Here is a 57,671-nt window from a genome sequence, read left to right on the forward strand (position 1 = left end):
GGCCAGGTCGTCGTGAAGCCGGGCACCACCACCCCGCACACCGAGTTCGAGGGCCAGGCCTACATCCTGTCCAAGGACGAGGGTGGCCGCCACACGCCGTTCTTCAACAACTACCGTCCGCAGTTCTACTTCCGTACGACTGACGTGACGGGCGTTGTGACCCTCCCCGAGGGCACCGAGATGGTCATGCCCGGTGACAACACCGAGATGTCCGTCAAGCTGATCCAGCCGGTCGCCATGGACGAGGGCCTGCGCTTCGCGATCCGCGAGGGTGGCCGCACCGTCGGCGCCGGTCGCGTCACGAAGATCGTCAAGTGATTCTCTGACTCACTGACCAAACGGCGTCGCCCCGAAAGGGGCGGCGCCGTTTGCGTACTTGCGCCGTTGCCCAACGCACCGACCAGGCGAGTAGTACGACATCATCTCGGAGGTCATGGACTTCATCGGCAATCCGACGCACTGTCGTAGGGAGAGATTGCGACTATTCGGAGGATGCATGGCCAAGAACGCGCAGCTGGACGTCACCGAGGGCACGCTCGAGCACGAGCTGCCCTATCTGGCGCTCGGCTCGGGGCGGCCGCTGGTGTTTCTGCGGTGGTTCACACCGGACCACGCCAACCCGCGCGGGTGGATGCGTGACTCGGAGATCGCCACGCTCACGCCGCTGGCGAGGCATTACCGGGTCTACGCGGTGAACCGTGCTCCGGGCATGCCCGATGGCACGACGATGGCCGATATCGCCACCCAGCACGCGGCGGCGTTGCGTGCCGAATTCGGTGGTCCGGTAGATGTTCTCGGTGCTTCCTCAGGAGGCTCGCTCGCGCTGCAACTGGCGGCAGACCATCCCGCAGCGGTGCGCAGGTTGGTGATCGCCTCCTCGGGTTACCGACTGGAGGACCATGCGCGCCGATCCCAGCTGCGCTACGCGGAGGCGGTGGCCGAGGGCCACCGCGCGTTGCACCACATGGCCCCCATCACAGCCTCCTCGCCCCTCCTCGGACGGCTCGGCGCGGCGGCCATGTGGTTGGCCGACCCGTTGGCACGTCCGAAGAATCCCGCCGACACCCTCGCCTTCGTGCGGGCCGAAGACGGCTTCGACCTCTCCGGCCGCCTCGGTGACATCACGGCCCCGACCCTGGTGATCGGCGGCGAGCGCGACAGCGCCTACAGCCCGGCTACATTCCGCCACACCGCCGATGGCATCCCGAATTCCCGCTTGATCATCTACCCCGGCACCAGCCACATGGGTGCGATCAAGCACCCACGCTTCGCCGCTGATATCGCCGACTTTCTCGACGCGGCCTGAGCGGCGGCGCTGCGGGCCTACGGCCGGCGCCGTTCAGCAATTCGTCGGCGCAGGCTCGCCGCGGAATCGGGCCTCCAGCCAGGCGAGTGCCGCGGGGATGCCCAAGACAGCGGCGGTGAGGTGTTCGGGGGAGGCGGTGAGTTCGGTCTGCAGCCGTACGCCGGCCTGGCAATAGCGACGGTTGGTATTGATGGTCGCTTCGACCGGAATGAGCGGGTCGGTCGGTGAATGCCATTCGAATATCGGCATTTTGGGCACGCCGTCGAACAGCTCCAGGCTGTTTTCCTCGACGACGCTTCGCGCGTTTCGATCGTTGGCGAGTGACATGTTGCTTGCGAAATCGCGCGCGCTGCGCCACGCTCCGGCGGCCAGAATTTCACTGGTGCAGCTGTTGGCAATGCGGTCGCGGGCTGCCATACCTTGGGAATTGAGGTAGTCGCTGATCGGGAATCGGTCGGGGTATTCGCGTTCCAGCCCGATGGCCGCCGCCATCAGCAGTCCGAAGGCTGGATGTGGATCGAACCTGATGCCTTCCAACATTTTCACCATGTTCGTCGGCACACCGCCTGCCGCGGCGCCCACGATGTCGAGCTCGGGTGCATAGCGAGGTGCGAGTGCGGCGGCCCACGCGGTCGCCATGCCACCGCCGGAATAGCCTGCCATCGCGACCGGGCTGTTGTGCACACCGAGCTCGGGAACCTGACGCGCCGCGCGGATTCCATCGAGAGTGATCTGCCCGCCGAGCCGAGCCGCACCGTAGGCGAAGTTCGGGCCGAGATGATCGGGCAGCGCGACGCTCCAGCCGTGCAGCAATACCGCGTTCAGCGCCGCCGCTTCCTTGAACTGCAGATTGAAATCGTCGGAGTAGAGCGTCCTGGAGATCGCGCACTTGGTTCCGAGCGAGTTGATGATGTGCTGGTAGGACAGCAGCGGTCCGTCGGGCTGACGGCTGTGCGGTGTCAGGACGGTGGTTGTCGCCGCGATGGGTAGTCCGCGGGAATTCGTCGAGCGGAATTTGATGAGCGTGACGTCGGTATCCGGGAAGACCAGTAGCGGGGGTAGCGGCCGGGTCGCGATCACCTCACCCGGCCGTTTTGCCGCGATATCGCCCGGCGCGGCATAGAAAGGATCGGGATCCGCGACAGGGTAGATCGGTGTCGCCGGCGCCGTGCCGGTACCGATCAGCATCGTCGTGAGAATCCCGGTCAGCAGCCCGGTTATCAGTGTGCCTCGCGTGGGTATACCAATGCGCACTGATTACACTTATCACGGCCCAGCCGCGCAATTGCGAAGGCGCGGCCTTTCAGAATGTTGTCAGCCGAGCTGTGTCATCCCTGCGGCGACAACCTGAGCCACATTCAACAGTTCGTCTGTTGTCGGCAGCGGCAGACCGTCGAGCGCATGCAGACGGTCGGTGCTCGCGATCGCGAACATGGCCGAAACCCAGGCGGCCGCACAAGCGCGCAGGGTGCCTTGCTGAACCGGTGTCGACGTACTCGCTTGGAGGACTCGGGCGGTGATATCGAGCATTTGGTCGCGTAGGTGGCGCAGTTGGCGCCGGACGTCCGGGTGGGTGTCGGCTTCGCGCCACATGATGACGCGCAGTACCGAGGAATGGTTGTCGCGCAGATTGAGCGCGGCATCGAGATTGATCAAGCTGGCGGCCGGGTCACCGGGGGCAACCACCGTGCCGATGTCGTCGATCGGATGGTGGGGTACCCGTTCGGTCATGAGCGCGGACAGGATCGCATCCTTGGTCGGGAAGTAGTAGAAGACCAGGCCTTTGGGGACGCCTGCCGCGCCGGCGATAGCCGCGGTCGCGGTCGCATCGAATCCTTGTGCCGCGAAAAGTTTTTCGGCGGCATCCAGGATGAGCTGCCGGGCGTCGCCGTCCACCTTGGCGCTACGGCGACGCCGTGCTCGATGCGGTTTCGGCATCTGCATCAGTGGTGTGGAGCCATGTCGTGCAGACGTGCCGACATCGCCGGCAGCGCCGCGATCGCGACCACTACCGTCACTACCCCGACTACCCATGCGGTCCAGGATGCGCCGCGGTAGTCGGTGAAGTCCATTGCCCATGGGGAAATGAACAGCAGTGCGCCGAACAGGCCCATCGCGTAGTCGGTGGCCTGCACGGCGGGCCGGTAGATCTGCGCGAGTCCGGTGAGAGCAATGAGAACGCCCAGGACGATCAGTGACCACTGGCCGTTGTCATTCGTCTCTACCCAGAGGGGTGAGAGCGCGGCGAAGACTCCCAGCACGATGGCCAGGTAGTCCTGTGTGCGACTTTCGGTGAACATGGAGTGCCTCCTCGAGCTATGGAATGTTCTCCTGCCTATGATTCAACTCTGATTGACCGCCCGATCAATATCGATACGGACACGGTTGCGGCACCAATCGGTGGTAGTCGCGGTCCGGTCGGCACAGTGACGGCCCTCACTATGAACGGTGACCAAGCGGAAGTTAGGGTGAGCTGCGTGTCACCTTCAGTTACGGATGCCCACTCGACCCGGCGACTGCCCGGCCACACCGAAGGAGAGGCCGCATGAACGGGCCGATCGTGATCGTCGGCGCTGGGCTGGCCGGCCTGCGCACCGCGGAGGAACTGCGCCGCGCAGGATACGAGGGCGCCCTGATCCTCGTCGGTGAGGAGTCGCGGCTACCTTACGACCGACCGCCGCTGTCCAAGCAGTTCGTGCGTGGCGAGACCGACGACACCACACTCCGGCCGGAGGAATTCTTTGTCGAAAAGCAGATCGATCTACGTCTGAATACCGCGGCGGTCGGCGTCGACACCGTGGCGCGGCAGGTCGCTCTCGCCGACGGAAGCACGCTGGACTATGCCCAGCTGATCATCGCGACCGGTCTGCGGCCGCGCCGACTGCCCGGCCTGCCGGACCTGAAGGGTGTGCACGTGCTGCGCGGGCACGCCGACGCCGCCGCGCTGCGGGCCGAATTGTCCGGTGCGAGTACGGCGCTGGTGGTCGGTGCGGGGTTCATCGGATGTGAGTTGGCGGCCAGTTTCCGTGCGGGCGGGGTGCGCGTGGTGCTGATCGAACCCCAGCCGACGCCGCTGGCCTCGGTGCTCGGCGAGCAGGTCGGTGCGCTGGTCGCCAGGATGCATCGCGCCGAGGGCGTGGATCTGCGCTGCGGCACCGGACTGGATACCTTCCTCGCCGACGACGCCGACCGGGTGCGCGGTGCGCGACTGTCCGATGGCAGCGAGGTGTCCGCCGACCTGGTGGTCATCGGGGTCGGCTCGCGGCCGGTCACCGAATGGCTCGCCGATTCCGGCATCGCGCTCGCCGAGCCGACCGCGGGCGGCGGCGTCCTCGCCGATGAGGTGGGCCGCACGTCCGTCGAGGGTGTGTGGGCGGTCGGCGACGTCGCCGCGTGGCTGCACGAGACCGGTCAGCGCAAGCGGGTCGAGCACTGGACCAATGCGGGCGAGCAGGCAAAACTGCTGGCCTGTGCGCTGCTGGGCGCGCAACCGCCGACCGCGGCGCGGGTGCCGTACTTCTGGAGCGACCAGTACGACATGAAAATCCAGGCCCTCGGCACCCCGACAGCGACCGACGAGGTCCACATCGTCTCCGACGACGGCCGCAAGTTCCTCGCCTACTACACCCAGGACGGCAACCTCACCGGCGTGGTCGGCGCGGGCATGACCGCGCAGGTCATGAAAGTCCGCGCGAAGATCGCCGCGGGCGCCCCGGTGGCGGAACTGCTCGGCACGACTCGTTAGGCGGCTGCCTCGCCTGCGTGCGGGTTCGGTGCGGCTGTCGGTGGACGGTGTTCGGGGGTGTTCGTCAGGCGGCTGTTTTGCCTGCGTGCGGTTCGGTGCGGCTGTCGGTGGACGGTGTCCGGCGGTGGTCTTCAGGCGGCCTACTAAGGTTGGACCACGTGATCGTCGCGCTCATCGATTCCGGCCTCGGGTTGCTGACCACAGCTGCGTGGCTGCGCAAGCTTCGACCGGATGTGGACCTGCTGCTGCAACTGGATCCGGATGGTGCGCCGTGGGGGCCGAAGCCGGAGCAGTGGACCATCGATCGGGTGGTCGGCGCGGCGCGCACTTCGGTCGATTTCGGCGCAGAGGTAATCGTGCTGCCGTGCAATACCGCAAGTGTCACCGCGCTCGATCATGTGCGCGCCGAGGTCGGTCCCGAGGTGCCGGTGATAGGCACCGTGCCCGCGATCAAGCCCGCGGCTGCCGTCTGCTCATCGGTGGCGGTGTGGGCCACCGCGGCGACGACGGCCAGCCGCTATCAGGCGGATCTGATCGCCCGGTTCGGTGGCGCGGCCGACGTAGTCGGTGTCGCCTGCCACGGCTTGGCCGATGCTATCGACGCGGGCGATCTCGCCGGAGCCAAGGAGTCGATCGCACGGGCCGCCGAGCAAACCCCCGCCGACGTCGAGGGTGTAGTCCTCGGCTGTACGCACTACCCGCTGGTGATCGATGCCATCCTCGCCGCGCTGCCCGACGGCGTCCGTCTCTTCGACAGCGCGCAAGCCGTTGCCACGCAGACGATTCGGCGCATGGACGCGCTCGGCAGGCCCAGCACCGGAAATGGCGCGGTCCGGGTGCTCAACAGCGGTCGTCCCGGTGAACTGCCCGGCAGCGCCGCCGTCTTCGAGTCGGGGCGAATCCTCGGCGCACTGAGCTGATTCCCGCAGCTGTGCGCCATCGCGCCCGTCGACTGGACACGTCGACCGGCTGACAGGAAAGGTTCGCCGATGACGGCAGCTACCGAGACCGCTGCGCAGCTGCGGGCGGCGCTGGCGGAGGTCGCCGATCCCGCCGATGCAGTCCAGCTACAGCGGTTCTTCAAAACCGGCCCCGGTGAGTACGGCGCGGGCGACCTCTTCCTCGGGGTCCGGGTGCCGGTGACTCGCTCGATCGCGAAACGCTTTGCGACACTGCCGCTCACCGAAATCGACGACCTGCTCGACAGCCCGGTGCACGAGCACCGGCTCGCGGCGCTGGTCATCCTCAATGGCAGGTTCGCCGCGGCATCCAAGCCGCGCACCTTCGACGACAAGGCCCGCGCGGCCATAGTCGAGCTGTATCTCGCCGCCGTGCGCCGTGGCCGCGTGAACAACTGGGACCTCGTCGACGTATCGGCGGAGAACATCATCGGCCCATGGCTGCTGGACAAGCCGCGCGATCTGCTCTTCGAGCTGGCCGAGGCCGAGTCGCTGTGGGAGCGCCGAGTCGCCCTGCTTTCGAGCTTCGCATTCATCAAAGCGGGCGATGCCACCACGACTTTCGAACTGTCCGAGCGTCTGTTGGGCGACCGTCGCGACCTCATCCAGAAGGCGCTCGGCTGGATGCTGCGCGAGGTCGGCAAGCGCATCGATGAGCAGCTGTTGACCGACTTCTTGGACAAGCACGCACCCGAGATGGGCCGCACCGCACTGAGTTATGCCGTTGAGCGTCTCGTTCCTGCGCAGCGTGTTGCCTATCGTGCGATGTGTTGAGGCTGGCGGTGGTCGAATCTGGTGACCGGTGTGGAGTGAGTTTGTGGGTGACTGTTGGGGGTTGGTTCGCGTCCGAGATGGGTCGTGCTGCGTTGGGTTATGTCGTTGACCGTCTGGTTCCTGCGCAGCGTGTTGCCTATCGTGCGATGTGTTGAGGCTGGCGGTGGTCGAGTCTGGTGACCGTTGTGGTGTGGGTTTGTGGGTGGCTGTTGGGGGTTGGTTCGCGTCCGAGATGGGCCGCACCGCACTGAGTTATGCCGTTGAACGTCTGGTTCCCGCGCAGTGTGTTGTCTATCGTGCGATGTGTTGAGGCCGACAGTGACCGAATCTCGCAACCACCACGGAGCGAGTCTTACGAGCGACCGTTCGCGGCCGGCTCGCGTCCGAGTGGCCGAAGCGCATGCGACGCAGTCGCGAGTCTCGGCCGCTCGGACGCGAGCCCTGGGGGCCGCGAACCCGCAGCGCCGCAGGCGCTGCCAAAAACTCAGAACTGAATTTTCAGGTGGTTGGTGACCGGCCTGGCCTGGCAGCCGAGGATATAGCCGTTGGCGATGTCCTCGGGGTCGAGGATTTCGGCGTTGTCCATCTCGACCTCGCCCTCCAGCACCGTGCAGGCGCAGGAACCGCATTCGCCTTCCTGGCAGGAGTAGGGCACGTCGAGTCCTTTGGCCAGCATGATGTCGACCAGGGTCTGCTTGCGCGGCCAGGACAGCTCGTGCACCTCACCGTCGAGTTCGACCTCGACGGTGGCGGCGGCCGCAGCCTCCTCGTCACTGACCTCGACCGGTGCCTGGTCGGCGAACGGGTCTCCGGCAAGGGAATTGAATACCTCGGCGTGGGTGCGCGAGCGTGGCACATCGAGCCGTGCGAGCGCATCGTGCACCCGGTCCATGAACGGTTTCGGCCCGCACATGAATGCGTTGTAGGTGGCATAGGGCGAGACCAGGGTGGCCAGCGCGTCCGGTGTGGGCAGGCCCTGCAGGTACTCCAGCCAGTGGATCACGGTGAGCCGTTGCGGATGCTTGTCGGCCAGCTCGCGTAATTCGGCCGCGAAGATCACCGATTCGTGGTCGCGGTTGGCGTATATCAGAACGATCTTGCCGTTGCCCCTGGCCAGCGCCGATTTCAGGATGGACATCACCGGGGTGATGCCGCTGCCGGCGCCGAAGAGCAGCAGATCGTCATCGAGGTCCTTGGGGGTGAAAACGCCCGAGGGCGGCAACACCTCGATCTGGTCGCCCGCTTTGACGTTGTCGCATACCCAGTTCGATCCGTAGCCGCCGACGGTGCGTTTGATGGTGACCTTCGGCCGGTCGTCGGTGTGGGGCGAGCTGGCAAGGGAATAGCAGCGCGCCACCGAGCCGGTCAGGTCGCTCGGGATGCGCAGTGTCAGGAATTGGCCGGGCTGGTAGCTGAAGCGCTCACGCGATTCCTCGGGCACGTCGAAGACCAGCGAGCAGGTGTCGACGGTCTCGGTGATGACAGCGGCTACCCGCAGCACGACCGAGCGGGAGCCGTGTGGAACTTCAACGGTGGTCATGGCGTCCTCTCGAACGTGGCGCGGCCGGCGGTACCGACAAAACTAGAACGTGTTTCAGTTTCATGGTACGTCGGTCTTCGGCTGCCGGACAAGCTGGGCCTCCAGACCGGCTACCAACACCTCCATGCCGAAGTCGTATGCGTACTTCCCGCGCAGGTCCGCCATGTGCTTGGTGGCGCGCTCCACCACGTCGGGCAGCGCTACATCCGACAACGGCGCGCGGTCCCGCGGATTCACCCGGCTGCGGCCGAACAGGTAGGTGTGGATCGTCGCGTAAGCGGCGAGCACATTGCGGTCGGTGAAGCCCGCTTCGAACAGGATCTCCATCAGTGCGGCGATCAAGTCGAGCTGTTTGCCGAGCATCTGCTCGATCAGTACATCGCCGAGGCCGGGATGCTTGCGCAGCTTCTCATCGATCTGGTCGATGAGATCGCGCAGCCGCTGTTGCCACGGCCCGGATTCGGGTGGTGGCTTGCGAACTCCGGTCAATGCCGCGGTGGCGACCAGGTCGAGCAGCTCCCGTTTATCGGCCACGTAGTAGTACGGCGCCATCGGGGAAACCCCGAGTTCGCGGGAAAGTCGCCGCATCGACAATTTCTCGACGCCGTCTTCTCGAACCACCCGCAGTGCGGCCTCGACGATCTCGGACTCCGACAGAGTATTGCCGCCCCCGTTCGCCTGCATTCGTCCGACTCCCATGCCACCTCTACCACCGCGGGCATTGATCGCCCGTCACGTCCCGTTCAGCTGCTTGCCACCGAAAGTCTAGAGCGCCCGCCGCCGAACCGGTCGGTGTGCGTGCGACTCGGCCCGCAGGTCGGACGGCCCGGGCGGGCGCGTCCACTCAGTGGGACGGTGCACGTCCACCTCGATCGATCGAGTGGAACCTGTTCCATTTTGTCAGTGTATGACGTTATCGTGTGAGCGCGGCTACATCGGGTAGCCGTGGACACCGATCGTCATCTCGGAGGTAGCCATGCCGGAATACGGATCGCTCGGAAAGACCGACACCGACAGCGCCGGGCCGATCACCACGGTCGATGCGCGTTCGGCCGAGGAAGCGCCGCTGGTGGAGGAGACCCTCATCGAAGAGGTCTCCATCGACGGTATGTGCGGCGTCTACTGAACGGCGGAGCGACCATGCTCGATCTCGATACTCGTTGGGAGCTGCACCCCAGGGTGGCGCTGCGGCCGGAGTCGTTCGGTGCGCTGCTCTACCACTTCGGCACGCGCAAGCTCTCGTTCCTGAAGAACCCGCAGATCCTCGAGATCGTGCGGTCACTGCCCTCGCACGCCTCGGCGCGCACCGCGCTGCGGGCGGCCGGCCTGTCCGACGATGTCGCAGGCCCGTATGTGCGGGCACTGGAACAGCTGGCCGAGTCGAGCATGATCACTCCTTCGGCACCAGGCAGTTCTCCGGAAGTATTGCGGCACAGCGCATTCGCCGCAGCTGCCGCCCGACCGGACACGGTGCCGGCTCCGGCATCGACCGGTGCGGTGCGCCTGATCGACCGATTCGAAACCGGTCTCGCCGCACCCATCTGCCTCACCTGGGAGCTCACTTACGCCTGCAACCTGTCCTGCGTGCACTGCCTGTCCTCCTCGGGTAGGCGCGATCCGCGCGAGCTGAGCACCGCACAGTGCAAGGCGCTGATCGACGAGTTCGAACGCATGCAGATCTTCTACGTGAACATCGGTGGCGGCGAACCCACTGTGCGCCCGGACTTCTGGGAGCTGGTCGACTACGCGACCGCACATCATGTCGGAGTGAAGTTCTCCACCAACGGAGTTCGTATCACGCCGGAGGTCGCCGCGCGCCTGGCCGCCAGTGACTATGTGGACGTTCAGATTTCGTTGGACGGCGCGGACGCCGAGGTCAACGACGCGGTGCGCGGACCGGGCTCCTACGACATGGCGATCAGGGCATTGGACAACCTGGCCGCGGCCGGGTTCTCCGACGCCAAGCTGTCGGTGGTCGCGACCCGCCACAACATCGCTCAACTCGACGAGTTCAAGGCGATCGCCGACAAGTACGGCGCCACACTGCGTTTGACCCGATTGCGGCCCTCGGGGCGCGGCGCCGATGTGTGGGACGAACTGCACCCGCTGCCCGAACAGCAACGGGTGCTCTACGACTGGCTGGTGCGCAACGGCGACGGTGTGCTCACCGGCGACTCGTTCTTCCACCTTTCCGCGTTCGGCGAGGCGCTGCCTGGGCTGAACATGTGCGGTGCGGGCCGGGTTGTCTGCCTCGTCGATCCACTCGGCGATGTGTACGCCTGCCCGTTTGCCATCCATGATCGCTTCATGGCCGGAAATGTGGTGGCGGACGGTGGTTTTCGTGCTGTCTGGCAGGAGTCGGAGCTCTTCGCGGAGCTGCGCGAGCCCAGCGGTGGGGGCGCCTGCTCCGGCTGCGCCCACTACGACTCCTGTCGCGGCGGCTGCATGGCGGCGAAGTTCTTCACCGGCCTGCCCGCCGACGGACCGGACCCGGAGTGTGTGCAGGGCTACGGCGAGGCGGCGCTGGCCGATACAGGGCGGATGGTCCCGCGCTCGTCGGTCGACCACTCTCGGCGGGCGGCGCCGCGGAAGTCGGGTCCGCGGAAGTCGGGTCCGATTCCCCTCACGCTGTCGGTGTCCCGGCCGATCGTCACACCCGAGCGACGCCCGTCGCGGGCCTGCGACGAGAGTCCGCTGACATGATGCCGGGTCGGTAGCCAGTGATGCGCTGCCATATCGCTCGAAGGTCGCCGTCGATCGGATGGCCGGAGGATTGCCCTTTTGTTGCCGAGCGTCCGAAGTGGGTCGCCAGCGACCGCTCGGCAACACTCGGTGTCGGGGGTCGCCGGTCCACTCGGACCAATTCGCACGGAATTCTGTCCTTTTTTCCGGGTGGATGATGCTCGTGCGTGAATCTCCGCCTAGCATGCCAAGAATGCGCAATGATCGCCTGCCCGACGGGTTCGGGGTGCGGATCGATCCACGGGTACGCGCATACTCCGGGGGGCGCATACTGATCGGCGGTTCGCCCGCCCGGTTGCTGCGGCTTGCCCCGGAGGCCGCCGAGATGATCGGCGACGGGTACCTGGAGGTCACCGGCCCCAAGTCTGCTGTTGTTGCCAGACGGCTGCTCGATTCCGGTGTCGGCAATCCGCGTCCCCGGCTGTTGCCCTCGCCGGAAGACGTCACCGTCATCGTTCCGCTGTACAACAACGCCGACGGGCTGGTTCGACTGCTCTCGGCGCTGCGCGGGCACAACGTGATCGTCGTCGACGACGGCTCCGATCAACCGGTGCGCATTCCGAGCAATCGGGGCACCCGGTGCCGGGTGACCGTACTGCGTCACGATCGCAAGCATGGGCCCGCCGCAGCGCGCAATGCCGGATTGCGGGCCGCGACAACCGACTTCGTCGCCTTCCTCGACTCCGATGTCGTCCCGCGCAGCGGCTGGCTCGAAGTGATGCTCGGGCACTTCAGCGACCCGGAGGTCGCGCTCGTCGCGCCGCGCATCGTCGCGCTCGATCCGGAGTCGAACGCGCTGGCCCGTTACGAGCACACCCGTTCCTCGCTCGACCTCGGCAGGCGCGAGTCGGCGGTGCAGTCGCGTGGCCTGGTGTCCTATGTGCCGAGCGCGGCACTGCTGGTCCGGCGCCGGGCTCTGCTCGCCGAGGGTGGCTTCGACGAGACGATGCAGGTGGCCGAGGACGTCGACCTGTGCTGGCGGCTCGAGCAGGCGGGCTGGCGGCTGCGCTACGAGCCTGCGGCGCACGTGGCACACGACCATCGGATCTCCTTCCGCGACTGGTTCGGCCGAAAGCTGTTCTACGGCACCGGGGCCGCACCGCTCGGCGACCGGCATGCCGACATGGTGTCGCCGCTGTCGGTGCCGTCGTGGACGGTGGTTGCCGCGCTGCTGTTCGCGACGCTGTCGAAGTGGGGCCTATTCGGTGGACTGATCACCCTCGTCACCGCGCTGATCCGACTACGAAGAGTCTTCGCGGAGCTGGACAACCCGACCAGGATCGCAGCCATCTACCTCTCGCGCGGATTCTTCGCGGGCCTTTGGCGTTTGGCGTCGGCGATGTGCAGGCACTATTGGCCGGTCACCATGCTGGCCATGCTGGCGTCGCGGCGTATCCGGCGCATCGCGGTGACCATGGCCGTCGCCGACGGCCTCGCCGACTGGTTCACCCACCGCGATTCGGGCGGGCTCGATCCGTTCCGCTACGTGGCCTACAAACGGATGGACGACATCGCCTACGGCAGCGGGCTGTGGCTCGGCGCGTTTCGCGCGCGCAGCCTCGAGGCACTCAAACCCACCACGCCGTCCAGCTGAATCGGACCGCTGATGCTGTGATGTTGATGTAGATGGCAGACACTCTGATCGTCGGTGGCGGCACGGCGGGTTGTGTACTCGCAGCCCGGCTGAGCGAAAACCCGGACCACACCGTGCGCCTGCTCGAGGCGGGCCCGGTGTGGGCGACGGCGGCGGAGATGCCCACCGATCTGCTCGACGCCACCCGGCTACCGGTCGGCCACGGGTCGCCATGGCTGTGGACCTACCCGGTCACTCTCGCGACGGACGATACGGGCACCGAAGTCGCGGGAAATATCGTGCGCGGCAGGGTGATCGGTGGCTCCGGTGCGATCAACGGCAGCTATTTCGTGCGCGCCACGGCGGCCGACTTCGCCGCGTGGAGCAGCGAGATCGCCTCGACCGCCTGGTCCTTCGACACGGTACTGCCGTTCTATCGGCGACTCGAGCACGACCACGATTTCGGTGACCGCCCATGGCACGGCCGAAGCGGACCCGTGCCGGTGCGCCGGATCGCCACACCTGTGCCGTTGAGCGCCGAGTTCGCCGCGGCCTGCGCCGCCGCAGGCATTCCCGAGGTCGCCGATCTGAACGCTCCGGCAGGCACCGGCCCTGCGGACGGCTTCGGCCCCGTGCCGTGCAGTATCGAGAACGGCAGGCGGGTCAGCACCGGATGGGCGTATCTGCTGCCCGCATCAGCGCGGCCGAATCTGACCGTGGTCGGTGGAATCCGGGTCACCCGCATAGAATTCCGGGGCTCGCGCGCCATCGGCGTGGAATTCCTGCGCGACGGTGTGACCGGCACGATGTCGGCCGATCGGATCGTGCTCTGCGCGGGTGCGATCGAATCGGCGGCCCTGTTACTGCGTTCGGGCGTCGGCGGTGTCGAGCAGCTTCGAACACTGGATATTCCGGTGCGCCATCCCGCGCCGGTCGGAATCGGATTCAGTGATCATCCCGAGATCGGTATCGAATACCGGCTCGATCCACCGCTGCGAACACCGGAGACGGTGCCGTTGGAATATGTGCTGAGTCTGGACGATATCGAAATCCGGCCCTACACCGTCGCGTTCACACCGGGGGTGCAGCGGCTCGGGGTGGCTTTGATGCGACCACATGCCGAAGGCGTTCTGCGACTGCGTTCGCCCGATCCTGTCGTGTCGCCATATATCGACCACCGTTATCTGTCGGCGGCACACGATCGACACCGTTTGCGGGAGGCTGTCGGCACCGCCACCGAATTGTTGCGCCGGATATCTGTGGCGCGGGTACCGAACCCGATCCCGGGATCATCCGGCGCTGCTGCCGATATGTGGCTGTGGGCGAATCTGGCTACCTCGCAACATCTGTCCGGTACGTGTCGGATGGGGCGCGCGGATGACGAACGTGCGGTGGTGGACGAGCGGTGCGCAGTGCACGGCGTGACCGGATTGTCGGTGGTTGATCTTTCGATTATCCCGGTGCCGCTCAGTCGCGGTCCGCAGGCTACGACCGTGCTGATCGCCGAGCGCGCCGCTGATTACCTCTCTCGGTGATCTGAAAGATGGGTAGGTCACATTTGTACGAGGTATGAACCGGGTGTGACCTGGCGGACAAACAAGAGCATCCGCCCTTCCACCGGAATACGCGCCGGTACAGTTCGGGGCGGAAAGAAAGGCAAATGGTCAGCAATCTTGCAGGTGGGCGGCCCCCACGGCATGGCGTCGAACCCGGCACTCAACTCGGCGCCCTCGAAGCCTATGCCGCACAAGCACACGGATATCTTAGCGCGGGTGGCGAGCAGCTTTCGCAGCTTGCCGGACTGCTGCGTCCGGTCGTGCTCGAATCATGGCTGCGCAGCGTGCGCGGCGGCGTCGATCCCATGGATATGCTCGACGGCCGGGGTCTGCGCGGCGCGGATTTACAGCGATACCGCGATGCGCATCCGATTGCCGCATTGATGCCGCTGATCGACAAACTTCTCGTACAGGACACGGCCAGAACAGGTTTGATTGTCGCGGTCTCCGATCAATTCGGTCGCGTGCTCTCGATTCACGGCAATGCCGACCATGTCACCGCGGCGGCCGAGATCGGTTTGCGGGCAGGCGACGATCTGAGTGAGCGGCGCATCGGCACGAATGCGGTCGGTCTTGTGGTGCGAACCGGAAGGGCCGCATGGATTCACGGCCCCGAGCATTTCCTGCATCGCATGCATCAGATCACCGGCGCCGCGGCGCCCGTCCACGATCCGGATGGCAGGTTGGTCGGGGTGCTGATGATCGCCGGCGGCGTCCGTGTCGCAAAGCCGGAGATTCTGGCGTTGGTCAAGGCGGCGTCGACCGCCGCGGAAATGGATCTACTGCTCACCGCGATGCGAGCGGGACAGCACGGTACGGTGCATCGGCCCGGCGGTCAGGAGGCCGTCGATGCCGCGGCGGGCCGGTTGGGTCTCGACGTGCTAGGCCTCGGCCAGCCGTTGTTGACCGTCGCGGGCGATCGAGTTCCGTTGTCGCAGCGGCATGCCGAGATTCTGCTGCTGCTCGCCGAGCACCCAGAAGGGCTGGGTGCCGACCATCTCGCGCTGCTGCTCGACGATACGGATCTGGACAACGGCACCATTCGCGCTGCCGTGTCGCGACTGCGTTCGGTGGTCGGTCCGGCCGTATTCGGTTCGCGCCCTTACCGCTTGCGCATGCATGTCGCAACCGATGTGGAGGCCTTGCGCGCCGCGCTCGACTCCGGTGATGTCGATGCCGCATTACGGCTTTATGCGGGCCCGGTGCTACCACGCTCGACCGCTCCCGGGATTGTCGACCTCCGCGACGAGCTTCGGGTCCGGCTGCGCGCTGCGGTACTGAGTTCCGGTGACGCCGCCGTCCTGCGTCGGTGGACCGCGGCCGCCGAGGGGCGCGACGATGCCACGGCGTGGACCGTCTACCGCTCGGTAGTCGATCGGGATTCGCCGCTGTATGCGCAGATCGAAGCCAAGATTCGAGTTCTCGACCGGCGCTTGGGCGTCGATGCAACGCGAATGCAACGTTCCGGCTCATAGTCTGCACATCTGAAAGTGTGGTGGCTCACACACGCGGCCCTGATGTGGTCGCGAACACAGCTCTGTCCAGGGCTTTCTGCTCACTCAATCCCGCTGGACGATCGTCCAGAAGTTTTTGGGGGAAAAAGTTCCTTTTTATTAACGAAGCGCCTAATGTTCGCATGCATGGATCTCATCCATGTGATGTAGCTGACATAGCCGCGGTGCCCGCCCGCATCGCGGCGGCGGAGTTGGAGGAACGATCAAGAGCTAGGCGCAACCGTGGCGATCCGAGTTCGCCACGGCGGTGACGCGAAGTCGCCGATCTCGTTTCACACAAATCTGTTTCGGACCCCGCGCGAGCGATGCTGCCGCGTCCCGCGCTTTCGTCGAATCGCCCCAAGGTCGGCATTTCTGCCCTGCGCCGGAGCTCGAAGGCTCTGGTGCAGAGGCTTATTCGTGCTGCCCAAAAGCATTCGGCCAGCTGTTGTTTCGCAAAACGAGGAGGCTCTGGTGCACGGTACAGAGTTGGGTGAGTTCGGTGCACGGCCGGATGAGACCGCCCATACCGGGGCGGTGCCACCCGCGCCGACACCATTTCCGCTCGCGCCCGCGCAGCTGGGGGTGTGGTACGCGCAGCTGATCGATCCGGATGTGCCGATCAATATCGCGCAGTACGTGGATGTGCGTGGTGAACTGGATTTTGCGATCCTGCAAGAGGAATCGATCGAGGCGGCCTACGAATGCCAATCGATCCTGGTGCGACTGGGCGAATCCGACGGCGTGCCCTATCAGTGCGTCGACCCGGAACTTTCCACAGACATCACACTGATCGATCTGCGCACCCACGCCGATCCGATTGCCGCCGCGCACGAATGGATGCGGACGGATATGAGCGCACCGGTCGATGTGATCGCCGATCGCCTTGCCGAATGCGCCGTATTGCGGGTCGCCGACCAGCGGTACTTCTGGTATTTGCGGGCACACCATCTCGTCTTCGACGGATACGGTGCGCTGACCAGCACCAACCGGGTCGCCGAGCGCTACACCGCGCGGGTGCTCGGCACTGAGCTCGCCGCGGCGACGCCGAGCAAGCTGGCCGCGCTGGTCGAAGGCGAGCGCGCCTACCGCGACAGCACGCGATACGCCACCGACCGTGCGCACTGGGCGCAGCGGGTCGCCGGCCTGGACGGCGCGACCAGCCTCGACGGCCGCACCGCGCCGCGGGCGGCGATGAATCTGATTACGGGCCGTGTGTTGCCAGAGCGCCTCGTAGAAGAGCTGAATATCCTTGCTTCGAGCCAGAATTCGACCTTCGCGGTGGTTTTGCTCGCGGCTTTCGCCTGCTACCTCGGACGGCTCACCGATCGGGACGAAGTGGTGCTCAGCCTGCCGGTGACCGCGCGCACGACGGCGGTGATGCGGCGCTCGGCGGGGATGCTGTCGAATATCGTGCCGCTGCGACTGCCGGTCGGCGGCACCCGGTCCGGTGCCCCGGTGACCTGGGGGGAGATACTGCGGGCGACCCGGGTCGAGGTGGCAGGCGCACTGCGGCATCAGCGATACCGGCACGAGGACATCCGCCGCGATGCCGAACACGATGGGCAACCCGCGCGACGTGCGCTGTTCGGTCCGTTGGCCAACATCATGCTGTTCGGCAACGACCTGACCCTCGGCGACACGGTGGCCAGGTATCACGTGCTCTCGACCGGGCCGGTGGAGGACCTCAGCTTCAACGTGTACTACGGCGAGCGCGACAGCGTGCACGTGGATTTCGAGGCGAATCCGAATCTGTACAGCGCCGACGAAATCGCCCGCCACCACGCGCGTTTCCTGCAATACCTGCAGCGGCTGCTGGCATGCGATCCCGACGCACCGGTGGATGCGGTTCGGGTCGCGACCGAGTTGGAGCTCGAGGTCAGCACCAGGATCTGGAATGCGACCGCCTACGACGTCGGCGCGGTACTGCCCGGTCGATCGGCAGGCCGGGCTCCGGTCGCGACACTGGTCTCCTTGTTCGAGGCGCAGGTCGCCCGCACGCCGGATGCGGTAGCAGTGCGATACGCCGACCAGTCCGGGCAGGCCATGACCTATCGCGAGGTGGCCTCCCGCAGCAACCGGCTGGCACGGCAGCTGATCGAGCTCGGTGTCGGGCCCGAAGCCACTGTCGCGCTGAACATCCGGCGCTCTCCGGAACTGCTCGTCGCGATCTACGCGGTGCTCGCGGCCGGTGCTGCATATGTTCCGCTCGACCCCGACCATCCCGCGGAACGCACCGCGCACATCCTGGCCACCGCTCGCCCGGCCTGCGTGCTGACCACCGAACGCGATGGCGCGCCTGCTGTTTCCGGTCTTCCTGTCGTGTCCGTCGATCGGTCGGATCCAGGCTGTGGCGATGGGCCGGTCTGGGATCGGGAACGCACCGCAGCATTGCGGCCCGATCATCCGGCGTACGTGATCTTCACGTCGGGTTCGACCGGGCTGCCGAAGGGTGTGGCGGTCACCCATGACGCGATCGTCAACCGGTTGGTGTGGATGCAGTCGATGTACCGGCTCGGCGTCGAGGACGTAGTGCTGCAGAAGACTCCCGCCACCTTCGATGTGTCGGTGTGGGAGTTCTTTTGGCCGCTGCAGGTCGGTGCGACCCTGGTGCTCGCGCAGCACGACGGGCACCGCGATCCGGCTTACCTTCGCGCTGTCATCGCCGAATACGGCGTGACAGCAGCACACTTCGTTCCCTCGATGCTGGAAGCTTTTCTGGCGCATGATGAATTCACGGCGCGCAACGCCCTGCGGATGGTGTTCGCCTCCGGCGAGACGCTGCCCGCCGCGCTGGCTCAGCGGCTGCGCGTGCGCACCGGCGCGCGGCTGCACAACCTGTACGGCCCGACCGAGGCCGCCGTCGACGTGACCTTTCATGAAGTCACCGACGCCGATACTCTCTCGGTGCCGATCGGCGGGCCGGTGTTCAACACCCGGCTCTATGTACTCGATTCGCGGCTACGGCCGGTACCGGTCGGGGCGCCGGGTGAGCTGTATCTGTCGGGGGTACAGCTCGCCCGGGGTTACCTCGACCGGCCGGGACTGTCGGCGGGCAGGTTCGTCGCCGATCCGTTCGGCCGACCGGATGGCCCGTCCGCGTCGGGTGATCGGATGTACCGCACCGGTGACCTGGTGCGCTGGACCACTGCCGGTGAGCTCGAATATCTCGGTCGCACGGACTTCCAGGTCAAGCTGCGAGGGCTGCGCATCGAGCTCGGCGAAATCGAATCGGTGCTCGGCACGGTCGATTCGGTGGTGCGTGCGGTGGTCGTGGTGGGTAATGATGCCGGGATCGGTGAGCAGTTGGTCGCCTATGCCGTGGAGTCCGAACCGGGATCGGTGCGGCCGCGGCAGTTGCGCGCGGCGGCGATCAGGGCGCTGCCCGGTTACATGGTGCCCGCGGCCTTCGTGGTGCTGGACGCGCTGCCGGTCAATGCTTCCGGCAAGCTCGATCGTGCGGCATTGCCCGCGCCGGAGCGGACCACCACGGAGTACGTCGCCGCGGCGACACCGGTGGAGCAGACCATCGCAAGGGTGTTCGGCGAGGTGCTCGGCCACGAGCGCGTCGGCCGCACTGACGATTTCTTCGCACTCGGCGGAAACAGCTTGGTGGCCACCCAGGTGGCGGCCCGGCTCGCCGCCGATTTGGGCTGCCGGCTCGGAGTTCGCGAATTGTTCACCGCCACCACGGTGTCCGAACTCGCCGAACTGATCGAGCGGGCGGGAGGAACCGGCGGCGGGGGCGCTGTCGCGCTGCTGCGGGCGCGGCCGCGGCCGCCGCTGGTTCCGCTTTCCCCCGCACAGCAGCGGATCTGGTTCCTGAACCGGTTCGACAGTTCCGGCGCGGGGTACAACATGCCCTTCGCGGTGCGACTGCGCGGCGAGGTCGATATCGCCGCGTTGTGGTCGGCGCTCGATGATGTTCTCGCCAGGCACGAGGTGCTGCGTACTATTTTCCCCGCCGTGCGCGCGGACGAAGGTGTCGCGGCGCGGCAGGTTGTCCTTCCGACGGCCGAGACTGTCGGCGTTGCCGAACCTATCGGCGCCCGCGAGCTCGATGCGGAACTGCTCCGCTTCGCAGCTCGCGGTTTCGATCTGGAACACGAGATTCCTTTTCGTGCCCGCATTTTTACAGTGGACGACGGCAGTCACGCGGTTGTTCTGGTACTGCATCACATCGCCGCCGACGGCCTTTCGCTGCGGGTGCTGGCGCGCGATGTGATGACCGCCTACGCCGCGCGACGCGGCGGTGTCGAGCCGGGGTGGTCGCCGCTGAGCGTGCAGTATGCGGACTACAGCCTTTGGCAGCGTGAGCTGGGTTGCCCTGCCGGACACCTGGAATTCTGGACCGCGACCCTTGCCGGGGTGCCCGACCAGCTCGAGCTGCCGACCGACCGGCCGCGGCCGCCGGTGTCCTCCGGTGCGGGCGCGGTGTTCGGTTTTGTCCTGCCGCGACACCTCTATGCCGATATTGCCGATCTGGCTCGCGCCGAGGGTGTCTCGACGTTCATGGTCGTGCACGGTGCGCTCGCTGTGCTGCTGTCGCGGCTGTCGGGCACTGCCGACATCGTGATCGGCACCCCGGTCGCCGGTCGCGGCGAGCGTGCACTCGACGATCTCGTCGGGATGTTCGTGAACACCCTGGTGTTGCGCACCGAGGTCGATGCCGCCGCCTCGTTCGCCACCCTGCTCCGCCGGGTGCGCGAGGTCGACCTCGCCGCCTTCGGTCATGCCGAGCTGCCGTTCGAGCAGCTGGTCGAGGCCATCAACCCGACACGCTCGCCGGCGCGCCACCCGCTGTTCCAAGTCATGCTCGCCTTCGACAACACACAGGAAATCACCCTCGAACTGCCCGACATGTCGGTTGCCACCAGTACTCTGGACACTGGAGTGACCAAGTTCGATCTCCAGCTCACGGTCACCGAAAGCTTCGTCGGTGCCGGACTCGAGGAAGGTTCGGCACCGACGGGGGTCCGTGCGGAATTCACGTACGCGACCGATCTTTTCGACGAAGCCACCATCGCGGACTATGCGCGGTGGCTGGTGCGGCTACTGCGGGCGATCACAGCTGATGGCGATCTGCCGGTGGGCGACCTGCCCTTACTCGACGCCGCCGGACAGCGGCGGGCAATCGAGCGGGGTCGGGCCGCGCGCGTAACTCCTGCTACGGGTACCGTGCTCGCCGCGTTCGAGGAGCAGGTGCGCCGGACCCCTGATGCGGTGGCGTTGCTGGACGGCGATCGCACGTTCACCTACGCGGAATTGTCCTCCCGGGTCAATGGTCTCGCGCGGGCGCTGATCGATGCGGGTGTCGAACCCGAGTCGCTGGTGGTACTCGGGATGCGTCGCTCGGCCGAACTGGTGGTCGGCGCATACGCCGTGCTGACCGCGGGCGGCGCCTATGTGCCCGTCGACCCCGACCAGCCTGGCGCCCGGATCGCACACGTCATCGCCTCGGCACGGCCGGTGTGTGTATTGACCACCGCCGCCGATGGTTGGCAGGTCGAAGCCGATGTCCCGGTCATCGCGCTCGATGCGCTCGATGGCGCGCGGTACTCGGACGCGCCGGTCGGCGATGCGGAGCGCGCGCGACCGTTGCGTGCGCTGAACACCGCCTACGTCATCTTCACCTCCGGCTCCACCGGGCGGCCGAAAGGCGTTGCTGTCCAGCACGCCTCGATGGTCAATCAGATCACCTGGATCGCCGACGAATACGGCATGGGCCGCGATGACGTCGTGCTGTTCAAGACGCCCGCGACCTTCGATGTGTCGGTGTGGGAGTTGTTCGCGCCGCTGGCCAGGGGCGCTCGGGTGGTGGTGGCCGAGCACGACGGGCATCGCGACACCGGCTATCTCGCAGCCCTCATCGCGGCGCACTCGGTGACCATGACGTCGTTCGTGCCGTCGATGCTGACGGTGTTCGCCGACGCCGCTCCCGGTGCGGCGATCGAGTCGCTGCGCACCGTCTTCGTCGCGGGCGAGGCGATGACCGGCGAAGCCGCTGCGGACTTCGCCGCGGTGAGCTCGGCCCAACTGCACAATCTGTACGGGCCGACGGAATTCACGGTGCACGCCACGCACGCACCGGTCGACGCGGCGCGCACCGGTCCGGTGCCGATCGGGCTTCCGGTCCGCGCGAGCCAGGTACTCGTGCTCGATGCGCGGCTGCGTCCGGTGCCGGAAACGGTGGTCGGCGAGCTGTATCTATCCGGTGTCCAGGTCGCACGTGGGTACTACGGGCGGGCAGACCTGAGTGCCGAACGGTTCGTCGCCAACCCCTATGGTCCGCAGGGATCGCGGATGTACCGGACCGGTGATCTGGTGCGGCGTACGCGTGCCGGTGCGCTGGAATACCTGGGCCGCAGTGACTTCCAGGTGAAGCTGCGCGGACAGCGGATCGAGCTCGGGGAGATCGAGGCGGCGCTGGTCGCCGCGCCGGACGTGCGGGCGGCCGCGGTGCGAGTCTTCGCCCATCCCGCCGGAGACATGCTCGTCGCCTACGTGGTCACCGCCATTCCCGAGCGGGAGCTCGCCGCGATGCTCGCGCGGCGGCTGCGGGCGGCGCTGCCCTCCTACATGGTGCCTGCCGCCTATGTCGGGCTCGCGGCGATGCCGCTGACCAGTTCGGGCAAGCTGGATCGCCAGGCACTGCCGGACCCGGTGCAGGCCCCCAGGGCATTTCGCGCGCCCGCCACCACTGCCGAGCAGGTGGTCGCCGAGGCGTTCGGCGAGGTACTCGGCCTCGCCCGGGTCGGCCTCGACGACGACTTCTTCGCACTGGGTGGAAATTCGCTCGTGGCCACGCAGATCGCGGCGCGCATCGGGGCCGTCGTCGGCACCGATGTTCCGGTGCGAATGCTGTTCGAACATCCGACAGTCTGCGCGTTCGCCGCGAATCTGCCTGCGGCGAGCGGGACCGCGAAACGTCGGCCGCTCGTCGCCCGGCCGCGTCCGGACCGGGTGCCGTTGTCTTATGCGCAGCAGCGGATGTGGTTTCTCAACCTGTTCGACGCGGACTCGGTCGCGAACAATCTGACCGCGGCCGTTCGGCTCACCGGTGTCCTCGATCGGGCCGCGCTGTCCGCCGCGATCGGCGATGTGCTCGCCAGACACGAGACGCTGCGCACCAGCTACCCGGCGGTGGACGGCATTGCCTGCCAGCAGGTGCTGCCGATCGACGAGACACCGGCACGATTGATCGTCGAGCCGGTCGAGGACGCGGACCTGCACGATCGGATCCGTGCCATCGCGGCATTGCCTTTCGCCGTCGACAAGGCCGCCCCCGTGCGGCTGACCTTGCTGCGGACGGGTGCGCGCACCGACACCACTGATGGCGCAGTGCACGTGCTCGTTGTCTCGATACACCACATCGCCGCGGACGGCTGGTCGATCGCGCCGCTCACCCGCGACCTCATGCTCGCCTACGCCGCACGGTGTGAGGGCACCGAGCCCGCCTGGACACCGCTGCCGGTGCAGTACGCCGACTTCACGCTCTGGCAGCGGGAAACACTCGGCGCGGAAGCAGATCCCGACTCGCTGATCGCCGAGCAGCTCCGCTACTGGTCCACCGAACTGGCCGGCCTGCCCAATACCTCGACCCTGCCCGCGGACCGGCCGCGTCCCGCGCTCGCCTCCGGCCGCGGGGACCGCCACGTGTTCGCCATCGATGCGGCGACCCACCGCCGACTGCGCGAGCTCGCCGACGAGTCGCACGCCTCGCTGTTCATGGTCGTGCACGCTGCCTTCGCCACCCTGCTCGCCACACTCGCGGGGCAGCAGGATGTTTCGATCGGCACGCCGATCGCCGGTCGCGGCGATCAGGCGCTCGACGAGCTGGTCGGCATGTTCGTCAACACCCTGGTGCTGCGCACCGTCGTGCGTCCGGAGCTGTCGTTCGCCGACCTGGTCGCCGCGGTGCGCGAGGGCGACCTGCGTGCCTTCGCCAACGCCGATGTCCCCTTCGAGCGGCTGGTAGAGGTGCTGAATCCGGAGCGTTCCACGGCACGGCATCCACTGTTCCAGGTCATGCTCGATTTCCAGAACACCGCGCGGACCTCGCCGGTCCTCAACGGTCTGGAGGTGTCCGTCCTCGACATCGACTCGCGGACAGCGAAATTCGACCTGCAGTTGACCCTCACCGAGTCCACCGACAGCACCGGCGCTGCGGCGGGCATCGCGGCGGTCCTCGAGTACGCCACCGATCTGTTCGACGCGGATACCATCGCTGTGTTCGCCGCCCGGCTGCGCCGAGTACTCGACGCAGTCGGCACCGACCCACAGCTTCGGGTCGGTGACATCGAACTGCTGTCCGGTCCGGAGCGCGTCCTGGTACTGGACACCTGGAACGCGACCGCACACGACATGGACCCCACCGCGACGCTGGTGTCGCTGTTCGAGGCGCAGGTGGCACGCACCCCGGACGCGATCGCCCTCTCGTTCGACGGTGCCGCGCTGTCGTATGCGGAGTTCGCGAGCCGCGTGAATCGGCTGGCCCGCCTGCTGGTGTCCATCGGCGTCCGCCCCGGCACGGCCGTGGCCTTGGGTATGGCTCGCTCGGTGGACCTCGTCGTCGCGATGTACGCCGTGCTCACGGCGGGTGGTGCGTACGTCCCGATGGATCCGGACCATCCGGCCGAACGGATCGAGCACGTGCTGCGGACCGCGCGTCCGGTGTGTGTGTTGAGTCGCTCAGGCGACGGACTGGATCTCACCGGCACGGATCGGCACCGGGTGTGGGCGGTGCTCGATGTCGACCTCTTCGACGACAGCGACTATTCCGATGCGCCGCTGACCGACACCGATCGGCTCGGTGCGCTCGCACCGGACAACGACGCGTACGTGATCTTCACCTCCGGTTCGACCGGGCGGCCGAAGGGGGTCGCGGTTTCGCACGCCGCGATCGTGAACCGGCTGGTGTGGATGCAGGACACCTACGGGCTGGGCCGCGCGGACACGGTATTGCAGAAGACGCCCGCCACCTTCGACGTGTCGGTGTGGGAGTTCTTCTGGCCCTTGCAGGTCGGTGCACGGCTGGTGGTCGCCGCGCCGGACGGGCACCGCGATCCGCGCTATCTCGCGCAGGTCATCCAGCACGAGCGCGTGACGGTCGCGCATTTCGTGCCCTCGATGCTGATCGCCTTCGTCGCTGATGCCGCAGCGGCGTCGTGTGATTCGTTGCGCCTGGTGTTCTGCTCGGGTGAGGCGCTGCCGCCCGGACCCGCACATCGACTGCGCGAACTGACCGGCGCCCGGCTGCACAATCTGTATGGTCCGACCGAGGCGGCCGTCGACGTCACCGCCCACGAGGTGACCGACGCGGACGTCGACACCGTGCCGATCGGTGTGCCGGTGGCCAACACCCAGGTATACGTGCTGGATGGCCGACTGCGTCCGGTGCCGCCCGGTGTGCCGGGTGAGCTGTATCTGGCCGGGGCGCAGCTGGCGCGCGGATATGTGGCGCGGCCCGAGCTGACGAGCGATCGGTTCGTCGCCAATCCATTCGACCCGTCCGGAGCGCGGATGTACCGCACCGGTGATCTGGTGGCCTGGACCAGTGGTGGCGCACTGCGCTACCTGGGCCGCACCGACTTCCAGGTGAAGGTGCGCGGTGTGCGGATCGAGCCGGGGGAGATCGAATCCGTCCTCATCGGTAGGGATTCGATCGCGCAGGCCGTCGTCATGGTGCACGCAGGCACCCAATTGGTCGGGTACCTCGTCGCGGAGCCCGGTGCGACGATCGGCCTCGACGCTGTGCGGTCCGCGCTGAGCAGGCGGCTGCCGGGCTACCTGGTGCCCTCGGCCTTCGTGGTGCTCGACGAATTCCCGCTCAATGCCTCCGGCAAGCTGGATCGAAAGGCGTTGCCCGCACCCGTGTTCGAGGCCGCGGCGTTTAGCGCGCCGACGACTGCGGTGCAAGAGATTGTCGCGCGTGTCTTCGGTGCGGTGCTCGGGGTCGATCGGGTCGGGCTCGACGACGACTTCTTCGGGCTCGGCGGGAACTCGCTGAATGCCACTCAGGTCCTCGCTCGGCTCGGTGCGGCGTTGGATGCCGAGCTTCCGGTGCGGATGCTGTTCGAGGCGTCGTCGGTCGCCGCGCTGGCGGCACGGGCCGAAGCGCACGCGGGGGAGGGCGGCCGCACCGAGTTGGTGGTGCGGCCGCGTCCTGAGCGGGTTGGGCTGTCGCCTGCCCAACAGCGGATGTGGTTGCGCAACAGGTTCCTGTCGAATGCCGAGATCGGTCCCGGAGCTGCCGTCGACAACATTCCGGTCGCGCTTCGCCTCACCGGAGCGCTGAATGTCGCCGCGTTGAGCACCGCGCTGGCCGATGTGGTCGACCGCCACGAAACGTTGCGCACGGTCTATCCGGACGGACCCGACGGTGCCGAACAGGTGGTCCTTCCGAGCGCAACGGCTGTCTCGGTGCTGCGGCCGGACCCGATCACCGAATCCGAACTAGCGCACCAGCTCACCACCTTCGCCGCGACGACATTCGACGTGACGAGCGACCTGCCGTTGCGTGCCGCGTTGTTCGTCATCGACGGGCCGAACTCCATCGACCATGTCCTGGCGCTGGTGCTGCACCACATCTCGGCCGACGGGTTCTCCCTCGGGCCGCTGGCGGGTGATCTGATGACCGCCTACGCCGCACGCAGCGCGGGCACGGCCCCGGCGTGGGCCGCACTGCCCGTCCAGTACGTCGACTACACACTGTGGCAGGCCGAAAACCTCGGTGCCGCAGAGGACCCCGCGTCCCGGACGCATCGTCAACTCGAGTACTGGCGACAGACCCTCACGGGCCTGCCCGAACATTTGGCACTGCCCACCGACCGCCCGCGCCCCCTCGTGTCGTCCTATCGTGGCGACACCCACTGGCTGCGCATCGATTCCGACCTGCACAGCGAACTGAGCGAGCTGGCGCGCAAACGGGACGCCACCTTGTTCGCCACTATGCATGCGGCGCTCGCGGTACTGCTCGCCCGGTTGTCGAGCTCCGAGGACATCGCGATCGGCACGCCGGTCGCCGGTCGCGGCGCGGCCGCGCTGGACGGCCTCGTCGGCATGTTCGTCAACACGCTGGTACTGCGCACCCACATCGACACCAGAGCGCGCTTCGAGACCGTGCTCGACACGGTGCGCGCTCAGGACATCGAAGCACTCTCGCACGCGGACATTCCCTTCGAACGGCTGGTGGAACTCCTCGCCCCCACCCGGGCGCAGAACCGCCATCCGCTGTTCCAGGTGGCCATGACCTTCCAGAACTTCGCGTTGCCGCGGCTGGAAATGGACGGTCTGCTGGTGCGTCCGGTCGAGTTCGACGGGGTCGCCGCCAAGTTCGATCTGCAGTTCACGGTGCTCGAGTCGAACGATGCGGGCGGTCGCGCCGACGGCATGGATATCGAAATCACCTATGCCACAGATATTTTCGATGCTACGACAATCGCGGAGCTGGGTCGCCGCTATACGCAGGTGCTGGCCGCGATCGCCGCGGATGCGACGGTGGTCGTCGGTGACATCCAACTGCTCAGCGCGCAGGAGCAGCATCGGGCGCTGTACGAGTGGGCGGGCACACCGGGGCAGCGGACTGCCGTGACCGGCACCCTGGCCGATCGGTTCGCCCTGGCCGCGGTGATCGACCCGGCCGCCGTCGCGGTACGGGCAGGTGATCGGTCGCTGACCTATGCCGCACTCGACGACCGGTCCAATCGGCTCGCCCGGCGGCTCATTGCCGCGGGCGTCGGGCCGGAAGCGCTGGTCGCGGTGGCGCTCCCGCGTTCGGTGGACCTGATCGTCGCGCTGCTGGCGGTGGTGAAGGCCGGTGGCGGCTACCTGCCGATCGACCCCAACTATCCGGCGGACCGGATCGAGTACGTCCTCGACGATGCCCGGCCGATCTGCGCGATCACCAGCGCGGAAACCGGATTGGCGCGCGGCTGGTTCGGTGGTCCGGTCATCGAGATCGATGCCGCCGATCTGGCCTCCTTCGACGGTGCACCGGTGACCGACGCCGATCGTCGCCGACCGTTGGACCCGGCACATACCGCCTACGTCATCTACACCTCCGGCTCCACCGGTCGACCCAAGGGTGTCGTCATCCCGCACCGCAATGTGCTGCGGCTGCTGGACAACACAACGGGCAGGTTCGAGTTCAGGCCGTCGGATGTCTGGACGCTGTTCCACTCCTATGCCTTCGATTTCTCGGTATGGGAGCTGTGGGGCGCGCTGCTCTACGGCGGCAGGCTGGTTGTCGTCGATTACTACACCTCGCGCTCGCCGCAGCAGTTCCTGGAACTGCTCGCCGCGGAAGGTGTGACGGTCCTCAACCAGACACCCTCGGCGTTCTATCAGCTGATCGCGGCCGACAACATGGACCAGTCACGGCACGAATTGTCTTTGCGCTATGTCATTTTCGGCGGCGAGGCACTGGAACCGCAGCGCCTGAAGGCGTGGCTCGAGCGGCGTCCGAACGGGCCACGACTGGTGAATATGTACGGCATCACCGAGACAACGGTGCACGTCTCGCATCGCTCGATCGAGGCGGGCACCGGATCGGCGAGTGTGATCGGCAGCGCGATCCCCGGTGTGGCCGTGCGGGTGCTCGATGCTCGGCTGCGCCCGGTGCCGGTCGGGGTGCCCGGCGAAATCTATGTTTCGGGTGGGCAATTGGCGCGCGGATACCTCGGCCGCCCCGCGCTGACCGCGAGTCGGTTCGTGGCCGACCCGTACGTCGGTGGCGGCGCGCTCGCCTATCGGTCCGGTGACCTCGCCCGTTGGACGGCGGACGGCGAGTTGGAGTATCTGGGCCGAGTCGATCAGCAGGTGAACCTGCGCGGGTTCCGTATCGAGCTCGGCGAGATCGAGGCCGCGCTGCTGGACGAGGCCGCGCTGACGGTCAGCGAGGTCGCGGTCGTGGTGCGCACCGACCTCGTCGACGAGCCGCGCATCGTGGCCTACGTGGTCGGCGCGGGCCTCTCCGACACCGCGGCGTTGCGGCTGGCGCTCGCGCGCAGGCTGCCGGAGCACATGGTGCCCGCCGCGATCGTGATGGTCGATCGCATTCCGTTGACGGTGAACGGAAAGCTCGACCGCGCCGCGCTGCCCGCGCCGGTCTTCGAGGCGAAGACCTATCGCAAGCCGACGACCCTCGCCGAAGAGATCGTCGCCGGGGTCTTCGCGGAGGTGCTCGGCTTCGGCGTGGGTACGGCCGAGCCGCGTCCGGTCGGCGCCGACGACGACTTCTTCGCCCTCGGCGGCAGCTCCCTACTCGCCGCCAAGGCAGCCGCCAGGATCGGGGCCGCACTCGGGCGTGCCGTAACGGTCCGTGCGCTGTTCGAGGCGTCACGGGTGGCCGACCTCGCGGTCGTGGTGACCACCGGTGACGGAGCGGCCGCCCGGCCCGCGCTGGTCGCGGGCGCGCGTCCCGATCGGCTCCCGCTCTCGCCCGCCCAGCAGCGGATGTGGTTGCTGAACCGCTTCGACCGATCGTCGATCGCCTACAACATCCCGCTGGCCCTTCGGCTCTCCGGCGTCCTCGACGTCGCGGCACTCCAGGCCGCGGTCGGCGATGTCATCGGCAGGCACGAATCGCTGCGTACCCGCTACCCCGAGTTCGACGGTGCGCCGACGCAGCTGATCATGCCTGCCACCCAGGCGATTCCGTCGCTGTATCCGATCGAGGTGACCGAAACCGAGCTGCCGGACCGGATCAGGGAACTGGCCGCGACCACCTTCGACGTCACCGTGGACGTCCCGATTCGGATGCGGCTGTTCGCGATCGGCCCGGACTACGTGCTCGCCGCCGTTGTGCACCACATCGCCGCGGACGGGTCGTCGATCACGCCGTTCATTCGGGACCTGATGGTCGCCTACACCGCACGCTGCGCAGGCAATGCGCCCGGCTGGACGCCGCAGGCCGTGCAGTACGCGGACTACGCGCTGTGGCAGCGCGCATTGCTCGGCGCGGAAGACGATTCCACCTCGCTGTCCGCGCAACAGATCACCTACTGGACCGAGACCCTGACCGGGTTGCCCGAGCAGCTGCCCCTGCCTGCCGACCACCCGCGGCCCGCGCGTCAGAGCATGCGTGGCGGCAAGGTCGGGATCGGCGTCGACGCGCACCTGCATGCGGGGCTCGTCGCACTCGGCAGGCGCACCGGCGCAACCTTGTTCATGGTGGTGCACGCCGCCTTCGCCGCCCTGCTCGCGCGGTTGTCGGGGACCTCGGACATCGCGGTCGGTACGCCGATCGCGGGCCGTGGCGCGGCCGAACTCGACGACGTCATCGGTATGTTCGTCAATACGCTCGTGCTGCGGACCCAGGTCGATGGCGGCGAGACCTTCGAACAACTGCTCGGCCGGGCGCGGGCAGTGGACATCGCGGCTTTCTCGCACGCCGATGTTCCTTTCGAGCGATTGGTCGACGTGCTGAACCCACAGCGCTCGACGGCACGGCACCCGCTGTTCCAGGTCGGTTACTCCTTCCAGAACCACGATCGAGGAACACTCCGTTTGCCGGGCCTCGAGGTGCGGGAAGTCGAATTCGACAGCACTGTCGCGCAATTCGATCTGCACCTATTCGCGGTGGACAATTACGCCGCTGACGGTGCGCCCTGCGGCATCGACCTTGCCATCGGCTACGCAACGGACCTGTTCGAGACCGCGAGCGCACAGCGATTCGCGGCCGCACTGCACCGGGTGCTCGAATCAGTGGCCACTCGGCCGGACACGCTGGTCGGCGACCTCGACCTGCTCGGCGAGGTCGATCGGGCACAGCTGCTCGACGAGTGGAATCGCACCGCGCACCACGTCGAGCCGGTCACGCTCGCGGATCTGATCGACGCTCAGGCGGCGGCGACACCGCATTCGGTGGCGCTGATCGACGCGACAGTCGCACCCGAAACCACCCTCACCTACGCAGCATTCGATGCTCGGGTGAACCGGCTCGCACGCAGGCTGATCGCCGAAGGCGTGGGGCCCGAGTCGACCGTCGTGCTGGCGATGCGTCGGTCCGTGGATCTGATCGCCGCCATGTACGCGGTGGTGCGGGCGGGCGGAGCCTACGTTCCCATCGATCCGGACCAGCCGGTCGAACGGATCGCCCACATCATCGATACCGCGGCGCCCGCATGCATTCTCACCACTTCCACCGACGGCCTGCCGATCGAAACCCGCGTGGCAGCACTGGAAGTCGACAGGATCGACCTGACGGGCTGTGCGCCGACACCGATCCGGGACACCGACCGGATCCGCCCCTTGCGACAGTCACACCCGGCCTACGTGATCTTCACGTCTGGTTCGACGGGCCTGCCCAAGGGCGTCACCGTCGCGCACTCGGCGATCGTCAACCAGTTGGCGTGGCTGCGAGACAGTTTCGCACTCGGCGCGCAAGACTGCGTACTGCTGAAGACCCCGGCGACCTTCGACCTCTCGGTATGGGAGTTCTGGTCGCCTCTGGTGACCGGCGGTCGCCTTGTGGTGATCAGAGCGGGCACCGAACGCGATCCCGACCGCGTGCGTGCGCTGATCGAGCGGCACGGCGTCACGGTGCTGCACGCGGTGCCATCACTCGTGGGCATGCTGCTCGCCGCCGCGCCGGATGCGCCGTTGCCGTTCTCGCTGCGCCAGGTCCTCGCCATCGGTGAAGCACTGCCGCCTGCCACCGCGGTCGAGTTCCGGCGGCGCGCGGCTCGCACCCGGCTGTTCAATCTGTACGGCCCCACCGAGGCCGCGGTGTCGATCACGGCGTTCGAAGTGGGTGCGGACCCGTCACACGTGGTGCCCATCGGTGCGCCCGCGTGGAACAGCCGGGTCTACGTCCTCGATGCCCGGCTCCAGCCGGTCCCCGTCGGCGTGCCCGGCGAACTGTATTTGGCCGGTGCGCAATTGGCGCGCGGCTATCACCGCAGACCCGCATTGACCGCGGACCGCTTCGTCGCAGATCCCTTCGTGGCCGCGGCCGAGCCGATGTATCGCACCGGCGACATTGTTCGCCGGCGTCCGGACGGCGTCCTGGAGTATCTCGAGCGATCGGATTTCCAGGTCAAGATCGGCGGCTTCCGCATCGAACTCGGTGACGTGGAGTCCGCGTTGCGGCGACTGCCCATGGTGCGTGCGGCGGTGGCGGTGGCGCGCGATGACGAGCGGGCAGGCACTCGGCTCATCGCCTACGTCGCGGTACCGGAATCGGGTTCGGCGGCCCGTGCCGACCTGGCCGTCGAACTGCGCAAGGCGGTGGCCGTCGAGCTGCCCGCATACATGGTGCCCGCCGCGATCGTCGTGCTGGAGTCGTTGCCCCTCAGCGCGAATGGCAAGGTCGATCGAGCGCAACTGCCCGACCCGGTGTACACCGAAGTCGCTTTCCGCGCGCCGCGCACCGAGCACGAACAGCTCGTGGCCACCGTCTTCGCCGCGGTGATCGGCGCGGCGACAGCAGGTCTGGACGATCACTTCTTCGCCATGGGCGGCAACTCGCTGATGGCGACCCGGCTGGCCGCGCAGCTGAGTGCTGCCCTCGGTGTCCGGGTGCCGGTCTCCTCGGTATTCGAGTCGCCGACGGTGGCCGCGCTCGCAGCGCACGTCGCCGAGCTGGACGACACCGAGGGGCGGCCCGCACTCGGTCGTCGTTGCGATGCCACGCCCGCCGCGCTCTCGCTCGCACAGCAGCGGATGTGGGTGGTCAATCGGCTGGCCCCGGACTCCTCCGCCTACCACATCCCGGCCGCCCTGCGGCTGACCGGCGTGCTCGACCTCGACGCGCTCACTGCCGCGGTCCTCGATGTGCTGAGTAGGCACGAAGCCTTGCGCACCAGGTATCCCGACACCGAGCACGGGCCGGTGCAGGAGGTCCTCGACCCCACCGCGGTCAGCATCGACCTGACGCCGATTCCGGTGCGGGTTTCGGACCTCGGCACGCAACTCGACGAGTTCCTCGCCACCGGTTTCGATATCACCACCGCACCACCGGTCCGGATCGCGCTGTTCGAAACCGGTAGGGACGAGCACGTTCTCGTGGTGGTGGCACACCACATCAGTGCCGACGGCTACTCGGTCGCACCGATGACCCGCGATCTGGTGCGCGCCTATCTCAGCCGAGTCGCCGGGCAGCGACCGGACTGGGCCCCCCTCGAGATCCAGTACTCCGATTACAGCCAGTGGCAGCGCGAAATCCTGGGTTCCGATCGCGATCCGGCGAGCTTGCTGTCGCGGCAGCTCGCGTACTGGACCACCGAATTGGCCGGCCTACCCGAGGTTCTCGCACTGCCGACCGATCGGCCACGGCCCGCGCGCCGGGAAATGCGCGGCGCCACGCTCGATCGCGCGGTCGATGCCGAGCTGAACCGCCAATTGAACCGCGTCGCCCGTGAGCACGGCACGACGTTGTTCACACTGATCCACAGCGCATTCGCGGTGCTGCTCGCCAAACTGTCCGGTACCGGTGACATCGCCATCGGCGCTCCGGTCGCAGGTCGCGGTGAACGTGAGCTCGACGATCTGATCGGCATGTTCGTCAACACGGTCGTGCTGCGCACCGAGATCGACCCGCGTACCGGCTTCGCCGATCTGCTCCGGCAGGCCAGGGACCGGGATGTGGCGGCGCTCTCGCACGCCGATGTGCCGTTCGAGCGCGTGGTCGACGCGCTGGAGCGTACGCGGTCGAGCACCTACACCCCGCTGTTCCAGGTCATGTTCACCTTCCAGAACATGCCCGCGGGCCGGGTGGCGCTGCCCGGGCTCGCGGTCGAGGCACTCGATCTGGAACTGGCCGAGGCGAAGTTCGATCTACAGCTCACTGGCATCGAAAAGTTCGACGCCGCAGGCGAACCGGCCGGACTACAGCTGAGATTCGGTTACGCGACCGACATTTTCGATGCCGCCACGGTCGGGCTGTTCGCCGATCGGCTACTGCGGGTGTTCTCGATCGTGGTGGCAGAACCATCGATCGCGATCCGGGCCATCGACATCCGCACCGGCGCGGACCAGGTGCGGCGCGCACCGAGCGCGGCCATCGAGCCGCCGGCAGTGGCCGAGCTGCCCGCGCTCATCGAGGCCGCGGCGGACATCGCGCCCGACGTCATCGCCTTCGAATACGGCGCGCACACAGTGACCTACGGCCAGCTCGCCGCCAAGATCGCGGCGGTCGCCGCGGCGATGGGCGCGGCGGCGAAACCGGAAGCGCTGATCAATGTCTCTCTCGCCGGGCTGGTGCCCGGCGTCTTGGCCGCGCTCGGCGGCAGTGGTCTCGCCGCAGTGCTGCGGACGCTGCTCACCGACACGCACACCGTCGTCGCCAACTCTGGGTTGGCCATCGATTCGGAAGGAAATAGCTGATGTCCCACGCAGAATCGGTCGCATCCAGCGAGCTCGGCAACGATAGTGCCGCGCATCCTCGTGCGGCGCTGCGCCGCGCCTACGGAATCGATGATCTACCAGGCTTGATCGGGACGGTCGCCGAGCTGGATCCGGATCGAATCGCGTTGCGTCATGCCGACACCGCGATCACCTACGGTGTGCTGGCCACCGAGCTCAGGGTGCTCGACGAGGCCATGGGTGGTGCGCTCGGCCCGGACGCACTGGTGCCGGTGGTGGTGTCGGGTCAGTTGCCGGAACTGATGGATTCGGCAGACGGCGCGCTCGGCGCGATTCTCGAGCAGCTGCTCGATGACGCACTCGACGCGGCGGTGGGGGTGCTGCCGACGAATTTCGCACCGACCGAGACGTTGATCAGCGAGTTCGAGGCCCAGGTTCGACTGACGCCCGATGCGGTCGCGCTGGAGTACGCGGGCGCGACTCTCACCTACGCCGAGTTCGACACCGAGGTCGATGCGCTTGCCCACCACTTGGTCGAGCGGGGTGTCGGCCCGGACTCGCTGGTCGGACTCGCGGTGCACCGTTCGTTCGAACTGCTCATCGGCATGTACGCGATCCTCAAGGCAGGCGGCGCCTATGTGCCGATCGACCCCGAACACCCCGCCGAGCGCATCGCCTATGTGCTCGAGGTCGCCGCACCGGTACTGGTGCTCACCACCACCCGCGATGAGCCGGAGCTGCCCGCGGGTATCGACGTGCTGCGGATCGATCGGTTCGACGCGGTCGCACCGGAATCGTTCGATGCCTGGCCCCGGCCGCTGGGCGACAGTACCGCCTACGTCATTTTCACCTCGGGCTCGACCGGCCGGCCCAAGGGTGTTGCGGTATCGCACCGGTCGATCGTCGCCAATCTGCGCTGGCGCGAGCGGCTGCACCGGCTGAACACGACCGATGTGGTGCTGCAGAAGACACCGTTCACCTTCGATGTCTCGGTGTGGGAGTTCTTCTGGCCGTTGCAGGTCGGCGCGCGGCTGGTGATCGCCGAGCCCGATGGCCACCGCGATCCGGCCTATCTGGTTCGCGTGATCGCCGAATGCGGTATCACCGTGGCACATTTCGTGCCGTCGATGTTGGCGGTGTTCATCGCGGAGGTGGATCCGGCGAACGCGGCGGCAGTGGAAACGCTGCGTCTGGTGATCGCTTCGGGTGAGGCGCTGCCCGCGGCGACCGGCGCCGCCTTCCGTGCGATCAGCGGGGCGTGCCTGTACAACACCTACGGTCCGACCGAGGCCGCGGTGGATATCACCTCACACGAAGTGACCGCCGCGGATGTCACGACCGTGCCGATCGGCGCACCCGCCGATGACTCCGAACTTCTGGTGCTGGACGACAATCTGCGGCCCGTGCCGAGCGGCGTCGTCGGGGAGCTGTATCTGGCCGGTGTGCAATTGGCCCGCGGTTACGTGGCGCGCCCCGGACTGACCGCCGACCGGTTCGTGGCCGATCCGGAAGGCCCGCCCGGTGAACGCATGTACCGCACCGGTGACCTGGCCCGCTGGCTGCCCGCTGTCGACGGCGGCCCGGCGGAGCTCGAGTATCTGGGCCGCACCGATTTTCAGGTGAAGTTGCGTGGCCTGCGCATCGAGTTGGGTGAGGTGGAGGTGGCGTTGCTGCGCAACCACCAGGTCGCGCAGGCTGTGGTGGTGCTGCACCAGCATGCGGGCGGCGACCATCTGGTCGGCTACGTCGTTGCCAACGGCGCTGCCGTGCTCGATGCCGCCGCGGTGCTCGAGGCCACCCGAGCGCAGCTGCCGGAGTACATGGTGCCGTCGTTGGTCATGGTGCTCGACGAGATGCCGGTGAATGCCAACGGCAAGCTGGATCGTCGTGCGCTGCCGGAGCCGGTATTCGGCTCCGGCGCTGTGGCATACCGGGAACCGACCACCGCGGCAGAACGGGCTGTCGCGGCGATCTTCGGTGAGCTGCTCGAGGCGGACCGGGTCGGAGCCGACGACGATTTCTTCGCCCTCGGTGGCAATTCGCTGATGGCGACGCGGGCCATTGCCCGGGTCGCGGCCGCGCTCGGGGTCGGCGTCGATGTTCGTGACTTCTTCGACCGTCCGACTGTGGCGGCGCTGGCCGCTTTGTCCGCCGCAGGCGCACCGGCTCGTCCTGCTCTGGTGGCAGGGACTCGGCCGGAGCGTATTCCGCTGTCGCCCGCGCAGCGGCGGATGTGGTTCCTCAACCGGTTCGGTACCGACACCGAGTCCGCGTACGTCTTCGACGCCGCGGCGGTGGACAACATTCCGGTCGCCCTACGGCTGCGTGGCGCGCTCGATGTCCAGGCGCTGTCGGTAGCGATCACCGATATCGTCGCGCGGCACGAGATCCTGCGCACCGTCTACCCACAGACCGACGCCGGACCGGTCCAGCAGGTGCGTTCGGTGCATGCCGTGTTCGATCTGTCGCCCGCGGAGGTCCCGGCGGCGGACCTTGCGGGCGCGGTCATGGCGATCGCCGGTCAGGGATTCGATGTCACCGAGGAGATCCCGGTCCGGGTGCGGTTGCTGCGCAGCAGCGCACAGGACCACACGCTGGTCCTGGTGGTGCACCACATCGCCGCCGACGGCGTCTCGATGGGGCCGTTGATGCGTGACCTGATCACCGCGTATTCCGCCCGCGGCAGCGGACGCGGGCCGGACTGGGCGCCGCTGACGGTGCAGTACGCGGACTACGCGCTGTGGCAGCAGCGGGTGCTCGGGGACGAAGCCGACCCCGAATCCACGGCCGCACGTCAGCTCGACTTCTGGGCCGCCGAACTCGCCGAGCTACCTGGCCAATTGGAGCTACCCGCCGATCGTCCCCGGCCCTCGACCGCCTCCTACCGCGGCGCGACTCACGCGTTCGCCATCGATACCGCGCTGCGGGCGCAGCTCGATGCGATCGCCGCACGGTATCGGGCCACGCCGTTCATGGTGCTGCACGCCGCGCTGGCCGCGCTGCTGGCCAGGCTTTCGGGCACCTCCGACATCGCGATCGGAACCCCGGTCGCCGGTCGCGGTGATCGAGCCCTCGACGACCTCGTCGGCATGTTCGTCAACACTCTCGTGCTGCGTACCGAGGTGCGTGGTGCGGCGTCCTTCGCCGACCTCCTCGCCCACGCCCGCGACCGCGACCTGCGGGCCTTCGCGCACAGCGACATCCCCTTCGAGCGCCTTGTCGAGGTGGTCGATCCGGCCCGTTCCCAGGCCAGGCACCCGCTGTTCCAGGTCGCGATATTCATGCAGAACATCGGTCCGATCGCACTGACCATGCCGGGCCTGGCCGCGGACATCGTCGATTTCGATCCCGGGTTCGCCAAGTTCGATCTCCAGCTGACCATCTCCGACACCGGTGCGGCCGACGCCGACTACCGCGCCGAATTCACCTATGCCACCGACCTGTTCGACCCCGCTACCGTCCGCGAGTTCGGCGTGAAGTTCCTGCGGTTGCTGCGCGCTGTCGTCGCGACGCCGGATATCCCGGTCGGCGATATCGAACTCTTGGACGCGGGCGAACTCGACTATGTCACCGCGAGCTGGAATGCCAGCGGGCACAAGGTGGTCGACCGGTTCCTGCACGAGGGGTTCGACAACCAGGTTCGGCGTACCCCGAATGCGGTGGCACTGGTGAGTGATACGACGGAGCTGACCTACACCGAGCTCTCCGAGCGCGCCAACCGACTGGCTCGGCTGCTGATCGAGACCGGCATCGGACCGGAGACGCTGGTGGTGCTCGCGCTGCCACGATCGATCGAACTGGTCGTGGCCATGTACGCGGTGCTGCGGGCGGGCGGGGCCTATGTACCGATAGACCCCGATCACCCTGCCGAACGAATTCGGCACATTCTCCACACCGCACGGCCGCACGTCGTGCTCACCACGCGCTCGACCGGCTTCGCGTTGCCCGACGCGGCCGATCTTCCCCTGATCCACCTCGACGAGCTCGAGCTGTCGGGCTACTCGGTCGCCAAGATCGGCGACCGCGAACGGCTCGCGGCGCTGCGCCCCGAGCATCCGGCCTACGTCATCTTCACCTCCGGCTCGACCGGCAGGCCGAAAGGCGTGGCCATCGAGCACCGCGCTATCGCCAACCAGCTGGCCTGGATGCACGACGAATACCGCATCCGCACCGGCGATGTGTACTTGCAGAAGACCGCGACCACCTTCGATGTCTCGCTGTGGGGCTATTTCTTGCCGCTGCGCGCGGGTGCGACCCTGCTGCTCGCCGCCGCGGACGGCCATCGCGATCCCCGCTACCTCGCGGAAATGATCGCTCGCCATCGGGTTACGCTGACCGACTTCGTACCCTCCATGCTTTCGGTGTTCGCTGCCCACGCCGAGCCGGCGGAACTCGACTCGCTGCGTGAGGTTTTCGTCATCGGCGAGGCGTTGGCGCCCGAGACCATCGCCGCCTTCCACGCCGTCAGCGCCGCTGCTGTACACAACCTCTACGGGCCGACCGAGGCCGCTGTCTCGATCACCGCACGCGAGGTGACCACCGACGACGCCCCGCTGGTGCCGATCGGTGAACCGGAGTGGAATTCCCAGGTCTACGTGCTGGATTCGCGGCTACGCCCGGTGCCGATCGGGGTCCCCGGTGAGCTGTATCTGGCGGGCGATCAGCTGGCGCGCGGCTATTACGGGCGGACGGACCTGACCGCCGATCGCTTCGTCGCGAACCCGTTCGGCCGCTGCGGTGACCGGATGTACCGCACCGGCGACCTGGTGCGGTGGAGCCGGGACGGCGAACTGGTCTACCTCGGCCGCGTCGACTTCCAGGTGAAATTCCGCGGCCAGCGTATCGAGCTCGCCGACATCGAGACCGCCTTGCTCACAGTGCCAGGGGTGAGTCGGGCCGCGGCGCGGTTGATCAGTGCCGATACCGGTGACTACCTCGCGGGGTATGTGGTTGGCACGTCGGACGGCGAGCTCGACCTCGACGCGGTACAGGCGGCGGTGGCCGGGGAATTGCCCGGATACATGGTGCCCACCGCACTCGTCGAGCTGACCGAGTTCCCGCTCAACACCAGCGGCAAGCTGGACCGCGGTGCGCTACCGCTACCGGTATTGCAGCCCAGACGATTTCGAGCGCCGATCAATGCCACGCAGCGCCTGGTCGCCGCCGTGTTCGCCGACGTGCTTCGGGTCGAGCGGGTGGGGTTGGACGACGACTTCTTCGCGCTCGGCGGCAGCTCGCTGGACGCCACCCAGGTCACCGCGCGGGCAGGGGAAGCCCTCGGCACCCGAATTCCGGTTCGTGCGCTCTTCGAGGCGTCGACGGTGGCGGGCTTGGCTGCGACGGTGAGTGAACTGAGCACGACCGGTGCGCCGCGCCGTCGACTGGTACCCGAGGGACGCCCCGACTTGATTCCGCTGTCACTGGCGCAGCAGCGGATGTGGTTTCTCAACCGCTTCGACACCACCTCGGCAGTGCACAACATCCCGGTCGCGGTCCGGTTGACCGGCGATCTGGATATCTCGGCGTTGCAGCAGGCAGTCACCGATGTCCTCGGCAGGCACGAGGCGCTGCGCACGGTCTATCCGGAGCAGGATGGTGTCGCCTACCAGCTGGTGCTGACCCTCGACGAGATGGCTGTGGACCTGACACCCATTCCGGTGGAGGTCGAAGCGCTCGGTGCACGCATCGCCGAGGAGGTGTCCGGCGGCTTCGATGTGACCAGCGAGGTCCCACTGCGAGCCGAACTGTTCCGGATCGTCGGCGCGGAACTCGACGCCGGTGCGGAGTACGTCCTGGTGCTCGTCGCGCACCACATCAGTGCGGATGGGTGGTCCTTGGGGCCGCTCACGCGCGACGTCATGGCGGCCTACGTTGCGCGTGCCGCACGGGTCGCGCCTGCGTGGGTGCCGCTGCCGGTGCAGTACGCGGATTACAGCATCTGGCAGCGCGAGGCGCTCGGTGCGGAATCCGATCCGGACAGTCTGATCTCGGCACAGGCCGCATACTGGCGCCGCGCCCTCGACGGCCTGCCCGCAGAGCTGAATCTGCCCTCGGACCGGCCGCGACCCTCGGTGCCGTCGTATACCGGTGGGCGGGTGGAGTTTTCGATCGAGGCCGAGCTGCGGGAGGGCCTGCAGCGGATCGCCCGCGCCAAGCAGGCGACCCTGTTCATGGTCGTGCACACCGCACTCGCGGTCTTCCTCGCCCGCTTGTCCGACACCGAAGACATCGCGATCGGCACCCCGGTCGCAGGCCGCGGCGACACCGAACTCGACGACCTGATCGGCATGTTCGTCAACACCCTCGTGCTGCGCACCCACGTGCCGGGGCACCGGAGCTTCACTGCGTTGCTGGAGCAAATCAGAGACGCCGACCTGCAGGCGTTCGCACACGCCGATCTGCCGTTCGAGCGGCTGGTCGAGCTGTTGAATCCGGAGCGCTCGACGGCGCGGCACCCGCTGTTCCAGGTGGCATTGACCTCGGAGGACCTGCCGCAGAGCCGGTTCGAGCTGCCCGGGTTGCTCGTCGAGGCGGTCGATATCGAATTCGACGCCGCGAAGTTCGATCTGTCGCTGGCCATCCGCCGTACCGAATCCGGCATGCTGGCCGAATTCCGCTATGCGCGGGATCTGTTCGACGAGGCCACCGTTCGGGTATTCGCGCAGCGGTTCACCCAGCTGCTCACCGAGATCGTCGCCCGGCCCGACGCCGCTGTCGGTGATCTGCCGCTGCTGGCCGAGTCCGAGTACACCGCGCTGACCCGCGTGCCCGAGGACGAGGTGATGGCGACCGCGCTGCTGCCCGACCTGCTCACCCGAGGGGTGCGATTCGGCAGGAGCCGGATTGCGGTGCGGTACGAGGGCAGATCGATCACCTACGGCGAGCTCGACGACTATTCCTCGCGGCTGGCCCGTGTCCTCATCGATCGTGGAATCGGCCCGGAAAGCCTTGTCGCGGTGTCCTTTCCGAGATCGTATGAGATGGTGACAGCGGTGCTCGCCATCGCCAAAGCCGGTGGTGCGCACGTGCCGGTCGATCCGACCTATCCGGTGGATCGGGTGCGGCACATGGTGATCGACTCCGCCGCAGTGCTCGGCATCACGGGTTCCGATCACCTCGACCGTCTGCCCGACGACGTGGACTGGCTCGTCCTCGACGCGCCCTCGACGATCGCGCGGTGCGCGGCGAAGTCCGCCGCACCCGTGACCGATGCCGATCGCGTGACCCCGCTGCGAATGCAGCACCCGGCGTATGTGATCTACACGTCGGGGTCGACCGGTATGCCCAAGGGCGTCACGGTGACCCATTCCGGTCTCGGCGGTCTCACCGACCACGCGACCCGGCTCTACCAGCTGGGATCCGAGCACCGGTTCCTGCACATCTGCTCGCCCAGTTTCGATCCGTCGGTGCTCGAGTGGATGAGCGCCTTCTCCGTGGGCGCGACACTGGTGATCGTGCCGTCGAGCATCATCGGCGGCGAGGAGCTCGGCGCCCTGCTGCGCGCGGAGGGCGTGACCCACACGATCATTACGCCCGCGGTGCTCGGCACCGTCGACCCCGCCGGTCAGCAGCAGCTGTTGATGGCCTCGGTCGGCGGCGATGTGACGACACCGGAACTGCTGGCCAAATGGCAGCCGGGCCGGCGGTACCTCAATGGATACGGCCCGACCGAGACCACGATTATTTCCTCCTACGCGCAGCTGTCGGCGGGGCGGCACATCACCATCGGCACACCGGTGCACGGTATGGCGGCGCTGGTGCTCGATGGCCGCCTCAACCCGGTGCCACCGGGTGTGACGGGTGAATTGTATTTGGCCGGTGGTGGGTTGGCGCGCGGCTACCGCAATCGTGCCGGGCTGTCGGCGGCTCGGTTCGTGGCCAATCCCTGGGGCGCGCCCGGCGCACGGATGTACCGGACCGGTGATGTGGTGCGCTGGTTGGACGGGGAGCTCGAGTACGTCGGTCGCTCGGATTTCCAGGTGAAGATCCGCGGGTTCCGCATCGAACTCGGTGAGATCGATGCGGTACTCACCGGACACCCGGATATCCAGTTCGCCACCACCATGGGACGCGAGCATGCCTCCGGCGCAACGATTCTCGTCTCTTATGTGCTGCCTGTACCGGGCCGGTCACCGGATTCGACCGAACTCACCTCCTTCGCCGCAGGCACGTTGCCGTCGCACATGGTGCCCGCGGCCATCGTGGTGCTCGCGCGGCTTCCGCTGACTCCCGTCGGCAAGCTGGACCGCAAGGCATTGCCCGAACCGGTGCTGGCCTCGGTGGAGTTCCGCGCGCCCGCCGGCGACACCGAGCCCATCGTGGCAGCGACCTTCGCCGCACTGCTGGGCGCCGATCGGGTCGGCGCGGACGACGACTTCTTCGCACTCGGCGGAAACTCGCTCATCGCCACACAACTGGCCGCGCGGCTGACCAAAGCACTGGGCACACAGGTTCCGGTGCGCGCGGTCTTCGACGCGCCGACCGTGCGCGATCTCGCCGGCAGGATCGCGGCGGCGGAAACCGAACAGCGGCCGCTGCCGCCGCTGGTCGCGCAGGCCCGCGACGGGGCGATACCGTTGTCGATCGCGCAGCAGCGCATGTGGTTCCTCAACAGATTCGACGCCCGCGGCGGCTACAACATCCCGTTCGCGCTGCGGCTGACCGGCATGCTGAACGTGTCTGCGCTCCACACGGCGATCGCCGACCTGATCGGCAGGCACGAAACGCTGCGCACTCTGTACCCGGAGCGCGACGGCGCGGCCACCCAGCTGATCCTGCCCGCCGGAACCCGGCTGGTCGAGCTGGTTGCGGAGCCGGTCGCCGCCGCCGAGCTGGCACGGATCGTCACCGCCGTGGCACAGACCGGCTTCGACGTCACCACCGAGGTGCCGCTGCGGGTGCGTTTGCTACGCCTGGACACGGAGCCGGGCACGACACCGGTGCGTGCCGACCAGCAGGTGCACATCCTGCTTTTCGTGGTGCATCACATCGCCGCCGACGGCTGGTCGGCCGCGCCGCTGACCCGTGACCTGGCCACCGCCTATGTGGCCCGCTGCGCGGGCCTCGCACCCGCCTGGGGTGCATTACCTGTGCAGTACGCGGACTTCGCGATCTGGCAGCGTGCCGCGCTGGGAGGCAGCGAGGACAAGGCGTCGGTGCTGACCCGCCAATTGCGATATTGGACACGGCGTTTGGATGGCATACCCGAGGTGCTGACTCTCCCCTCGGATCGACCGCGCCCGGCAGTGTCGACCCACCGAGGAGCCGCGATCACCGGCCGATTGGATCGTGCACTGCACCAGCAGATCCAGGACGTGGCGACAACGCACCGGGTTTCGCCGTTCATGGTTCTGCACACCGCGCTCGCGGTACTGCTCGCCCGCCTCGCGGGCACCGCCGAGGTAGTGATCGGCGCGCCGGTCGCGGGCCGGGGCGACGAGGCGCTCGACGAACTCGTCGGCATGTTCGTCAATACGCTGCTACTGCGCACCGACGTTCGATCCGACATACGGCTGGCCGAGTTGCTCGCCCACGTCCGCGACACCGATCTCGCCGCATTCGATCACGCGGCCGTACCATTCGAGCAGCTGGTCGAGGTGTTGAATCCGGTTCGCTCCCAGGCGCATGCGCCGCTGTACCAGGTGTCGCTGACACTGCAGAACCAGACCAAGCCGGACTTCCGGCTCAACCGGCTCGCCATCGCCGCCATCGATGCGGGTCCGGGTCCGATCCAGTTGGACTTGGACTGGACGCTCACCGACCGCTACGACACCGACGGCTCGGCCGACGGCATCGACGTGCATCTGCACTACGCACTCGACTTGTTCGACGAACACACTGCCGCCGGATTCCTGGCCGGTTTCGAACGGGTGCTGCGCGCCATCGCGCGCGACGCTCGCGCCATGGTCGGCGAGGTCGAGCTGATGTCGGTGGCCGAGCGCGGACTGCTGCTCTGCGACCGCAATGCCACCGTGCACCGGCTGCCCCGCGAGACACTCGGCGACCTGCTCGATCGCCGCGCCGCGGCGAGCCCCGATGCCGCCGCGCTGCTGTTCGAGGGTGGCTGTGTGACCTACGGCGAACTCGCTGCCAGGTCGAACCGGCTTGCCCGTCGGCTGATCTCGGAAGGGGTCGGCCCGGACACGATCGTCGGGCTCGCCGCGCGGAAGTCCGTCGAGATGATGGTGGCGATGTTCGCGATCGTGCAAGCGGGCGGCGCGTATCTGCCTGTGGATCCCGATCATCCTGCCGAACGGATCGAACACATCCTCGGTACGGCAGGCGCGCGGCTGGTGCTCGCCGCAGGCGGGGTGACGCTGCCCACGGTGCCCGGAGTCCGGGTGACCGTCGTCGAGCAGTTGGAACTCTCGGGCCTGGCCGCGGGCCCGATGCTCGGCAGCGACCGCATCGCACCACTGCGACCGGACAACGCCGCCTATGTGCTGTTCACGTCGGGCTCGACCGGTCTGCCCAAGGGCGTGACCACCAGCCATCGCGCCATCATGAACCAATTGCGCTGGCTGGAAAGCCGATACGAGGTCACCGCCGCCGATCGGATCATGCAGCGGGCGCCGCTCACCTTCGACGTCTCGGTGTGGGAATGCTTCCTGCCTGCCGCAGTCGGTGCGCCACTGGTGATTCCGCGCCCCGGTGGTCACCTCGACCTGGACTACCTGGCGGGGCTGATGCGCGAACACGCCGTCACCATCGCCGAGCACGTGCCTTCGGTGCTTGCCGCGCTGATCGCCGAAGGCCACGGCGACGCACTGCGCTCGTTCCGCCATTTGCATTGCGGCGGCGAGGCATTGCCGTCGGAGCTGCTCGGCGCGCTGCGCGCGCATGTCGGCGGGGCCGTGCACAATGCCTACGGGCCGACCGAAGCCGCGATCTCGACGATCTACCACGAATTCACCGACGCCGACCGCGGCCCCGATCTGGCCATCGGCCGACCGAACTGGAACACTCGCGCCTACGTGCTCGACACCCGGCTGCGTCCGGTGCCGACAGGTGTGACGGGTGAGCTGTATTTGGCGGGCGATCAGTTGGCGCGCGGCTACGAAGGCCGCACCGGACTCACCGCCGAGCGGTTCCTCGCCGATCCGTTCGGCGTGCCAGGGGCCCGCATGTACCGCACCGGCGACCTGGTGCGCTGGAACCGGGACGGCGATCTGGTCTATCTGGGCCGCAACGATTTCCAGGTGAAACTGCGCGGTCAACGGATCGAGCTCGGCGAAATCGAATCGGCGTTACTGGCGGTCGCGGGCGTCACGAACGCCGCGGTGCTGTTGGCACCCGACACCGCGGGCACCGAATGCCTGGTGGGCTATGTGTCCGGCACCGGACTGTCGGCAGCCACGGTGCACGCCGCGGTGCGCGACCGGCTGCCCGGTTACATGGTGCCCGCGCACCTGGTCGTGCTGGAGGAGATGCCGCTGACCACCGTGGGCAAACTCGACCGCGAGGCATTGCCGAGTGTCGAGTTCACCGGTTCGGCCACGGTATTCCGTGCGCCGCGCGAGGGGTGCGAATCGGTGCTTGCCGCGCTGATCGGTGGCCTGCTCGGGGTCGCCGATGACGCGCCGATCGGCGCCGACGACGACTTCTTCGCGCGCGGCGGCAATTCTCTGCTCGCCATGCGCCTGGTCGCCCGCGCGAATGCCGCGCTGGGCTGTGATCTGAACGTGCGTGCGGTATTCGAGTCGCCGACCGTCGCGGAACTGGCCGTGCACGCGACCCGGACGCCGCGACGGGCCCTTCCGCCGCTCGTTGCTGCGGCGCGCCCGTCGCGAATCCCACTGTCGCAGGCCCAGACCCGAATGTGGTTGCTCAACCGCCTCGACCCGGAATCGGCGGTCTACAACATCCCGATAGCCATTCGGCTCGCGGGCGCACTGGACCGCGCCGCCCTGAGCGCCGCCTTGCTCGATGTCATCGGTAGGCACGAGTCGCTGCGGACGGTCTTCCCGGACGACGGCGCGGGACCTGTCCAGGTGGTCACCCCCATGGCGGAGGTCGGTCTGCGGCTGCGTCAGGTGGACGTCACCGCCGACGAGCTGCCCAGCGCGGTCGTAGCGGCCCTCGGGCTCGGATTCGACCTGCGCACCAGCCTGCCGGTACGGGCCACGCTGTGGGGAGTCGGGCCGCACGATCACGTGCTGGTCGTCGTCGTGCACCATATCGCCGCGGACGGCGTCTCCACCGGCCCGCTGGCCAGGGACCTGATGGCCGCCTATGCCGCGCGCACGGCGGGCACGCGGCCGCAATGGCGTCCGCTGCCGGTGCAGTACGCGGACTTCACCCTGTGGCAGCACGAAGTATTGGGCTCGGCCACCGATCCGGAATCGGTGCTGGCGCACCAGATCGCGCACTGGCGCACCGAACTCGACGGGCTCGCACCGGTTCTCGAACTGCCGACCGACCGGCCACGTCCCGCGGTCGCCTCCGGCCGTGGCGCTGCGGTCGGCTTCGAGGTCGCCGCCGAGCTGACCGCGGCGATTGCCGATCTCGCGCGCAGGCACGGAGTATCGACCTTCATGGTGGTGCACGCCGCCTTCGCCGCCGTGCTCGCGCGGCTGGCGGGAAGCGATGATGTCGCGATCGGCACACCCATTGCCGGCCGGGCCGAGGAAGCCCTCGACGATCTGGTCGGCATGTTCGTCAACACCCTGGTGCTGCGTACCGCAGTGTCGCCCGACGCGTCGTTCGGCGTGCTGCTCGCACAGGTGCGCGACACCGATGTCCGTGCCTTCGCGAATGCCGATCTGCCCTTCGAGCGGCTGGTCGAGGAGCTGAATCCGGTGCGTTCGCAGGCACATTCGCCGATCATTCAAACGCTGCTCACCTTCGAGCATCGCGACGACACGATGCTGCGGCTGCCCGGGCTGGCGGTCTCGGCGTTCGAGTTGGACAATCCGATCGCGCAGTTCGAGTTGTCGCTGGCGCTGACGGAGGTCGCCGCGGCAGGCGGCACCGCACTGCGTGCGGAACTGCGCTATGCGACCGACCTGTTCGACGAGTCGACGGTCCGGTCCTTCGCCGCACGTTTCGTGCGGGTGCTGGCGACCGTGGTGCTGGATTCGACGGTGCGGGTCGGTGACATCGAACTGCTGGATGACGCCGAGCGGATGCGCATCCTGGAATCCTGGAACGCCACGACCGTCGAGTTCGACGCCGCGGCGACGCTGGTGTCGCTGTTCGAGGCCCAGGTGGCGCGGACACCCTTCGCACCCGCGGTCACCCAGGCGGGCACCAGTCTGTCCTACTCGGACTTCGCCGCGAGCGTGCATCGGTTGGCACGGCTGCTCGTCGCGCAGGGTGTCGGGCCGGATTCGCTGGTGGCACTGGGGATGCGGCGTTCGATCGACCTGGTCATCGGCATGTACGCGGTGACCGTCGCGGGTGGTGCCTACCTCCCGCTCGACCCGGATCACCCGGCCGAGCGCACCGAATATGTGCTCGCGACCGCGCAGCCGGTCTGTGTGCTGACCGCGGGGCACGATCTGGAAGTCGGGGGAGTGCGGCAGCTCAGGATCGACCGTCTCGACCTCACCGCCTATTCGGCGCAGCCGCTGACCGACGCGGACCGACTAGGGGTGTTGACCCCGGACCATCCCGCCTATGTGATCTTCACGTCGGGCTCGACCGGTCGGCCGAAGGGCGTCACGGTATCGCACGCGGCGATCGTCAACCGGCTGCGCTGGATGCAGGCCGAATACCGGCTGTCCGATGACGATGTCGTCTTGCAGAAGACGCCCGCGACCTTCGATGTGTCGGTGTGGGAGTTCTTCTGGCCGTTGCAGGTCGGCGCCCGGTTGATCGTCGCGCGCCCGGACGGGCATCGCGACCCGGTCTACCTGGCCCGCCTGATGTCCGCCGAGCGGGTCACCGTCGTGCATTTCGTGCCCTCGATGCTCGCGGTGTTCGTCGCCGATGAACTTGCCGCGCAGTGTGTTTCGCTGCGCCAGGTGTTCGCTTCCGGGGAAGCGTTGTCCGCGGGAACAGCGCAGCGGTTGCGTGCACTGACCGGGGCCCACCTGCACAACCTCTACGGTCCGACCGAAGCCGCCGTCGATGTGACCTACCACGAGGTCACCGACGCCGACGTGGTGTCGGTGCCGATCGGGCGACCGGCGTCCAACACCCGGGTGTACGTGCTGGATTCGCGGCTGCGTCCGGTGCCCGCCGGAATCGCGGGCGAACTGTATCTGGCGGGTAGGCAACTGGCGCAGGGGTATGTGGCCCGCGCGGAGCTGACCGCGGATCGGTTCGTGGCCAGTCCGTTCGGCGCGGGCGAGCGGATGTACCGCACCGGTGACCTGGTGCGATGGACCATGGCAGGCGAACTGGAATATCTGGGCCGCACCGACTTCCAGGTGAAACTGCGTGGTCTGCGCATCGAACTCGGCGAGATCGAGGCAGCGCTGACCGCCCTGGCCGCCATCGGACAGGCCGTCGTAGTGGTGCGCACCGACGACCGGCTCGGCGACCAGCTGGTCGCGTATCTGATCGCGGCGCGGACGGCCCTCGACACCGACGGCGTGCGCGCCGAGCTGAACACCGTGTTGCCCGCGTACATGATGCCCTCGGCGTTCGTCGTGTTGGATACTCTCCCGCTCAACGCTTCCGGCAAACTCGATCGCGCGGCGCTGCCCGCCCCGGAGTTCCATACGGCGGCTTATCGCGCGCCGCAGAGCGATGCCGAGCACATGGTCGCGGGCATCATCGGCGAGCTGCTCGGCATCGAAAAGCTCGGCGCGCAAGACGATTTCTTCGCGCTCGGCGGCAACTCGCTGATCGCCACCCAGGTGGCCGCGCGACTCGGCGTCGCGGTGGACGCGGACATCCCGGTCCGGCTGTTGTTCGAGGCACCGACCGTGGCGGGGCTCGCCGCCGGCGCGGCCCGGCTGGCAGGTACCAGTCGTCGTCCGAAGCTCGCCGCGCGGCGACGGCCCGAGCTGGTGGCGCTGTCACCGGCGCAGCAGCGCATGTGGTTCCTCAACCGTTTCGATCCGGACGAGACGGTCAACAACATCCCGGTCGCCATCCGCCTGACCGGCGACCTCGACACCGGCGCACTGGCCGCCGCGCTCGCCGACGTGGTCGGCAGGCACGAGACGCTGCGCACCGTCTATCCGGATATCGACGGCGTCGGGTTCCAGCGCATCCTGGACCGCACCCACACTCCGTCGATCGTGGCGCTCGATCCGACGAATGTGGCTGCCGCGCTGGTGGATCTGGCGGCAGCGCCGTTCGACGTCACCGCCGCGGTGCCGCTGCGCGTCGGCCTGGCCCGGCTGTCCGATCGCGAACACATTCTCGCGCTCGTGGTGCATCACATCGCCGCCGACGGCTTTTCGATGGGCCCACTGGCTCGCGATATCGCCGGCGCCTATGCGGCGCGCGCCACCGGCGGCGCACCGGTATGGACCGAACTCGATGTGCAGTATGCCGATTACGCGCTCTGGCAGCGTGAGCTGCTCGGGGCCGAGGACGATCCGCACTCGCAGGCCGCCGCACAACTACGCTACTGGCAGCAGACGCTGCGTGGGCTGCCCGCACAGCTCGACCTGCCTACCGACCGGCCGCGTCCGGCAGTCGCGACCCATGCCGCGGCGACCACCACGCTCGCTCTCGATGCGACGCTTCGGGACGGAATCGCCGTCCTCGCACGGCGATACGATGCCAGCCCGTTCATGGTGGCGCATGCCGCGCTCGCCGCGCTGCTCGCCAGATTGTCGGGCGGGCAAGACATTGTCATCGGTGCACCGATCGCGGGCCGTGGCGCTGCCGCACTCGACGATCTGGTCGGCATGTTCGTCAATACCCTGGTGCTGCGCGCCGAGGTGCCCGGTTCGGACACCTTCGCCGCCGTGCTGCGACGGGTGCGCGAGGGCGACCTGGATGCCTTCGCGCATGCCGAGCTGCCGTTCGAGCGACTGGTCGAGGTGCTCGACCCGCCCCGGTCTCGGGCGCGCCATCCGCTGTTCCAGATCGCGCTGTTCTTCCAGAACCTCGCGCCGGTCGCGGTCGAGCAGGCTGGGGTGACCCTCGCCGAGCATGACGTCGAGTACGCGACGACCCGATTCGATCTACAGCTGACCGTCGCCGACGATGCGTTCCGGTTCACCTATGCGACAGATCTTTTCGACGAGTCGACCATCGTCACTTTCGGCGCCAGACTTACCCGCCTGCTGGCGGCGGTCGTCGCCGACCCCGAGCAGGTGGTCGGCGATATCGACCTGTTCGAGTCCGGCGAATGGGACCGGGTGGTACGCCGGTGGAACGACTCGGCGCACACCGCGTTCGTCGCGGAACTGCTGCACGACGAGTTCGAGGCGCAGGCCGCGGCCACCCCGGACGCCACGGCGCTGGTGTTCGCGGCCGAGCACAGCAGCGCAGGCACGACAATCACCTACCGCGAATTGGACCGTCGGATCAACCAGCTCGCCCGATGCCTGATCGCCGGGGGAGTTGGACCGGAATCGCTGGTGGCGCTGGCTATTCGGCGTTCGATCGACCTGGTGGTCGCGATGTACGCGGTGCTCGAGGCCGGTGGCGCCTACGTCCCGATCGATCCGGATCACCCGAGCCGACGCATTGCGCACATTCTCGAGACCGCACAGCCTGCCGCGCTGCTCATCACCGAAGCCGATCGAACCGACTTCGGCTACGGCGGTCCGACGATCTGCGTCGACACGGTCGCTCTCAACGGCTACACCGACGAACCGATCGCGGCCGAGGAGCGGACCGGCGTCCTCGACCCGCACCACCCCGCCTATGTCCTGTTCACCTCCGGGTCGACGGGTAAGCCCAAGGGTGTCAGCGTCTCGCACGCCGCAATCGTCAACCAGATGACCTGGATGCAGTCGGAGTACGAGCTGACCTCGGAGGATGTGTACCTCCAGAAGACGGCGACTACCTTCGACGTCTCGCTGTGGGGGTATTTCCTGCCGCTGCGGGTCGGGGCGACCCTGGTCCTGGCCACCCCGGAGGGGCACCGCGATCCGGGCTATCTGACCGAGGTCATCGCCGAGCACGGCGTGACCGTCACCGATTTCGTTCCCTCGATGCTGAGTGCCTTCGCGGGGCACGCCGACGCCACCGCGCTCGCGACGCTGCGCACGGTGTTCGTCATCGGTGAGGCACTGCCCGCCGAAACTGTCCGCGCCTTCGGTGCGGTCAGCCGGGCCGGGCTGCACAACTTGTACGGCCCGACCGAGGCGGCGGTGAGCATCACCCACCGCGACGTCACCGGTGAAATCGACCGCACCGTCATGCCGATCGGCAATCCGGAATGGAACAGCCGGGTCTACGTACTGGACGCGCGCCTGCGCCCGACGCTGCCCGGTGCCGCGGGAGAGCTGTACCTGGCGGGCACCCAGCTCGCCCGCGGCTACCACGGTAGGCCCGACCTGACCTCGGACCGATTCGTCGCCAACCCCTTCGGCGGGCCCGGTGAGCGCATGTACCGTACCGGCGATCTGGTGCGCTGGGAAACCGGCGCGAACACCGCCGAATTGGTGTACTTGGGCCGCACCGACTTCCAGGTGAAGTTCCTCGGGCAGCGCATCGAACTGGGCGAGATCGAATCCGTGGTGGCCGCGGTGGCGGGCGTCGGCCAGGCTGCCGCCGGGGTCGTCAGCGCCGGTGTCGGCGAACACCTGGTGGTGTATGTGACCCTGCTCGGTGACATCGGCGCCGACGTCGAGAGTCGAGTACTGCGCGCCGCGTCCGACGCCTTGCCGTCCTACATGGTGCCCTCGGCGGTCGTGGTGCTGGATGTCTTCCCGCTCAACGCTTCCGGCAAACTCGATCGAAACACCCTGCCGGAGCCGGTGTTCGACCGGACCGTTTATCGCGCGCCGGTCACCCCGGCCGAGCGTCTCGTCGCCGCGGCATTCGAGGCGGTGCTCGGGTCCGCCCCCGTTGGTGCCGACGACAGCTTCTTCGACCTGGGTGGCAATTCGCTGATCGCCACCCGCGTACTCGCTCGACTCGGCGAGCGGCTCGGTCGGCGGGTTCCGGTGCGGTTGCTGTTCGAGGCGCCGACCGTACGGGAGCTGGCCGACAGACTCGCCGCCGAAGCGGACGCGGCCGAACAGGTATTGCCGCTGATCGCCGGACCGCGCCCCGAGCTCGTTCCGCTCGCGCCGGTGCAGCGTGGCATGTGGTTCCTCAACCGCCTCGACCCGGCGTCGGCGGTGCACAACATCCCGGTTGCCGTGCGCATCCGCGGCGGACTCGACGAGGTCGCCCTGTGTGCCGCGTTCGCCGATGTGGTCGCGCGGCACGAGGTGCTGCGCACGATGTATCCGGTGGATGCCACCGGCACCGGCCACCAGGTGATCCTGCCCGCCGCGCCGGCACCGGTGCGGCTGGTCATCGACACCAGGCAGGAGCGGTCGGTCGACGAGCGCATTGCCGAATTCATCGGTGCCGGTTTCGATGTCAGCACCGAGGTGCCGGTGCGCGCGGTGCTGCTGCGCGAGCACGAATCCAGTCACGTGCTCGTCGCCGTGCTGCACCACATCGCCGCAGACGGCTATTCGATGAATCCCTTGCTGCGGGACCTGCTGTCGGCCTATCTGTCCCGACTACTCGACACCGCGCCGACCTGGCCCGAACTCGCCGCGCAGTACGCCGACTACGCGCTGTGGCAGACGCAGTCGCTGGATTCGGTGGCCGCGCCGCAGCTCGCCCACTGGCGTGAAACCCTGCGCGCATTGCCGGAAGAGCTCACGCTGCCCACCGACCGGGCGCGGCCTGCCGTCGCATCCAAGCGTGGCGCGAACATTCGCGCGCGGATCGGTGGCGGAGTCGGCGCCCGCGTGCGCGAGCTTGCGAGGCAACACACTGCGACCTCGTTCATGGTCGTGCACGCTGCCCTCGCGGTGCTGCTCGCTCGACTGTCCGGATCCACCGATATCGCCATCGGCACGCCGGTCGCCGGGCGCGGTGCGGCCGCGCTCGACGACCTGGTCGGCATGTTCGTCAACACCCTGGTGCTGCGTACCCGTCCGGACCGCGACATGTCGTTCACCGAACTGCTCATCCAGACCAGGACAGTCGATCTGGCGGCCTTCGCCAACGCGACGGTTCCGTTCGAGCGAGTCGCCGACGAACTCGGCGTCGAGCGCTCACAGGCGCGCCATCCGCTCTTCACGGTCGCGCTCAGCTACGCCGACACCGGGAGCGGCACTGTCTCGGTGCCCGGCCTCGACCTGACGCCGGTCGAATTCGACGAGCCGGTGGCGCGATTCGATCTACAGTTCACTGTCGCCGCCGAACCGGATGCCGACGGTCATCTTGCGGTCGAGCTGAACTACGCCACCGACCTGTTCGACGCGGACACCGCCGCCACGCTGCTGCGCCGATTCGCCCGCCTCCTCGGCGCGCTCACCGCGAATCCCGATAGGGCGATCGGTGCGGCCGATCTGCTCGCGCCTGCCGAACGCGCCGCACTGCTCGGCAGGCGGGGCGCAGACCCGGTGCGGGCGCAGACCCTCGCCGAGCTGATGGCCGCGGCCGTCGCCAAGAATCCCGATGCCACTGCGCTGATCGCGACCGACAGGGAGCTGACCTATCGAGCCATGGACGCACAGTCGTCGCGGCTGGCCAGAATGCTCATCGGTCACGGCATCGGCGCAGAAGACTTCGTCGCCGTGGCCATCCCGCGTTCGGTCGAGTCGGTGCTCGCCGTGTGGGCGGTAGCCAAGACCGGCGCCGCGTTCGTTCCGGTCGACCCGACCTACCCGGCCGATCGGATCGCGCACATGCTGTCGGATTCCGGTGCGGCGGTCGGACTGACGACCACCGTGAGCCGGCCAGGGCTGCCCGGCAGCGCCGAATGGCTGCTGCTGGACGCGCCCGCCGTCGCGGCGCGGATGCGGCATACCAGCGCCGGGCCGATCGGTGCGGACGAACTGGTCCGGCCGGTGCGGATCGACAACCCCGCGTGGATGATCTACACCTCCGGCTCGACCGGCGTCCCCAAGGGGGTGTTGGCCACGCACGCCGGTCTCGCCGGAATCGCACGTGCCCAGCGTGATCGGTACGCGATCACCTCGGCATCCAGGACACTGCACGTCACCTCGCCGAGCTTCGACGCCTCGATGCTCGAACTGCTGCTCGCCCTGCCCGCCGGTGCGGCGATGGTCGTGGCACCGTCCGGTATCTACGGTGGTGCCGAACTGACTGCGCTGCTGCGCGACCAACGTGTGACCCATGCGTTCATCACACCGGCCGTGCTGTACACCCTCGACGCGGCGCAGCTGCCCGAGCTCACCCATCTGACCGTCGGCGGCGAGTCCTACAGCCCGGATGTGGTGCAGCGCTGGGGAACTACGCGTGCCTTCTTCAACACCTACGGTCCTACCGAGACCACGGTCATCACCAATATCAGTGCACGGATCCAGCCCGGCGACCCGTTCGACATCGGCACGCCGATCCACGGCATGTCGGCGGTAGTGCTCGATACCGGACTGCAACCGGTCCCGGTCGGGGTCACCGGTGAGCTGTACCTGCGCGGGCCCGGTCTCGCCCGTGGCTACCACGCACGGCCGGCATTGTCGGCAGACCGCTTCATCGCCGACCCCTACGGTCCCCCGGGCGGACGGTTGTACCGAACCGGCGACCTGGTCCGCTGGAGTATCGAGGGTGCGATCCACTATGTGGGACGCGCCGATCACCAAGTCAAGGTGCGCGGCCTGCGCATCGAGCTCGGTGAGATCGACGCCGTGCTCGCCGCGCACGAAACCGTCGAATACGCGGTGACTGTCGGCCACACCGATCGCGCGGGGAACGTGTCGTTGGTCGCCTACGTGGTCGCTGCCGCGCACGCGACGATCGACCCCGCGGAGCTCGCCGCCTTTGCCGGACGCGCATTGACGGCCTACATGGTGCCCGCCGCCATCATGGTGCTCGATGGCATGCCGCTGACCCCCACCGGAAAACTGGATAGAAAAGCCTTGCCGGAACCAGATTTCCGGACCGTGCAGGCGCGCGCCGCCTATCGCGCGCCGGAGACCGCCTTCGAGCGAGCAGTCGCCGAGATCATCGCGGAGGTGCTCGGCCTCGACCGGCCGAATGCGGTCGGAGCCGACGACGATTTCTTCGCACTCGGCGGGAATTCGCTGATCGCCACGCAACTGGCCGCTCGGCTCGGCAACCGTCTGGATCTGACGGTCGGGGTCCGGATGGTTTTCGAGCATCCGACGGTGCGCGCCATGGCCACCGCCCTTGCCGCCACCGATCCGGTCGCGGCACCGGCCCGTCCGGCCCTGACCAGGCGCAGCGGAACGGATCCGGTTCCGCTGTCGCTCGCACAACAGCGCATGTGGTTCCTCAACCGGCTCGACCGCCAATCCACCGCCTACAACATTCCGTTGGCGGTGCGGCTGACCGGCGATCTCGACGTCACCGCCTTGAACGCGGCGATCATCGATGTGGTGGCGCGCCACGAGGTGTTGCGCACCGTCTACCCGCAGCGCGATCGCGGCCCTGTGCAGGTGGTGCTTCCGATCGAGCAGGCGAGCGTGCCCACGCTCGCACCGATCCGGATTCCCCTCGACGACCTCGTCGCGGCGGTAACCGATTTCATCGGCGGCGGCTTCGACGTCACCGAATCGGTGCCGGTGCGGGCCCGGTTGTTCGTTCCCGTCGCGGCCGAGGCGGCAACGGCGGGCGAACATGTGCTTGTGGTGGTCGTGCACCACATCGCCGCCGACGGTTCGTCACTGGTGCCGCTGGCCCGCGACGTCATGGTCGCCTACGCCGCGCGCAAACAGGGCAGCATCCCCGCGTGGGCGCCACTTCCGGTGCAGTACGCGGATTACAGCGTGTGGCAACGGCGGCTGCTCGGCTCCGAGGACGATCCGCAGTCGCTGGTCTCTCGGCAACTCCGGTTCTGGACCGAAACACTCGCCGAACTGCCCGCGCAGCTCGCCCTGCCGACCGACCGGCCGCGACCGGCCGTCATCTCCACCCGCGGCAGGCATGTGGATTTCACGATCGACGCGCGGGCGCACACCCGCCTGACGGAGCTGGGTCGCGCATCCGGTGCGACGCTGTTCATGGTGGTGCATGCCGCATTCGCGGTCTTGCTCGCACGCCTGTCGGGTACATCGGACATCGCGCTGGGCACCCCCATCGCGGGCCGCGGCGAGGCCGCGCTCGACGATGTGGTCGGCATGTTCGTCAACACCCTGGTGCTGCGCACCCAGGTGGACGCGGCCGAAGGATTCACCGAGCTGCTCGACCAGGTTCGCACCAGGGATGTGGCGGCCTTCTCCCACGCGGACGTGCCGTTCGAGCGTCTGGTCGAGGTGCTGAATCCCGAGCGCTCGACCGCGCGGCACCCGCTGTTCCAGGTCGGCTTTTCCTTCCACAACCAGACCGAGGCGGAGTTCGCACTGGATGGGTTGACCGCCACCGCGGTCGATTTCGATTACGAAATCTCGCAATTCGACCTGCACCTGGTGGTGACCGACCGATACGACGCGCACGGCGATCCGGCGGGCATGTCCGCCTCGATCACCTACGCGACGGCACTGTTCGACGAGTCCACGGTCGCGGGCTTCGCCGGACGGCTGCAACGGCTGCTGAGCGCGGTGTGCGCCGCGCCGCACCAACCGGTCGGTGATCTCACGCTGCTCGATACCGCCGAACACGAGCGGATGATCGTGACCTGGAACCGGGCCGACCTGGCGTTCGTACCGGCCACTCTGGCCACCGCATTCGACGCGCAGGTGGCGCGGACACCGGACGCGGTGGCCGTCGTCGACGGCGAGACCACCCTGACCTACGCGGAGTTCGGTGCTCGGGTGCACCGGCTGGCCCGCGCTCTCATCGGACGCGGCATCGGTCCGGAAGCGCTGGTGGCTCTCGCTATCCCGCGCAGTCTCGACCTGATGGTCGCGATGTACGCCGTGGTGGCCGCGGGCGGCGCGTATGTGCCCCTGGACCCCACGCATCCGCTGGAACGCATTGTGAGCGTGCTGGCCGCCGCCAACCCCGCCTTGGTGCTGACCGCCACCGGCGTGCCGATGTTGCCGGTATCGGTGGCGCAACACGATGTGGTGCTGGATATCTCGATTGCCGACGCGGTGGCGGATGCGAGGCCGGTGCGCGCCGAGGAGCGGGTGGCGGCACTCACGCCATCGAACACCGCCTATGTCATCTTCACTTCCGGCTCGACCGGCACACCCAAGGGTGTTGCCGTGCCGCACGCGGCCGTCGCGCACCAATTGGACTGGATGCAGTCGGAGTACCGCCTGGATACCGACGACGCGAGCTTGCTGATGACCTCGGCGGCGTTCGACCTCTCGGTCTGGGAATTCTGGTGGGCCTTGCGCACCGGAGCCCGGGTAGTGCTCGCACCGCGGGGTGTCCAGCATGACCCGGCCGCGCTGGTGGATCTGATTCGACGCGCATCGGTGACTACGGTGACGCTGGTGCCGTCGCTACTGGCCATGGTGGTCGAGGTGTCCGGCGTCCGTCGTCTGCCGCGCGCCCTGCGCAGGCTGCTCGTCATCGGCGAGGCACTGCCGACCGCGACCGTCGATCGCGTGGGTGCGCTCACCGATGCCAGGATCGACAACCTGTACGGCCCCACCGAAGCGACCGTCTCGGTCACTCGATTCCGGGCCGGTGCGAGCACCGCGCACGCGGTGGTGCCGAT

General features: G+C 67.7%; 17 protein-coding genes (2 of these 17 running past the window's edge). 12 read left to right on the plus strand and 5 right to left on the minus strand.

From position 1 onward, the window contains the following. Both tuf and AB0M74_RS13130 read left to right on the plus strand, forming a co-directional pair. On the plus strand, positions 1-318 hold the 3' end of the coding sequence (gene tuf / locus AB0M74_RS13125; protein WP_364905783.1) for an elongation factor Tu. It extends 873 nt beyond the left edge of the window; 318 of the gene's 1,191 nt are visible here — the last part of the coding sequence; its start codon lies beyond the left edge, outside the window; it ends in the stop codon at positions 316-318. Between the two features lie 178 nt (positions 319-496). After that, positions 497-1,306, plus strand: a complete 810-nt coding sequence (locus tag AB0M74_RS13130) for an alpha/beta hydrolase (protein WP_364905786.1) — start codon at positions 497-499, stop codon at positions 1,304-1,306. A gap of 33 nt (positions 1,307-1,339) precedes the next feature. Here AB0M74_RS13130 and AB0M74_RS13135 read toward each other — a convergent pair whose 3' ends face one another. From AB0M74_RS13135 to AB0M74_RS13145, 3 genes are all read right to left on the minus strand, one after another. Beyond that, positions 1,340-2,494 carry a lipase family protein gene (locus AB0M74_RS13135; protein WP_364905789.1) on the minus strand — a complete coding sequence of 385 codons (1,155 nt, stop codon included), beginning with the start codon at positions 2,492-2,494 and terminating at the stop codon, positions 1,340-1,342. 126 nt (positions 2,495-2,620) lie between these two features. Beyond that, a complete protein-coding gene (locus AB0M74_RS13140; RefSeq protein ID WP_364905792.1) occupies positions 2,621-3,244 on the minus strand; it encodes a TetR/AcrR family transcriptional regulator in 624 nt (207 codons plus the stop codon). A 5-nt stretch (positions 3,245-3,249) separates the two neighbouring features. Beyond that, positions 3,250-3,606 (minus strand): SPW repeat protein, encoded by a 357-nt coding sequence (locus AB0M74_RS13145; RefSeq protein WP_364905795.1) that lies wholly within the window; start codon positions 3,604-3,606, stop codon positions 3,250-3,252. 245 nt (positions 3,607-3,851) lie between these two features. On the opposite strand from AB0M74_RS13145, the gene AB0M74_RS13150 reads away from it, so the two are divergent. From AB0M74_RS13150 to AB0M74_RS13160, 3 genes are all read left to right on the plus strand, one after another. Further along, positions 3,852-5,051, plus strand: a complete 1,200-nt coding sequence (locus tag AB0M74_RS13150; protein WP_364905798.1) for an FAD-dependent oxidoreductase — start codon at positions 3,852-3,854, stop codon at positions 5,049-5,051. Between the two features lie 158 nt (positions 5,052-5,209). Further along, a complete protein-coding gene (locus tag AB0M74_RS13155) occupies positions 5,210-5,971 on the plus strand; it encodes an aspartate/glutamate racemase family protein (RefSeq protein ID WP_364905801.1) in 762 nt (253 codons plus the stop codon). A 69-nt stretch (positions 5,972-6,040) separates the two neighbouring features. Then, positions 6,041-6,784 (plus strand): DNA alkylation repair protein, encoded by a 744-nt coding sequence (locus AB0M74_RS13160; protein ID WP_364905804.1) that lies wholly within the window; start codon positions 6,041-6,043, stop codon positions 6,782-6,784. Between the two features lie 484 nt (positions 6,785-7,268). Here the strand turns inward: AB0M74_RS13160 and AB0M74_RS13165 are convergent, their stop codons facing one another. Together AB0M74_RS13165 and mftR2 are read right to left on the minus strand one after the other, a co-directional pair. Beyond that, positions 7,269-8,324, minus strand: coding sequence for a ferredoxin--NADP reductase (locus AB0M74_RS13165; protein ID WP_364905807.1), 1,056 nt, complete (start codon positions 8,322-8,324; stop codon positions 7,269-7,271). 60 nt (positions 8,325-8,384) lie between these two features. Further along, on the minus strand, positions 8,385-9,008 hold the full coding sequence (gene mftR2 / locus AB0M74_RS13170; RefSeq protein WP_364905810.1) for a mycofactocin system transcriptional regulator MftR2: 624 nt from the start codon (positions 9,006-9,008) through the stop codon (positions 8,385-8,387). 343 nt (positions 9,009-9,351) lie between these two features. Between mftR2 and mftA the strand changes: the two genes are divergently transcribed. The 7 genes from mftA to AB0M74_RS13205 form a co-directional block, all read left to right on the plus strand. Beyond that, positions 9,352-9,450 carry a mycofactocin precursor MftA gene (mftA, locus tag AB0M74_RS13175; RefSeq protein ID WP_328413443.1) on the plus strand — a complete coding sequence of 33 codons (99 nt, stop codon included), beginning with the start codon at positions 9,352-9,354 and terminating at the stop codon, positions 9,448-9,450. Positions 9,451-9,464: 14 nt separating this feature from the next. Beyond that, positions 9,465-11,027, plus strand: coding sequence for a mycofactocin radical SAM maturase (gene mftC, locus AB0M74_RS13180; protein ID WP_364905813.1), 1,563 nt, complete (start codon positions 9,465-9,467; stop codon positions 11,025-11,027). A 232-nt stretch (positions 11,028-11,259) separates the two neighbouring features. Further along, entirely contained in the window at positions 11,260-12,660 is a 1,401-nt protein-coding gene (gene mftF / locus AB0M74_RS13185) for a mycofactocin biosynthesis glycosyltransferase MftF (protein WP_364905815.1), read from the plus strand. 32 nt (positions 12,661-12,692) lie between these two features. Beyond that, positions 12,693-14,174 carry a mycofactocin system GMC family oxidoreductase MftG gene (mftG, locus tag AB0M74_RS13190; RefSeq protein ID WP_364905818.1) on the plus strand — a complete coding sequence of 494 codons (1,482 nt, stop codon included), beginning with the start codon at positions 12,693-12,695 and terminating at the stop codon, positions 14,172-14,174. 125 nt (positions 14,175-14,299) lie between these two features. Beyond that, positions 14,300-15,670: a GAF domain-containing protein gene (locus AB0M74_RS13195; protein ID WP_364905821.1), complete on the plus strand. Its 1,371-nt coding sequence runs from the start codon at positions 14,300-14,302 to the stop codon at positions 15,668-15,670. Positions 15,671-16,162: 492 nt separating this feature from the next. Then, positions 16,163-34,015 carry a non-ribosomal peptide synthase/polyketide synthase gene (locus AB0M74_RS13200; protein ID WP_364905825.1) on the plus strand — a complete coding sequence of 5,951 codons (17,853 nt, stop codon included), beginning with the start codon at positions 16,163-16,165 and terminating at the stop codon, positions 34,013-34,015. Continuing rightward, a protein-coding gene (locus tag AB0M74_RS13205) for a non-ribosomal peptide synthase/polyketide synthase (RefSeq protein WP_364905828.1) crosses the window boundary here: on the plus strand, positions 34,015-57,671 show its 5' portion. 1,603 nt of this gene lie beyond the right edge of the window; the window shows 23,657 of its 25,260 coding nt (coding positions 1-23,657); the start codon lies at positions 34,015-34,017; its stop codon lies off the right edge, out of view. The genes AB0M74_RS13200 and AB0M74_RS13205 overlap by 1 nt, the downstream gene beginning before the upstream one ends.

Source organism: Nocardia sp. NPDC051463 (assembly GCF_040681975.1).
Lineage (GTDB): Bacteria > Actinomycetota > Actinomycetes > Mycobacteriales > Mycobacteriaceae > Nocardia.

What these genes read in the sequence shown, in the direction of transcription:
- AB0M74_RS13130 (WP_364905786.1), top strand. Translation starts at nt 497, where the DNA reads ATGGCCAAGAACGCGCAGCTGGACGTCACCGAGGGCACGCTCGAGCAC.
- AB0M74_RS13135 (WP_364905789.1), bottom strand. Translation starts at nt 2,494, where the DNA reads ATGCTGATCGGTACCGGCACGGCGCCGGCGACACCGATCTACCCTGTC.
- AB0M74_RS13140 (WP_364905792.1), bottom strand. Translation starts at nt 3,244, where the DNA reads ATGCCGAAACCGCATCGAGCACGGCGTCGCCGTAGCGCCAAGGTGGAC.
- AB0M74_RS13145 (WP_364905795.1), bottom strand. Translation starts at nt 3,606, where the DNA reads ATGTTCACCGAAAGTCGCACACAGGACTACCTGGCCATCGTGCTGGGA.
- AB0M74_RS13150 (WP_364905798.1), top strand. Translation starts at nt 3,852, where the DNA reads ATGAACGGGCCGATCGTGATCGTCGGCGCTGGGCTGGCCGGCCTGCGC.
- AB0M74_RS13160 (WP_364905804.1), top strand. Translation starts at nt 6,041, where the DNA reads ATGACGGCAGCTACCGAGACCGCTGCGCAGCTGCGGGCGGCGCTGGCG.
- AB0M74_RS13165 (WP_364905807.1), bottom strand. Translation starts at nt 8,324, where the DNA reads ATGACCACCGTTGAAGTTCCACACGGCTCCCGCTCGGTCGTGCTGCGG.
- mftR2 (WP_364905810.1), bottom strand. Translation starts at nt 9,008, where the DNA reads ATGCAGGCGAACGGGGGCGGCAATACTCTGTCGGAGTCCGAGATCGTC.
- mftC (WP_364905813.1), top strand. Translation starts at nt 9,465, where the DNA reads ATGCTCGATCTCGATACTCGTTGGGAGCTGCACCCCAGGGTGGCGCTG.
- mftF (WP_364905815.1), top strand. Translation starts at nt 11,260, where the DNA reads ATGCGCAATGATCGCCTGCCCGACGGGTTCGGGGTGCGGATCGATCCA.
- mftG (WP_364905818.1), top strand. Translation starts at nt 12,693, where the DNA reads ATGGCAGACACTCTGATCGTCGGTGGCGGCACGGCGGGTTGTGTACTC.
- AB0M74_RS13195 (WP_364905821.1), top strand. Translation starts at nt 14,300, where the DNA reads ATGGTCAGCAATCTTGCAGGTGGGCGGCCCCCACGGCATGGCGTCGAA.